Origin of the sequence: Aromatoleum evansii (assembly GCF_012910805.1) — a bacterium.
GTDB classification, from domain to species: Bacteria; Pseudomonadota; Gammaproteobacteria; order Burkholderiales; family Rhodocyclaceae; genus Aromatoleum; species Aromatoleum evansii.
This window is the reverse complement of record NZ_WTVK01000038.1, coordinates 1-55,960: the sequence shown is the minus strand read 5'-3', so window position 1 is coordinate 55,960 and position 55,960 is coordinate 1. Positions and strand designations below refer to the sequence as shown.

Here is a 55,960-nt window from a genome sequence, read left to right as displayed (position 1 = left end):
GGGTTGGGGTTGGGGGCGCTCATGTCCGGCACCTTTTGGTAGTGTCTCAGCAGCAGCGGCCGGTGCCGCCGCCATAGCGCGCTTCCTGACGCTCGCGGAAGAATTCCTCGTAGCTCATCACCGGCCGATCCGGGTGCGTCGCCTTCATGTGCGCGGCGTAGGTGTCGTAGTCGGGCAGGCCTACCATCAGGCGGGCGGCCTGCCCGAGATACTTGCCGAGCTTGGTCAGGTCGTTGAACACGGGCTTACGCCGCGGCGCCCTGCGAGCCCGTGCCCGGCGCGCCGATTTCCTGCGTGGTCGGATGCGCCACGCGGTAGGCCTGGTAGCAGGTGCGTGCGCCGAACACCAGGATGCTCAGGACGACGAGCATGAAGAACGCGGTCAGTCCGGCATCGATCTGGTTGTTGAGGATGATCTGGTGCATCTGGTCCAGCGACTTCGCCGGTGCGAGCAGTTCGCCGCGGGCGAGGGCGTCCTGATAGCGCGACGACTGGGCGAGGAAGCCGATCTTCGGGTTGGCGTCAAACACCTTCTGCCAGCCGGCCGTCAGCGTGCAGGCGAGCAGCCACACCATAGGCAGGACCGTCACCCACGCGAAGCGCTCGCGCTTCATTTTGAACAGCACGACCGTGCAGAGGATCAGCGCAACGGCGGCCAGCATCTGGTTGGCGATACCGAACAGCGGCCACAAGGTATTGATGCCGCCCAACGGATCGACCACGCCCTGGTAGAGGAAGTAGCCCCATGCCGTGACGCACAGCGCGGTTGCGATCGCGTTGCCGGCCCAGGAGTCGGTGCGCTTCATCGCCGGTACGAAGGTGCCGAGCAGGTCCTGCAGCATGAAGCGTCCCGCACGCGTGCCGGCATCGACCGCGGTGAGGATGAAGAGCGCCTCGAACAGGATTGCGAAGTGGTACCAGAAGCCCATCATCGCGGTGCCGCCGAACATCTTCGAGAAGATCTGCGCCATGCCCACCGCGAGGGTCGGTGCGCCGCCGGCACGGGCGATGATCGTGTTCTCGCCGACCGCGGCCGCGGTGCCGGTGAGCGTTTCCGGCGTCACCACGAAGCCCCAGTTCGAGATCACCTGCGCGGCGCTTTCGGCCGTCGGTCCGAGCACCGCGAGCGGGCTGTTCATCGCGAAATATACGCCCGGATCGATGATGGACGCGGCAACAAGCGCCATGATCGCCACGAACGATTCCATCAGCATGCCGCCATAGCCGATCAGGGGCATGTGCGACTCGTTCTCGATCATTTTCGGGGTGGTGCCGGAAGAGATCAGTGCATGGAAGCCGGATACCGCGCCGCAGGCGATGGTGATGAAGAGGAAGGGGAACAGGCTGCCCGACCAGGCGGGGCCGGTGCCGTCGATGAAGCGCGTGACTGCCGGCATCTCGAGGTCGGGCGCGACGAACAGGATGCCGACCGCGAGCGCGAGGATCGCGCCGATCTTGAGGAAGGTCGACAGGTAGTCGCGCGGCGCGAGCAGCAGCCACACGGGGAGCACGGAGGCGACGAAGCCGTAGCCGATCAGCATCCAGGTGAGCTGCGTGCCCGAGAAGGTGAATAGCGCCGCCAGCGCGGGATCGGCAGCGACCTTGCCGCCACCCACGATCGCCCAGATCAGCAGCACGAAGCCGATCACCGAGATTTCGCCGATACGGCCCGGGCGGATGTAGCGCGTGTAGATGCCCATGAAGATCGCGATCGGGATGGTCGCGGCGACCGTGAAGGTGCCCCACGGGCTTTCGGCCAGGGCCTTCACGACGATCAGCGCGAGCACGGCGAGGATGATCACCATGATCATGAAGGTGCCGAACAGCGCGATCACTCCAGGAATCGGGCCGAGCTCGGACTTCACCAGATCGCCGAGCGAGCGACCGTCGCGGCGCGTGGATACGAACAGCACCATGAAGTCCTGCACCGCCCCGGCGAGCACGACGCCCGCCAGGATCCACAACATGCCAGGCAGGTAGCCCATCTGCGCCGCAAGCACGGGGCCGACGAGCGGGCCGGCACCGGCAATGGCGGCAAAGTGATGGCCGAACAGCACGTACTTGTTGGTCGGCACGTAGTCCAGACCGTCATTGTGGCGCGTCGCCGGGGTCATGCGCTCGGGATCCAGCGACATCACCCGCTTCGCGATGAACAGGCTGTAATAGCGAAACGCGATGAGGTATACGGACACTGCGGCGACCACGATCCACAAGGCATTGATCGTTTCACCACGATTGAGTGCGATATATGCGAGCGCGAAAGCGCCGAAGATGCCGACAAGCGCCCACAGCGCGTGTCTCGACAGCGTGGCCATCTATACTCCTCCTCTCTCCGGATAGGCCGTTGAATCAGGCTCTGGTCTTACCGGATTTGGTTCCGGGGCCCGGCAAAGCTGTGCCGGGAATCACCAGGTAATGTCGCGGAACGGCGCCTGCCGAACCATTCGCACTACTACTTTCCGCGTCTGCGTAGTACTACGCAGACATGTCGGGGGACTGCCGCGCGGCACTACAATCGCGGGCGGGAAACGGGTGAAAAGCTGGGGAGAATGGGCTTGCGGCTCAAGCACAAAGTGATCGTCCTGGCCGTGCTGCCGCTCATCGCGGCCGTGGCGGCGATTGCGATCCTCGTTGCGATGCAGGCGCGCGACCTCGAGCGGCAACAGGAAAGTGTGCTGAACGAGGCGATGCTCGCGGCAAAGCGCGCGGAGTTGCAGCATTACGTCCAGCTCGCGCAGACCTCGATCGACCACCTGTATTCGGCGGGGCGGGATGACGAGGCGACCAAGGCGGAGGCGAAGCGCATCCTCAGCGAGATGAACTACGGCGACGACGGCTACTTCTTCGCCTACGACATCACCGGCCTCAACGTCGTGCATCCGCGACAGTCAGAACTCGTCGGCCGCAACCTTTGGGACAAGCAGGATTCCGAGGGGCTCCCCGTCATCCAGCGCCTGATCGCCGCGACCGTTTCCGGCGACGGGTTCCTCCAGTACAAATGGAACAAGCCTTCGACGGGCAGGGAAACCGCCAAACTGGGCTATGTCGTCAAGCTCGACCGCTGGGGCTGGGTGCTCGGGACCGGCATCTACCTCGACGATGTCGAGAGCATCCGCAGCAAGTTGCGCGAGCGGATGTCGTCGCGCATCACGACGACAGTCGTCGGCTTCACCGTCGTGGGCATCGTTGCGGCGCTCATCGTGTTTGCCGGCGGCATGGCACTGAACATCAGCGAACACCAGCTCGCCGACCGCCGGCTGAAGGCGCTCGCGCAGCGCATCGTGACCTCGCACGAGGAGGAGCGCACGCGCGTCGCACGCGACCTGCACGACGGCCTCAGCCAGTTGCTCGTTTCGGTCAAGTTCCACCTCGAACTGGCCAGGGAGCGGGCGCTTGCCGGGCGTGACGACGTCGCGGAGCACATCACCAAGGGGCTGGACGGGCTGGGGGTGGCGATCGGCGAGATCCGCAGCATCTCGCACAACCTCCGCCCCTCGCTGCTCGACAACCTCGGCCTTTCCGCTGCCCTGCGACAGCTGCTCGACGAGTTTCACCTGCGCACCGGCATCGTCGTCGATGCCGACATCGGCAAGGTCGACCTGCTCGCCGACGAGGCGGGCGCGACCACCCTGTATCGCATTGCGCAGGAGGCATTGACGAACATCGAGCGTCACGCCGACGCCCATCACGTCCGTCTCACGCTCGCGTCGGGGGGCGGGGCCGTCCGGCTCGTGATCGCCGATGACGGGTGTGGCTTCGACTCGTCCCGGATCGACCACCCGCGTAGCGGCGGCATCGGCCTGCGCAACATGCGCGAGCGCATCGAGCATCATGGCGGCAAACTCGCGGTCAGTTCCGTGCCCGGCCATACCGAGCTCAGTGCGCTGCTGCCGTGCCCGAATGCGAAGAAAGGAAGCTTCTCATGAGCGATACCACCGATCCCGTCGCGCGGATTCGTCTGCTGTTGGTCGATGATCATCAGTTGGTCCGCGACGGCCTGCGCGCGCGGCTGGGGGATATCCCGGAGATCGACATCGTCGGGGAGGCGGCCAACGGCGAACAGGCACTGGCCGCCGCGGAAACCCTGCGTCCGGATCTCGCGCTGGTCGATGTCGGCCTGCCCGACATCAACGGCATCGAACTGACGACGGCACTCGCGCAAAGGCGTCCGGAGCTGCGCGTGCTGATCCTGAGCATGTACGACAGCCAGGGCTACGTGATGTCGGCGATGCGTGCCGGCGCGCGCGGATACGTGCTCAAGGACGCACCATCGGTCGAGATCATTGCGGCAATCCGGGCGGTCGCCGCCGGCGGCGCCTACTTCAGCGGCGCACTGACCACCGCCCTGTCGACGCAGGCGGACGACGCGGCGGCCCTGACGGAACGCGAGCGTGAAGTGCTGATCCTCGTCGCCCAGGGCGACAGCAACAAGCGCATCGCGCAGAAGCTCGACGTGAGCGTGCGCACCGTCGAGACGCACCGCCTCAATCTGCGCCGCAAGCTCGGCATCGAGACGGCGGCGGGGCTCGCGAGCTATGCGCTGAAGCGCGGCTGGATCAGGGGCTAGCGGCGGGGAGGAAACTCAGGACTTCTCGCCGCGCGCCGCGAGATAGATACCTGCAAGCAGCAACGCAAAACCGCCGAACTGAAGCGGCGCGAAACCCTCGCCAAAAATGACGAAGGCCATCGCCGCGCTGACTACGGGTTCACCGAGCGTGACGACTGCGACGAAGGTCGCCGAGACATGGCGCAGCGACCAGTTGTAGGCCGTGTGCCCGAGTAGCTGCGGGCCCAGTGCCATGCCGGCGAGCACGATCCACGCGCTCAGGCTGAAGCCGCTGAGCGGTGAGCCGCTACCGCCGCTCACGACGGCGAGGAACAGCGCGGCCACACCGTAGGCGAGCCACACATAGGCAGGCAGGGGCAGCCCCGCGCGCAGCCGCCGCCCGATCAGCAGGTAGGCGGAAAAGCACCACGAACCGATCAGCGCGAGCAGGTTGCCGAGCATCGGGTTCGAGCCGGCGCCGGCGTTCTGGCTGTCGCTCCAGAAAATCAGCAGGCTGCCGCCGAAGGACAGCGCGATTCCGCCCAGCATCATCCGGCTCGGGCGCTCGCCGAACAGCACGAAGGACGCCAGCCCGATCCACAGGGGGTTAGTGGTGACGAGGGCGGTGCTGGAGGCGACCGAGGTGTATTCCAGCGAGGTGATCCACGTGCCGAAATGCAGCGCGAGGAAGAAACCCGCCGCCAGTGCGAGCAAGCCCTGGCGACGGTCGAGCCGCGCCAGCGCGTGACCGGATTGCCACAGCGCGATCGGCGTCACGACCAGCGCCGCCAGCCCCAGCCGCCAGCACGCCACGGCGAGCGAAGGCACCCCCTCGGCCTGCGCGAGGCGCGCGAAGATCGAACCGAAGGAGACCGCCATCAGCCCGACGCCCAGCACGACGAAGGGCATCCAGCGCGGCGGGGCGGCGACGCCATTCATCAGTGCCCGCCCTCGAGGTAGGCCGCGCGCACTTCCGGGCTCTCCAGCAGTTCCTGTCCCGTCCCCGCCAGCACGATCTCGCCGTGCTGCAGCACGTAGCCGCGATGGGCGACACGCAGTGCGTGGTGGGCGTTCTGCTCGACGAGCAGTACCGTCATGCCGTGCTCGGTGTTGAGCTCGCGGATGATCTGGAAGATGCGCTTGATGTAGATCGGCGCGAGGCCCAGCGAGGGCTCGTCGAGCAGCAGCAGCTTGGGCCGGCTCATCAGTGCGCGCCCGATCGCCAGCATCTGCTGTTCGCCGCCGGACAAGGTGCCCGCGCGCTGCGACGCACGCTCCTCGAGGATGGGGAACATCGCATACACGCGCTTGATGTCGGCGTTGAAGTTCGCCGGGTCGGCGAAGGCCGTGCCCATGAGCAGGTTCTCCAGCACCGTCATGCGCGGGAAGATGCGCCGGCCCTCGGGCACGATCGCGATGCCGCGGCGCGAGATCAGGTGGCTCGGCACGCGCGTGATGTCCTCGCCGTCGAACACGATGCGACCCGAGGAGGCCCCAGGCTTGCCGAACAGGCTCATCATCAGCGTCGACTTGCCGGCACCGTTGGCACCGATCAGGGTGACGATCTCGCCGACCTGCACCGTGACATCGACGCCGCGCAGCGCGTGAATATGGCCGTAATGGGCGTGCACGCCCTCCATGTGCAGCATCATGCGGCTTTCTCCCCGGATGCGGTGTCCTCGTCATCCTCGCCGAGATAGGCCTTGATGACTTGCGGGTCGTTGCGGATTTCCTCCGGTGTGCCTTCGGCGATCTTGCGGCCGTAGTTCAGCACGCAGATGTGATCGGAGACGTTCATCACGACGCTCATGTCGTGCTCGATCAGCAGGATGGCGATGCCTTCCTCGCGGCACAGCGACAGCAGCAGCGTGTTGAGCTCGGCCGATTCGCGCGGGTTGAGGCCCGCGGCCGGCTCGTCCAGGCACAGCAGCACCGGATCGACGCACAGCGCGCGCGCGATCTCGATGCGCCGCTGCGTGCCGTAGGGCAGGTCGCCTGCTGCGACGTCGGCAATGTCCGTCAGGCCCAGGCGTTCGAGCCAGTGCGCGGCCTTCTTCAAGGCCTCGGCCTCGGCCTTGCGGTAGCCTGGCAGGCGGAAGATGCCCGCGAGCGAAAATCCGGACGCCTTCTGCAGGAAGTTGTGCTGCGCGACGATCAGGTTCTCCAGCACCGTCATCTTCGGGAACAGGCGGATATTCTGGAAGGTGCGCACGACCTGTGCATCGCGAGCGACGCGGTGGCCGGTCATCGTCTCCAGGCACATCTCGCCCTTGTTCGGATGTGCGAGCCGCACGCTGCCGACAGTCGGCTTGTAGAAGCCGGTCAGGCAGTTGAAGAAGGTCGTCTTGCCGGCGCCGTTGGGGCCGATGATCGCGGTGATCTTGCCCGCCGGCACCGACACCGACAGGTCGTCGATCGCCGTCAGGCCGCCGAAGCGCATCGTCAGGCTCTCGACGGAAAGCAGGGTCGCGGCGCTCATGCCTCACCTCCCTCGGTGGCAGCCTGTCTGAGTCGGATCGTCGGTTCGCGCGAGGCGAGCAGGCCGCCCGGTTTCCACACCATGATCAGCACCATCGCGGTACCGAACAGCAGCATGCGGTACTCGGAGAAGTTGCGTCCAAGCTCGGGCAGCAGCACCAGCACCAGCGCCGCGAGCACGACGCCGAGCTGGCTGCCCATGCCGCCCAGCACGACGATCGCGAGGATCGTCGCCGACTCGGTGAAGGTGAAGCTCTCCGGCGAGATGAATCCCTGGCGCGCGGCGAAGAACACCCCTGCGAAGCCGCCCAGCATCGCGCCGATTGCGAAGGCCGAGAGCTTGACGTTGGTGACGTTCATTCCCATCGCCTTGCAGGCGATCTCGTCCTCGCGCAGCGCTTCCCAGGCGCGACCGACCGGCAGCTTGCGCAAGCGCGCCACGAAGACGTTGGTCAGCAGCGCCAGCACCAGGATCAGGTAGTACAGGAAGATGATGCGGTGCATGCCCGAGAACTCGAGCCCGAAGAAGGTCGCGAAACTCTGTGTGCCTTCGGCCGGGTTGCGCTCGAAGGGCAGGCCGAACAGCGTCGGGCGCGGGATCGAGCCGATGCCGTTGGGACCGTTGGAGAGCTCGGTCCAGTTCACCAGGATCACGCGGATGATCTCGCCGAAGCCCAGGGTCACGATCGCGAGATAGTCGCCGCGCAGGCGCAGGATCGGATAGCCGAGCAGGATGCCGAAGGCTGCGGCCATCGCGCCGGCCACCAGCAAGGCCTCCCAGAAGGTCCAGCCGAAGTGCGAGAAGAGCAGCGCGTAGGTGTAGGCGCCGACCGCGTAGAACGCGACGTAGCCGAGGTCGAGCAGGCCCGCCAGGCCGACAACGACGTTCAGGCCCCAGCCGAGCATCACGTAGATCAGCACCGTCGTCGCCGTGTCGATGACGTAGCGGTTCTCGGAAAAGACGATCGGCAATGTGATCGACGCGCCGAGCACGGCCCAGCCGATCACCTTGATCGCTTGCGGGGTGCGGTCGATCTTCGCCACCGGAGGCTTCGCCGCGCGACGATTGCGGATCTGGTCCATGATCCAGCGGAAGATGAACCGGCCCGCAAAGGATGCGCCGACGAAGGCGCCGAGCATGCCGAAGCGGGTCTGCACGGTAAGTGCGCCGCCCTCGTCGACGGTCGTCAGGCCGACCATGGGAATGCCCAGAAGAAGGGCGACGAAGGCGACCCAGGCCGCGTCCTTGAAGCGTTCTGCGGGCGTGCGCGCATGGCGCGCAATGATCACGGCGCTCATCAGACCTTCTCCACTTCAGGACGGCCGAGAAGTCCGCTGGGGCGGAACATCAGCACCAGGATCAGGATCGCGAAGGTCGCGACGTCCTTGTACTCGGGCGAGAGGTAGGCCGCCCAGAAGGCCTCGATCAGGCCGATGATCAGCCCGCCCAGCATCGCGCCCGGCAGCGAGCCGATCCCGCCCAGCACCGCCGCGGTGAAGGCCTTGATGCCGGCGACGAAGCCGATGAAGAAGTCGACCACGCCGTAATACACCGTCACCATCACCCCGGCGACCGCGGCCAGCGCCGCACCGAGCATGAAGGTCGCCGAGATCGTGCGGTCGACGTTGATCCCGAGCAGTGCGGTCATCGTGCTGTCCTGCTCGCACGCGCGCTGCTGGCGGCCGAACGCGGTCTGCGTGATGAGGTAAGTGAAGGCCACCATCAGCACGACGGTCACGACGACGATCATGATCTGCGTCCACGAGATCTGCACTGTGAAGCCGCCGGATTGCCAGATCTCGATGCCGCCTTCGAGCACCGGCGGGATCGGTTTGACGCGCGCGCCCTGCGTGAGCTGCACCATGTTCTGCAGGAAGATCGACATGCCGATCGCGGAGATCAGCGGCGCCAGTCGGGTCGAGCCGCGCAGCGGCCGATAGGCCATGCGCTCGACCGCCCAGCCGTAGGCCGAGGTGAAGAAGATCGCGGTGATCAGCACCGCGGTGAGCGCCAGCGGCAGCGACGTGATGTCGAATGCGGCGAGCAGCGTGAAGGCGGTGACCGCGATGAACGCACTCACCATGAAAATGTCGCCGTGGGCGAAGTTGATCATCCCGATGATGCCGTACACCATCGTGTAGCCGATCGCGATCAGGCCATACACGGCCCCCAGCGTCAGGCCGTTGATGAGCTGTTGCAATGCATATGCCACAGCAGTCTCCTTTGTCGTTTTGCGTGTATCGCGCGAGCGGCGCAGACGGGCAGGGCGGCAGCCCGTGCCGGGAACCGTTCGGCGCGAGTGCGCCGCCGGTCTTTTGGACCGGCGGCGCGCAGGCCGGGCTGGTTACCCGGTCATTTGAAACGGAGGATTACTTGGCGGCGTAGTCGTACTGGCCGCCCTTCCACTGATACACGACGAAGCCGGGCTGCTTCTGGTCGCCCTTGGCGTCGAAGGCGAGCTCACCGATGACGGTCTTGAACGAGTTGCCGCGCATCGTCTTCTCGAGGTCGGCGAACTTGGTGCTCTTGGCCTGGGTCGCGGCGTCGGCGAAGAGCTGCATCGCGGCGTAGGCGTACATCACGTAGCCTTCGGGCTCGACCTTGGCGTCGCGGAAGCGCTTCACGATCGGCGCCGCATCCGGGTTCTTGCGCGGATCGGGCGAGAACGTGAACATCACGTTGTCGGCGGCGGCGCCGGCGGCGGTGACGAGTTCCGAGTTGGTCATCGTGTCGCCGCCCATCACGGTCAGCTTCAGGCCGGCCTGCTGCGCCTGGCGCAGGATCAGCGCGACTTCGGTGTGGTAGCCGCCATAGGCCAGCACTTCGACGCCGGCCTGCTTGAGTTTGGTGACGATGCCGGAGTAGTCCTTCTCGCCCGCGGTGATCGACTCGCGCAGCGTCGGCTTGAGGCCCTTGGCGGTCATCGCCTTGGCCATCTCGTCCGCGAGGCCCTTGCCGTAGGCGCTCTTGTCGTCGAGCACGGCGACCTTCTTGCCCTTGAACTTGTCGGCGATGTAGCCGCCGGCGACCATGCCCTGCTGGTCGTCACGACCCATGATGCGGAAGATGTTCTTCAGGCCGCGCTCGGTGACCTGCGGGTTGGTCGACACCGTCGCCATCGGGATGTCGGCCTCGACATACACTTCCGACGCGGGGATCGTCGAGCTCGAGCACCAGTGGCCGTGCATGAACACGATCTTCTTGTTCACCATCGTGTTCGCGACCGAGACGGCCTGCTTCGGATCGCAGGCGTCGTCGCCGACTTCCAGCTTCAGCTTCTGCCCGAGCACACCGCCCTTGGCGTTGATGTCGGCGATCGCCATCTCCGCACCGCGGCGGATCTGGTCGCCGGCCGAGGCGTACTGGCCGGTCATCGGGCCCGCAATCGCCACCGCGAGGTCGGCGTGGGCGAGCTGGGCCTGCGCGCCGAGCGCGAGGAAGGCGGTCGCAATCAGGGTCTTCTTCATGTGTTTCCTCCGTGGTGTCTGTGGTCCTTCAGGTACTGCACGAGCGAGGCCCCCGCCTCGAGCACATGGGCCCGCGTCAGGGACGCCGCAGCGTCGGGGTCGCGCCTTGCGAACGCGTCGAGGATCGCGCCGTGTTCGCTCTGCGTCTTGGGCATTTCGGTCTGCGAGGTCATCGCAAGAAGGGCGCGTACGTAGCGTTCGAGCTTGTCGTACAGCGACCGGATCTCGACGAGCAGGATCGGCCGGTCGGCGTCCGCGTACAGCGTCGAGTGGAACAGCCAGTTCAGTTCGCCCCAGCGTCCGGGGTCCTGCGACGCACCGAATTCGGCCAGCTTCTGGCGGGCTTCGTTCAGGCGTTCGTCGCTGATGCGGGCTGCAGCCAGCCCGGCCGCGCGTGCTTCGAGCATCGCGCGGATGTCCATGTATTCGAGGATCTCGGCCGGCGACAGGCCGGCCACCACTGCACCACGGTTCTTCGTGAAGCGTACCAGGCCCTCCGCCTCCAGCCGCTTGAGCGCCTCGCGCACCGGAATCTTGCTGACATGGAAGCGGGATGCGATCTCATCCTGGCGGAGCACCACGCCGGTCGCGAGGTGCCCCCCGACAATCGCGTCGCGCAGCGAACCGGCAATCTGGTCGGATGCCGAGAGACGCAAGACACGCGGGACTGCGAGTTGCTCGAGTGGCAATGCCATGGATGGTCTTGTGTAAGATCGTATACGTTATACGGAGAGGCGCGAAAATACCGCCACCCGCAAGGGAATGCAAGCTGCACTGCAATAAGGAAATTTGCCTCCGTCAGCGCGCGGCGCGGCGGGGCGGATCAGTCTTCGGGAAGCTTCAGTTCGGCCCACATGACCCATTGGCCGCAGGCATTGCGCGGGCTGCGCAGGGTGCCGTGCCACGGTCCCTCGTTGCACGGGCCGCGGGCGTCGTCTTCGTATTCCACTTCGCCCGGGTTGGCGCCTGGCTTGCGCGCACCACCCCAACGCTTGCAGGAAACGCAGCGCTTGCGATCGGCGGGCTGGACGGGCATTGAAGCGAGGCGGAAGGGGGGGAAGGAGAGGAGGGCGCCGCCGACTCAGGCCGCCTTGCGCCCGAGATGCTCCGCCAGCGCAGGGCGGAGATTGCACTCCCGCTGCCAGGAGCGCCGCTCCTCATTGGCGAAGGCATACGCACGCGCCTCGTCATCGCCGAGGGCCGTGAGTGTTTCCAGCGTGCGCTGGAGGAAGACATGTTGCGGCAGCATGGTGCCGAAGAAGAGCACCAGGTCACCGCGCTGGATCAGCAGCGTGGGGAAGTTCTCGATGTCGAGGTCGCCCACGACCTCCGCATCGTCCTCGACATCCACCCAATGGAAGCCGGCCTGCGGCCACTGCGCCGCGAGCGCCTCGAATCCGGCGCGGTATTCGCGGCACGTGCCGCACCATTCGGCGCATAGGCAGACGACAAGCAGTTCGGGTAGCGACAGGGCGTTCATCGGAAGAGATTCGTAAGCGGGCGGCCCGAGGCTAGCACATCCGGCACGACGGCACACCCATGCCCACCCCGCATCTTGCTGCCCCGGCGTCCGCAGCGCCGGGGGCCGGCTCAGCCCGCCCGCGGCTTGCGCAAGACGAGTTCCAGGGCGTGAGCGCCCAGTGCGGCAGCGATCCGCCGCGTGTCCTCGCTGCTGCTGCCCGAGAAGTAGTCGAAGCGGCGCAGGATCCGGATCTCGTCGAAACCCGCTTGATGGAAGGCGTCGAGATAGGCTTCCTCGATGACTGCACCTACTACGCACTCGGCCCACAGCCTGGGGTTGCTGCGCGACTTCTCGCCGATCGGTTGCGACACCACGATGTCGGCAAGCTGCACCCACCCGCCTGGGCGGAGCACGCGGTGAAGTTCCGCGAAGGCCCTGGGCTTGTCGGGCACGAGGTTGAGCACGCCGTTGCTCGTGACGACATCGACGCACGCATCGGGAATGGGGATGGCTTCCGCATTGCCTTCGATCGGCTCGACGTTGCAGGCGCCCGCAAGGGTGGCGTTCGCGCGCAGCTTGTCGATCATCGCCTGCGTCATGTCGAGCGCCAGCACGCGACCGTCCGTGCCGACGAGTCCAGCCGCGATCAGCGTATCCGTCCCCGACCCGGATCCCACGTCGAGCACCGTGTCGCCGCGGCGAATCACCTCCGCCGCGAAAGGAAAGCCGACGCCCGCGAATGATTCCTGCGCGGTGTCCGGAACCCGCTCCAGCCAGCTCTCCGGATAGCCGACGAAAATGCAGGCTGCGCGTCCGGTCGGGAAGTGGAAGCGCCTTTGCGGCTGGTTGGCGACGTCCGTGTACATCTGCTGCACGGCCTCGAAGATCTGCTCCTTCCGGAGTCCGGCGATCGCGACCATGGTCTCCTCCCGCGTGTATCCGCTCAGAACTCGTCGATAATCGCTTTCAGCCTGCGCCTGAGGGAGTCGGGCGGAGGCGCGCTCGCCAATGAGCGCATGCGATCGCGCAGCGCGCGCTCGAACTCGGCGCGTGAGAAGCACCCGCGGCATTCGGCCAGATGGTCGTCGATCAGCGCTCTTCTTGCGTCGTCGATCTCGCCGTCGAGGTACTCCAGCAGGCTGGCGACCACCTCATCGCAATGCATCCGTTCCTGCTCAGTCATGAGTGTTGTCCTCCGCGGACTTGCCCTGCACCAGCCCCGCCGCCAGCGCCTGCTGCCACAGCGCGCGCTGCAGCCGCGAGCGTGCGCGATTGAGTCGCGAGCGAACCGTCCCGACCGGTACGCCGAGCATCGCCGCGACCTCGGTATACGAGTGGCCGAGCAGGTCGACGGAGACAACGACGGCGCGATAGCAGTCGGGCAACTCCCCCAGCGCACGGTCGAGGTCCTCGCACAGCAGCTTGTGGATCAATTCCTGTTCGGGATTGCCCCACCACAGCAGGAAGGGCTGGTGCAGGCGATCGAACAGCGAAAAGCCATCCTCGTCCTCGTCAGCGTCGAGGAGCTCTTCGCGTTCGTGTCGGCACTGGCTGAAGAAGGTGTTCGCCAGGATGCGGAAGATCCACTTCTCGAAGCAGGCGCGGTCTTCGAGCTGCGGCAGATGCGCCCACGCCTTGACGACGGCCTCCGATACGAGATCCTCGGCGGCTGCGCCGTTGCGGGTGAAGCGCAGCGCAACGCCGTAGAGCCGGTCAGCCAGTTCCCCGATGCGCAGCGCAAAGAAGCTGCGGTCTTCGGTCGTCGGGGCAGGTGGGTCGCATCCGGAGCGGCTCCGCTGCAGCGACGATTGAAACGCCCCATGTTCCATCTGTCATGCCTTCGTCGCGAGCACCGAAACGCTCTTCACCCCGTACTTGCGGCAAGCCGCCTGCGCATTTTCGGAGAGGAAGCGATACGCGGGGTTGTCGCGCATCTCCACGATGCGCAGGCCTGCGCAAGCGATCATCTCGCGATACTCGTCCTGCTGCGCGGCGCCGCCGATGCATGCGGCCCACAGCGTTGCATTGCACACGATGCCCTCGGGCAAGGCCCGCTCCGCGACGATGTCGGAGATCGCAAGGCGTCCGCCGGACTTCAGCACGCGGGCGGCCTCGCGGAACACCGCAGGCTTGTCGGCGGAAAGGTTGATCACGCCGTTGCTGATCACCGCATCGGCCGATGCATCGGGCTGGGGCACTTCCTCAATATAGCCCTTCAGGTAGCGGATCTGGCCGAAACCATGTGCGTCGCGCAGGCGCTCGGCCTTCGCCCGCTGCGCGTCGGTCATGTCGATGCCGATCACGCGTCCCTGCAGGCCGACACGCAGCGCGGCGACGAAGGTGTCCATCCCCGAGCCGCTTCCCAGGTCGAGTACGGTCTCGCCGGCGACCGGCGCGGCGAGATCGAAATGATGACCGACCCCGGCGAACGATTCGATCGCCTCGACGGGGATGCGATCGAGTTCGTCGGCGGGATAGCCGAGACGCTCGGCGAGTCCGCGCCCCATTTCGAAATGGAACGCGCCGTGAGGATTCTCCGCAACCGCGCAATACATGGACTTGACCCGCGATTCGAGCTCCCGCGGATCGAAAACGGTCGTCGCTGTCATGTTCGGTCCTCCATCGGATGTGTTCGAACGCCGCCCCGCCCGCGCGGGGCCGCGCAAGGGGCGCGTCACCCGCGAAGGGCAGGTGACGCGCCCGTGCCCGCCCGGCGGGCAGGCGACTTCTCACTCGTGAAAGACGGTGTCCTCGAGCGGCTTCCATCCGGCCGTCGCGACGACCAGGAGGACCAGATCCTCAGCGCCGCTTCGCTCGAAGGCATGCTTCTTGTTGCGCGGAAGGTTGAAGATGTCGCCGGGCTTGGCCGGACGGCTTTCGATCTGTCCGGCGTCGTTCTCCAGCCGTGCGGTGCCGCTGCCGCGCGCCACATACACCACGTGATCTTCCTGCGCATGATGGTGCAGGCGGATCTTGCTCATGCGAATGATTTGCAGCTCGCTGTTGCCGGCACGGGTCGACGAGATGACCTTGGCCGTGGGACCGCCCGCAGGCAGCGGGTTGGCGGCGACCGCCGCGTCGAGGTTCGCCGTTTCGATCTTCTTGTCCTGGGCGGCGAGGGGGGATGCGAACAGCTGGACGGCAGCCAAGGCCGCCACGGTCAACAGGGTGCGGTTGGTTTTCATGATCGACTGCTCCTTCGGGGTTGGGGGCCTCCCTGTGTTTTGCCCAAAGGACGCAGAACCCGGCCGGACGGTTCCAGCCCGCCGGCGAGGTAGTCGGGTAGCGCCTCAGCTCGCCGCTTCGATGCGAAAGACCGCGGGGTCGTCGCCGTGCTCGATCAGGATCCTGCGTACCCGCTCCTGCCACAGCCGGCCGAAGCGGGCGGACAGTTCGAGATCGTCCGGCGCCTGCAGGCACCGCCCCAGTAGCTCGGGCATTTCGGGATCGGCAGGAACCGACGAGAGATCCGCCTGCGCGTCGACGGACGTCGCGGAGTCGAGGCGCGTGAAACGCATCGCCAGCGGCAGCTCGGTCGCGAAGTCGAGCAGGCCCCGTCGCACGAAGCGGCCGCCCAGCCCCTTGAAACCGCCGTCATGCGCCGCGCCGGTCAGCAAGGTGATCACGCTTGCGATCACGCCCGTCACGCCCTCGTCCTGGCGCCCGCGGAACTCGACCCGCAAGCCGCCTCGCTCGGGCAACTGGTCCGGGTAGAGCGCACGCAGCGCATGCACGCACACCATGTACGCCGACGCGACCGTCGGGCACGAATGACCGGCGAGCTTCACCGCATCCTCGTAGCCATAGTCGATGATGCCCCCCTCGCTGGCACCCAGAAGGGCTGCGAGCGGGTCGTGCAGCTCGATGCGGCGCACATCGGCAAAAAAATCCGGGAACCTCATTTCAGACCTCTTATCCTTGCGTTTTGCGACGACCACCGTCCGGCGCACTCACCGCCGGGGCGCAGTGGAGCAACTTCCTGCATCGCGCAAGGATCTCAACAAGGCTGCAGTCGTCTCATTGATGTCCGTCAACCGGCGGTCCGCGTTCGCGGTCGGGCGGTTGCGGGTTGATCGAATCGATCGGGAGATTTCATGACGCGCTTCTCCACGCCGCCGGCCCTGGCCGACGCCGCTGCTTCCCGCTACGCAACGCACATCGCACGCCGCATGGCCCTGGCCCTGATCGCGTCCGTCGGCTGCCTTTCAGCTGCAGCTTCGGCACAGACGGTGGTCCGCAGCGAAGCGGGGCCGGTCCGCGTGACCGAGGTCGCGCGCGGTCTCGACACCCCGTGGTCGCTTGCCTTCCTCCCCGATGGCAACATGCTCGTCACCGAAAGGCCGGGCCGGCTGCGCGTGGTGACCCCGGACGGCAAGCTCTCGCCGCCGATCCAGAACGTCCCGCGAGTCCATGCGACAGGGCAGGGCGGCTTGCTCGACGTCGTCGTCGGACCGGATTTCGCCCGCGACCGCCTGATCTGGCTCTCGTTCGCCCAACCGACGCAGAAAGGCGCCCGCACCGCGGTCGCCCGCGCGCGCCTCGACCAGGCGGGCGCGAGCCTGCAGAACGTCGAGATTGTCTTCGCGCAGCGCGAAGATCCGGACGGACGCAATCACTGGGGATCTCGCCTCGTGTTCGACCGCGAGGGCAGACTCTTCGTCACGCTGGGCGACCGCCAGTCCTATCGCGACAGTGCGCAGGACGTGGGCAGCCATCTCGGCAAGATCGTGCGGATCGCACCCGACGGCAGCATTCCCAACGACAATCCGTTCGTAGGCAAAGGCGGCGCCTTGCCGGAGATCTGGTCCTACGGCCACCGCAACGTCCAGGGTGCGGCGCTGCACCCGGTGAGCGGAAAGCTGTGGGCCCACGAACACGGGCCGCAGGGCGGCGACGAGGTCAACATCGTGCGGGCCGGCGCCAACTACGGCTGGCCGGTGATCACGTACGGAAAGGAATACGTCACCGGATTCAGCATCGGCGAGGGAACGCAGCGGGCCGACGTCGTCGCCCCGGTGCGCTACTGGATCCCTTCGATCGCGCCCTCGGGGATGAGCTTCTATACGGGCGACGCCTTCCCGAAGTGGAAGGGCAACCTCTTCGTCGGCGCCCTGCGCGGGCAGACTCTCGTGCGGATCGAGCTGGACGGCGAAAAATTCGTCCGCGAAGAACGCCTGCTCACGGAGCTGGGCAGCCGCATCCGCGACGTTCGCCAGGGCCCCGACGGGAAGCTCTACCTCCTCGACGAGAGCGAGGGGCGCATCCTCCGCCTCGATCCGGGCTGATGCCGGGGTGCCGCGTCACGCGGCAGCGAGTCGCTCGAGGAAACGCGGCGGAATGGGCGCCACCTTGCGCGTCGTGTAATCGAAGAACACGAAACCCAGCTTCGCCCGCGCGACCTCACGCCCGGAGTCGTGCTCGCTGACCTGGCAGACGATATCCCCGCCGTACTTGTTGAAATCGTTGACCGCGAACCGGAACACCAGCGTCTCGCCCTCGAAGGACTCCGAGATGTACTGGAATGCGGCGTCGGTAATCACGGTCCCGACCCCTTCCACCTCGATATGCGTGTAACCCAGGCCGACGAAAAACGCCTCGCGCGCATTCGAAATCAGCACCACCATTTGCGCATTGTCGACGTGGCCGGCGCGATTCACGTGTTGGGCCCGGATGGGAAGCCGGGTCTCGAAGATGAAACGCTCGGGTAGTTCGACTTTGATTCGTGGCATGGGGAAATGGCTAAAGAGATCGCTTGCGGAGCCGTAAGTATAAAGAAAGCACCGGTGTGCCGGTACGCGCCCGCCATTCACGCCGCAATGCGGGCCGATCGTCGGAATGCCCCGCCGTACCGTCGTTTGAAGCATCGAAGGGGCGCCAGAAATGTGTCAAACTGATCATGTTTGAGATTCGCCCTTAGCCCGGCGACGGTGATCGCCCTCGTCCCGTACCGCCATCGAAGCGGAGCATCTCGTGACCACCCTACAACCATCGCGCCATACCGGAGCTCCCGATGCGTTTCGTCCGCATCAGGGGGTGTTGCTCGAATGCCGCGACTTCGTCAGCCAGCGCGTACGCGAAGCGCTCGCCCGGGCTGTCGGCGAACTCGGCGATGAACTCAAGGCCCGGCGGTTGGGCGCGAAAACCGCCGACGAAGCACAGAAACTGATCGAGTTGCAGGCGCTTCTGCGCGGTATCGGGGCCGACATCGACCGGGCTTTCAGCGCCGGCTTCGAGGATCAGTTCCAGGAGCGCGCCAAGACCTCGAACGTCGGCGGCTCGTTCTACGAGGGCGAAAACGGCTTCTTTCCGGAACTCTCGCTCGTCGACGAAACCGAGATCGACGAAACCCTGGCAGTCAAGAACCTGGCCACCCGCCTGGAACGGGCCTGCGAGGCCGAAAACCAGGATCTGCAGACACGTGTCGCCTTCATGCTGGGCGAAAGCGACATCGACAATGCCACCAACCCGATCGGCCCGACCGCAATCTGCGAGGCGCTCAAGGATATCTGCTGGGGGCAGGAGGCGTCCGGAGGCCTGCGCGCCACGGCGCTCGAACTGCTCATCGGTCGACTGGCCGGGGAACTCTCCACGGTTTACCACGATGTCAATTCGCTGCTCGTCGCGCGTCGTGTGATGCCCAACGTCCGGCCGCGCGCGCGACGGGGCAAAGCATCGGAGCGCATGGCCGTGCGCAAGAGCGCAACGCTTCCCGGCGAACCCGATCCGTCCGACGTCGTGAAGGAGATCTTCACCGCCCGCGCCGCAGCGGCGGAAAGGGCCGGCTGGCGGCAGCGCGCGGGCACGGTCGAGCTGATGCAGCTGCTCGATGGCCTGCAGCAGGGGCGCGGAGACATGGAGTTCGGCGGGCAAAATTTCGCCCTCCCGTCCGATGGTCAGATCTCCGGTAACGTCATCAACGCCCTCATCGAAGCCGGTCTCAGCAAGCAGGCGAGTTCGGTGGACGGCATCGTCATCGACGTCGTCGCCACCCTGTTCGACTACATCTTCGACGACTCGCGCGTTCCCGACGCCATGAAGGGGCTGATCGGCCGCCTGCAGATCCCCGTCCTGAAGCTGGCGATGATGGATCACGGCTTCTTCTCCAATCGCACTCATCCGGCCCGCAGGCTGATCAATCTGCTGGCGCAGGCAAGCGTCACCTGGGACGGTCCGCTGAGCGAGGACAGTTCCCTATACCGCATCGCCGAGGGCATTGTCGTCCGCATCCAGAACCAGTTCGCGGACGAGCCGAGCATCTTCGCGGGCTGCCTGCAGGAATTCGAGAACTATCTCGTCGAGCAGGAGCGCTATGCGGATGCGCGGGCGGCCACGCTGACGGAGCGCCTGCGGGAGCGCGAGCGCATCGATCTCGCGCGCAAGCTCGGCGAAGACGCGCTGTCCGCGCATCTCGGAAACGAGGACATACCCGATGTGGTGCGCGACTTCATCCGCGACACCTGGACGCGCGTGCTGGGGCACGCCGCCCTCGAGGTCGGCGCTACGACAGCTCCCGTCAGGAGCGAACGCTGGGCCGGCGCGATGGCCGCAGTCGACGAGCTCGTTTGGAGCGTCCTTCCGAAGCAGAGCATGGAAGAGCGCCAGCGCATGGTGAAGCAGCTCCCGGTGATCCTGCGCAACCTGAAGGCGAGCATGACCGGCGCGGGGATCGAGGAAGCAAGCCAGAAGGCGTTCTTCTCGGAACTCGTCAAATGCCATGCGGCAGCGCTGAAAGCCCCGGTCGCGCCCGTTCCGGCGCCGGTTCGTTCCGCGCCCAATGCGCCGGCACGACCATCCGGCCCCTTGCCCGGTCTGCAGCCGATCGGCGAGGAGCCCACGCCGGAAATGCTGGAGCTCGATCTGCTCACCCGTGGCAGCTGGCTGGAACTCAGGGACGAGTCGGGCGAGGTGCGGCGAGTGCGCCTGACGTGGATCAGTCCCGCACGCACCATGTACCTGTTTGCCAACCGGCAGGGGCAGCGCGCGCTTGCCCTGACGCGGACGGAGCTGGCGCGGCGTTTCGCGAGCGGCGAAGCATCGACCGCCGATCAGGAACCCCTCCTGGATCGCGTCGTGGACGACGTCCTCGACGAATTGCGGGGCTGATCCGGGGAGCGTCCGAACCGGGACGAAATCAAACAGAATCCAGCAGGCGGGCAATCAAGCCGGCGACATCACGGAAACACTCGCCCGACTGCGCTGCACGAGAGGTAAAGGGAATGAATTCAGCCAGCAACCAGCGAGACCGCCGCCAGGTGACCGGAAACATCCGCGACTTCCTGCTCGCTGCCGACGAACTGCCCAGTCCGCGCGGCGCCGCGCTGCAGCTCATCGAGCTCGCGCGCGATCCCGACGTGCGCATCGACGCCGTCGTGCGCGTGATCCGATCCGATCCTGCATTGTCGGGCTTCGTCCTGCGCGCCGCGTCCGCCGCACGTTTCGGCCGCACGGAGCGTTCGCTCGACCTGCAGCAGGCAGTGATCAGGCTGGGCATGAACATCGTACGTGCGCATGCAGTCGCGTTGTCGCTGGTCACGAACCGGCCGAAGGTCACATCGAAGCGCTTCAACTACAACGCCTTCTGGACCTCGTCGCTGCTCAATGCGGCCGTGATGGAAGCGCTGGCCCGCCACCGCGGCGACCTCCCGGCGGCGGAAGCATTCACGCTGGGCCTGCTGAGCGAGATCGGAACGCTTGCGTTCGCCACGGGGGCCCCGGCAACCTACGACCTGACGCTGGAGCAGGCTGCGCGCGGCGCCGAGCCGGTCGAAACGGTGGAAATCGCCACCTTCGGCTTCGATCGTCACGAACTGTCCGCGGTCCTGCTGGCCGACTGGGGGCTGCCGACCTCGCTCGCCGACGTCGTGTACTGGCAATGCGATCCAGAAGGGGGCGGCTTCGAGCCCGATTCCCGTTCCTATCGTCTCGCTTGCGGCCTGCAGCTGGCGACCAAGCTCGCCGATACCTGCCTTGCCGCGCAACCCGATCCGGATTCGGTGGCGACGATCTACCTGCGCGCCGCGATCCTCGACCTCACGCCGGAAGAGACGCGCAAGCTCGCAATGGATGCCCTCGCCGAACTGCCGATGTGGACCGATCTCGTGCGCCTGCCCAAGCCCACGATCACGGCCCTGCCATCTTCCTGGGTGGATTGACCGGCCGGCTCAGAGAACTTTCAGCAGGTCGGTGCGGAGGTCTTCCGCACGCCGCTGGCCGGAGCGGCTCTCCATGATCATGCGAAACCACGCGGGGTAGTGCGCGCGCAACTCCTCATGCGTTCGTGCCCCGTTGATGCTGGTCATCAGCGAGACCGGCGCGTGGATGCTGCTGAACGTCTTCAGCGTGTTCAGCATGAAATTGCGCGCCATCTCCAGCTCCTTGGGATTGGGGGGCGTCGGCAGTGACCGGAATGCCGTGATGGACGGCATCGGGCCGGACGGCTCTGCCTCGGCACCGTCGGCCGCACGGAGCTTCTTCACCTCGATGAGGCCCAGCTCTTCCAGCGTACCGAGCGTGTGCGTCAAATCGTTGGCCGAGACCAGGTCGCGCAGCTCGGACACCGTCCTGCGACCATCCACGAGAATCAGGACTCGGCGCACGCGGGGCGAGAGTTCCCCGCTTCGGCTGGCGATCTCCTCTTGCCCTTTCTCGGTCTTGGCGAATACCACTCCCATCAATGTCTCCTGTTTATTCTGTGTGCAACGTCCGTCGAGGGGCGCAACGCGATTCTGGCATGACTTCTGTCCATGCAGCGAGAGTTGCCGGTGGCGGGATGCCTCAGGCCGGGCTCCGGTCGCCGGCAATGCGGAAAGTCTCGCGCCATGCTTGACGAAGGAATTCGCGTCCCTCTACAATCTCGCCTCTTCGCCACACTGGGCGGTTAGCTCAGCGGTAGAGCACTGCCTTCACACGGCAGGGGTCACTGGTTCGATCCCAGTACCGCCCACCAGTCGATGACGAAGACGCACGGAATTCCGGGCGGTTAGCTCAGCGGTAGAGCACTGCCTTCACACGGCAGGGGTCACTGGTTCGATCCCAGTACCGCCCACCACAGTTCAAGGCCCTGAAGCTTCGGTTTCAGGGCCTTTGTTCTTTTCGCGTGCGGATTATCGCGGTCACCGTCTTCGCGCAGCGAAGGAGGGGCGATGGCGTAGAATCCGCGTCTTTAGATCCGGCCCAGAGTCCTCATCGATGGCTTCCAACGTTCGCACCCGTTTCGCCCCCAGCCCCACCGGCTACCTCCATATCGGCGGCGCGCGTACCGCGCTCTTCTCGTGGGCCTTTGCGCGTCGCCACGGCGGCACGTTCATCCTCCGCATCGAGGACACCGACGTGGCGCGCTCGACCCCCGAAGCGGTGCAGGCAATCCTCGACGGCATGGCGTGGCTGGGGCTAGACGCCGACGAAGGCCCGTTCTACCAGATGCAGCGGATGGACCGCTACAAGGAAGTCATCCGGCAGATGCTGGCTGCCGGCACCGCATACTACTGCTACACCTCGCCCGAGGAACTCGACCGTATTCGCGAGGAACAGCGCGCACGGGGCGAGAAGCCGCGCTATGACGGCCGCTGGCGGCCCGAGCCAGGCGAGGCGCTGCCGACACCGCCGGAAGGCGTGAATCCGGTCGTGCGTTTCCGCAACCCGGCGGACGGCGTCGTCGCATGGGACGATCTCGTCAAGGGGCGCATCGAGATCGCCAACTCCGAGCTCGACGATCTCGTGATTGCACGTGCCGACGGCACCCCCACCTACAACTTCTGCGTCGTGGTCGATGACCTCGATATGGGCATCACCCACGTCATCCGCGGCGACGACCACGTCAACAACACGCCTCGACAAATCAACATCCTGCGCGCGCTCGGCGCCCAGGTGCCGCTGTACGCCCATCTGTCGATGATCCTCGGCGACGACGGCACCAAGCTGTCGAAGCGGCATGGTGCAGTGAGCGTGATGCAGTACGACGACGACGGCTATCTGCCCGAGGCGGTCGTGAATTACCTTGGCCGTCTGGGCTGGAGTCACGGCGACGACGAGATCTTCTCGCGCGAACAGTTCGTCGAGTGGTTCGATCTCGACCACATCACGCCTTCGGCCGCGCAGTTCAACACCGAGAAGCTCAACTGGCTCAACGCCCACTACCTCAAGCAGGCCGACGACGCGCGTCTCGCGGCCGAGGTCGCGCGCCGGCTCGCGCATCGCGGGGTCGATCCGGAGGCGGGGCCCGCCATCGAGGCGGTCATCGCCCTCTACAAGGACCGCGTCGCCAACCTGAATGAGTTGGCGGACTCCGTGGAGCTGTATTGCGTCGAGCTACATCCGGCGCCCGAACTTGTGGCCCAGCACCTGACGGACGTGGCGCGTCCCGCGCTTGCCGCGCTCAAGGCGCGCCTGGAGGCGGTGGCGTGGGAAAAGGCCGCACTCAGCCAGGCAATCAAGGACACGATGGCCGAGCACGGCCTGAAGATGCCGCAAGTGGCGATTCCGCTCCGCGTGGCGACCCTGGGCGTTGCGCAGACCCCGGCGATCGACGCAGTGCTCGAGGTCCTCGGGCGCGAGCGCGTGCTAGCGCGCATGGCACGCTACATCTGACGCCTGCCCGCGGAAGCAGCCGATGAACCGGCTGCCCCCGCGAACCGTCATCTCTCCAACGGGGGCGCCAGGTGCGCCCCCGTTGCGCTGTACCGGGCGGCTGCGCGCGACACGGTTGACGACGATCAAAATGTCGGCAGTTTCCCGGGGCCATGCAGCGCATCGGGTCGTTCGCGCATGCTGGAGGTGCTCCGGCATTTGTTAGAATCCGCCCCTCCCGCTATCGGTAACAAAATGCAACCCAAAGCCTTGCATCGTCGCGCAAACCTGCGTCCACTCGGGGTGTTCGCCGGTATCGCCCTGTTCGGATTCAACGGTCTGGCGCTTGCGACCACCGGCAACGCCACGTTCGTCAAACCGTTCCGGCTCGAGTTTCATCCCGTCGCCCGTGTGACCTGCCCGCAATCGGGATCGTTGCCGCGAAACCTGATCGACGCGGCGGCCTGTGGCGACACGGTCCGCCTGCGCGCCCGCATTGCCGAGGGGGCGGACCTTGCAGCTACCGATTCGCGCAATCCGCTTCGGGGGCGCACCGCGCTCCATCACGCCGTCCAGCGTGGCGACCGGGAGGCACTCGATGCACTGTTGGCCGCCGGCGCGCGTCCCGATGCGGCAGACGCTGCGGGCAATGCCCCCATGCATCTCGTGGCCATGCGCCCGCGCAAGGATGCTGACGTCGCAATCGTCGAGGCGCTGATCAGGGCCGGCGCGGACGCTCGTCTGCGCAACGCGAAGGGGCGTACGGCGCTTGCCGAGTTGATGAATTTCACGGCATACGGCATCGACCCCGTGCGCGTCGGCGTGGAACCGATCGGCAGCATGCTCGACGAGGCGGAGGCCAAGGGGCCTGTGAAGGTCGTGCCGCACGCGGGCGACCAGCCGGTCGAGGGCCAGGTTTCCGCGACCGTTGCGAGCACAGGCGGCGAGCCTCCCTCCGGAGCGAACGCAGCGGCCGATCCGCAGGACGCCGAAACTTCCGTTCGCGAGGCGCTGGAGGCCTGGGCCCGGGCGTGGTCCGCACGCGATATCGATGCATATTTCGGCCACTACGCGCCCGATTTCCGTCCCGCCGACGGCCGGCCGCTCGAGCAGTGGCGCACCGTGCGGCGGGAGCGCATCGGCGGAGCGTCGTCAATCGACGTCAAGCTCGCGGAAGTGAAGATCCAGGTGGATGGAACGCGTGCGGTCGCGCAATTCCGCCAGGATTACCGCAGCGACGCGCTGCAATCGGTGGACCGGAAAACTGTCGTGTTCGGCAGCGTGGCAGGCAGCTGGCGCATCGTCGAGGAGCGGACCTCCAAATAGATCCGGCGGCGACGAGTCCTCGCCGCAAATATCGACCGAAGGATTCGTTCGCAGCAATGCGGTGACGCTGCCGGTCCGCGAATGCAGCCTCTCGGGCACCGCTTGTTATAGGGAGTGCGCTTGCGCAGCGCGGGGCAGGGCATCCCCGCCAGGTGACGGCCGGTGCTCAGTCGGCGGCGAAACACTCGCTGAAGTAGCGGTCCCGCAGGGCGCGCGCACGCGCTTCATGGTCGCGCTTGTAACGGTTTCGTCGCAGATGCATCCTGGCGTCGGCATCAGCCCGGTCGGCGCGTTCCTGATAGCTCGCACAGCGAGCGGCGTGTGCCTCGCGCTCGTCGTCGCGCCGCTTGAGTTCCGCGCGCGCGCTGCGCTTCGCCGTTTCCCGCGCGGACTCGATTTCCGAGACGAAACCCTGCTCCTTGCGTGCGCGCGCCTGCGCGGCTACCCGTTCCCGTGGGGTGGGGGCGTGCACCGGGAGATCGATGCGCGCCCCCTCGTCATTGCACGGGAGCGCTTGATAGCTAGTTTGTCCGTTGGCTGGTGCACACTTGAATACTTGCGCCTGGCCGGCGGCGGGAACAAGGGTGAACGCCGTCGCGACGACGGCTATTGCGTGCAGGTTTCTCCGGCTCATGACGGTAGTGGATTGATGAAATTCCACATGATGCCATATGCATTATCAGGCGTCGCGTGCGCCCGATCACGAAGGCTCTTGCGCTTTTTTTGCGGTTACTACGAATGCCGGGCGACGCAACTGCATGTTGCAATCCCGCTCAAGCTTGAGCACTATAATTCACCGGCACTTTATTGCCGCTCAAATAGGGGTAGCCCCAATGTCCAACGATGAGAACTCGTCACGGCTGAAACGCCCTGACCTGTCGCTGGAAGAGAACAATTACCTGCTGATGCTCGGCGACCGCATTCGCGACCTGCGGGCGCAACGGGGAATGACGCGCAAGATGCTGGCGCATCAGTCCGGGGTGTCGGAGCGCTACCTTGCCCAGCTCGAAACGGGGCACGGGAACATCTCCATCATCCTGTTGCGGCAGATCGCGCAGGGACTCGGCTTTCCCATCGTCGACCTCGTGCGCGAAGAGGCGGAGCAGTCGCCCGAGCTGACGCTGCTGATGCAGTACCTGAGCCGATTTCCGCCCAAGACGCATGAGTGGGCGCGCCGGCTGCTGCAGAACGAACTCGAATCGTCCGGGCGGAGCGCGCGCAGGCAGCGCATCGCCTTCATCGGCCTGCGCGGGGCCGGGAAGACTACGCTGGGCACGATGCTCGCCGAGCACCTGGGCGTCCCTTTCCTCGAGCTCGCGAAGGTCATCGAGCAGGAGGCGGGCGCCGACCTGTCCGAAATTTTTTCGCTTTACGGGCAGTCGGCTTACCGGCGCTACGAGCGCCGCGGGCTGGAGTCGGTGGTCGCACACAACGAAGCCTTCGTGCTGATCGCTGGCGGCAGCATCGTCTCCGAACCGGCGAACTTCGACCTCCTGCTGTCATCGTGTTTCACGATCTGGCTGTGCGCTTCGCCCGAGGAACACATGGCCCGCGTCATGGCACAGGGGGATTACCGCCCCATGCACGGCAACCAGGAGGCGATGGAAGACCTGAAGCGCATCCTGGCCGGCCGGACGGCCATGTACAGCAAGGCCGACGCCATCATCGACACTTCCGGCCGAACGGTCGAGCAATCCTTCCTGGACATCCTCGAAGTCCTGTCGCGCTGAAAGGCTCCCTGCATCGCGCCCGTACCGTTCCGCGCCCCTCTGGCGCGGAACAATTCCGGAAGCATCCTCCCCCCGGATATTTCTTGCCGACCAAATTGCAGGAATAGCGGCTATTGCGCTGCAGCATCCTGCATGCAGCCTTCATTCTCTCTCTCTTCTCATTCCGCTGATCATCCCTGAAGCCCGGCCGTTGCAGGCAATCGAGGCGGGGGCGGTTTGCCACTGATCCCTCCCAGGCGACGGCTGTACGCTTGCTGCGATGCAACGCAATGCATTTATTTGTGCACCGCAACGAATAAAAGTGCAGTTTGGCGCACTCAAAATGCAATCAAATGCATGTAAAGGTGCCGCTCATTTGACTTAGGTCAACAACGACTGCACTGCAGTGCGTAACATGCGAAATCATGCAGTAACGGCACAATAATGCAGCAAAGGCGGACTCAGGGACGGGATCCGCAACACATCAGAGGAGATAGTTCGATGAGCGATGGTTTGTTCGACCAGTTCAAGACCTGGTACGAGAAGCGCCACGATTATGCACGCGACTGGAAGGCGCGGACAGGTGGCCAGGTGGTGGCAACGATGTGCACCTACACGCCGGAAGAGCTGCTGATTGCGGCCGGCATGCTGCCGGTGCGCGTCCTCGGCGCGCACGAGCCGCAGAACGTGACCGAGCCGCACATCTTCGGCATGTTCTGCCCGTTCTGCCGCGACTCGCTCGCACAGGGCCTGCTCGGCCGCTTCGACTACGCGGAAGGCGTCACGCTGACCCAATCGTGTATCCAGTATCGCCAGACCTTCGGTTCCTGGCGCCTGCACGTCCCCACCGTGAAGTGGGACTACTACGTGCCGATGCCCAACGAAGTCCAGTCGCAGCATTCCCGCAAGGCCCACTACGAGGAAGTGCAGTCCTTCCGCGTGTTCCTGCAGACGCTGACGGGCAAGGAAATCACCGACGCGATGCTGAAGGATGCGCTCGCCGTGTGCGACGAGAACCGCCGCCTGCTGCGCGAACTGTACGAGTACCGCAAGGAAGCCGACCCGAAGGTCACCGGCGTCGAAGCCCTGTATGCATCGCTGACCGCGCAGTTCATCGACAAGCGCGAGCACAACGAGATGCTGAAGAAGACCCTCGCTGCGCTGCCGACCCGCAAGGTCGAGCGCAAGACCGGCGCGCGCTTCATGACCATCGGTTCCGAGAACGACGACATCGCGTTCATGGGCATGGTGGAGTCGGTCGGCGCGACCATCGTCATTGATGACCAGTGCTCGGGCAGCCGCTACTTCTGGAACGCCTCGAAGTCCGAAGGCGATGTGATCAAGGCGATTGCCGAGCGTTACTGCGACCGCCCGGCCTGTCCGACCAAGGATTACCCGGCGCACACCCGTTTCGACCATGTTCTCGGTCTGGCCAAGGACTACGGCGTTCAAGGCGCGATCTTCCTGCAGCAGAAGTTCTGCGACCCGCACGAGGGCGATTACCCGGATCTGAAGCGTCATCTCGAAGATAACGGGATTCCGACGCTGTTCCTGGAATTCGACATCACCAATCCGATCGGGCCCTTCCGCATTCGTATCGAGGCATTCCTCGAGACGCTGAGCGAAGAAGAGCTGTTCTGAACTGACGGGAAAGAGGGATAAACGCCATGGCAAATCTGTATCCGACCGAGCCGCTGAAGCTCTGGAAGAAGGCGAAGGAGCTTCGCGAGCAGTACTACATGAACTACGCCCGTGCGAAGGAGAAGGGCGGCATCCGCTGGTCCGGCTCGGCCTGGGCGCTGGACGCGATCCCCGCCGGCCTCGGTGAGGACGTCTATTCGCTGACCGGTGAGCCGTACGCCGCCGCCGTCGCCCACGACCGCAAGTTCGCCAAGGAGTGCATGGACGCAGCCGAAGCCTACGGTTTCGCCCGTGACCTGTGCTCGTACATGCGGATCTACTGGGGTGGCATGCACCTGAACAAGTACGCCTTCGGCGGCGAGTTCCCGAAGCCTGACTTTGTTTTCCAGACGCAGATCTGCTGCTCGCACTCCAAGTGGTACCAGCACGTCGCGAAGGAAGAGAAGATCCCCGAGTTCTACCTCGACGTTGGCGTCGGTCCGTACAAGGACATGACGGACGCCCGTCTCGACTACGTCGCCAACCAGCTGCATGACGGCATCGAGTTCGTGCAGAAGGCCAGCGGCCGCGAGTTCAACGACGAGCTGTTCATCGAGGCGGTCAAGAACGAGATGCGTTCGACCTCCCGCTGGGCCGACATCTGCGCGCTGAACAAGGTGAAGCCCGCGCCGCTCGACGAGAAGACGATGTACTCGCTGTATGTGCTCTGCACGCTGTCGAAGTCGTCGAAGTGGTGCGCCGACTTCATGGACGAGCTGTACGAGGAAGTGAAGGATCGCGTCGCCCGCGGAATCGCTGCCGTGCCGAACGAAACGATCCGCCTGATGACGGACACGCAGCCGCCCTGGTCCTTCCTGAAGATCTTCCGCTACCTCGAGACCTACGGTGCGGTGTCGATCGGCTCGCTCTACACCTTCGCGCTGGAAGGCATCTGGGAAGAGAAGGCCGACGGTACCTGGGGTGGTCGTACGCTGCCGTGGAACAAGGGCATCGAGATCAAGGATCGCGCGACCGCCGTGCGCCTGTATGCCGACTGGAACCTGTCGAAGCCGCAGTGGCAGCACTTCTACGACCCGACCATCAAGAGCGACATGATGCTGCGCATCATCAAGGAATGGCAGGTCGACGGCGTGATGCTGCACCTGAACCGCGGCTGCGAAGGCCTGTCGGTCGGCATCATGGAAAACCGCCTGGCGATCGCCAAGTCGGGCACGCCGGTGATGACCTTCGAAGGAAACATGGGCGACGAGCGCGAGTTCGACGAAGTGCGCACCCAGGCACGTGTCGACGCCTTCATGGAGCAGCTTGGCGTGCGTCGCCAGGCCGCCTGATCGGTAACAGAGCCAAGAGGAGACGAGAATGATTACCGCTGGAATCGATATGGGCTCCCGCAGCGTCAAGGTGGTGCTGCTGGAACAAATCAAGGTTGAAGGCGCCAAGGCGCCGAGCTTCGCGGTCAAGAAGGCTCACCTGATGCTGCCGGGCGACCTCGACGCCGATCAGGCTGCCGAGAAGGCCTTCGACGCCGCGCTGGCCGAGGCTGGCGTGACCCGCGACCAGGTGAAGTCGGTTTTCGCAACCGGCGCCGGCCGCGGCCAGGTGGCCTTCGCGACCGAAGGCATCACCGAGATGACCGCCGGGGCGCGTGGTGCGGTGTTCATGTATCCGCAGGCCCGCACCGTGGTGGACGTCGGCGCCGAGGAAGGGCGCGGCATCAAGACCGATCCGGACGGCAAGGCGATCGACTTCGCCGGTAACGAGAAGTGCGCCGCCGGCGCCGGCTCCTTCGCCGAGGCGATGAGCCGCGCGCTGCAGCTCTCGCTCAAGGAGTTCGGCGAGGCGAGCCTGCGCTCGGACAAGAGTATCCCGATGAACGCGCAATGCACCGTGTTCGCGGAGTCGGAAGTGGTGTCGCTGATCCACTCCTCGACGCCGAAGGAAGACATCGCCAAGGCGGTGCTGGACGCGGTGGCGAGCCGTGTGTGCGCGATGGTCCGTCGCGTCGGTATCGAAGGCAACGTCGTGCTAATCGGTGGCATGGGCCACAACCCCGGTTTCGTCCAGTCGCTGAAGACCGCCATGGACGTCGATCAGGTTCTCCTGCCCGAACTGCCCGAGTTCGTCAGCGCCCTGGGTTGCGCGCTGATTGCAGCCGAGCGAGTGCACTGAACCGACACGCGAACAGATACGGATTAAGGAGCGATCAAATGAATGCAGAAGTTGCTGCCGCCACCGCCGCCCCCGAGAAGAAGGAATTCTGGCGCTGGCAGGAAAACACCTGGTACGACGAGACGAAGAACTGGAAGGACGCCAAGATCATCACCTGCGGCATCGACGTCGGCTCGGTGTCCTCGCAGGCGGTGCTGGTCTGTGACGGTGAGCTGTATGGCTACAACAGCATGCGCACCGGCAACAATTCGCCGGACTCGGCCAAGAACGCCCTGCAGGGCATCATGGACAAGATCGGCATGAAGCTCGAGGACATCAACTATGTCGTCGGCACCGGCTACGGCCGGGTGAACGTGCCCTTCGCCCACAAGGCGATCACCGAGATCGCCTGCCATGCCCGCGGCGCGAACTACATGGGTGGCAACAAGGTGCGCACCATCCTGGACATGGGCGGCCAGGACTGCAAGGCCATCCACTGCGATGACAAGGGCAAGGTCACGAACTTCCTGATGAACGACAAGTGCGCAGCCGGTACCGGCCGCGGCATGGAAGTCATCTCCGACCTGATGCAGATCCCCATCGCCGAACTGGGCCCGCGCTCCTTTGACGTCGAGACCGAACCGGAAGCCGTGTCGTCGATCTGCGTGGTGTTCGCGAAGTCCGAGGCGCTGGGCCTGCTGAAGGCCGGCTACACCAAGAACATGGTGATCGCGGCTTACTGCCAGGCGATGGCCGAGCGCGTGGTGAGCCTGCTGGAGCGGATCGGCGTGGAAGAGGGCTTCTTCATCACCGGCGGTATCGCGAAGAACCCGGGCGTCGTGAAGCGCATCGAGCGTCTGCTGGGCATCAAGCAGCTCGAGACCAAGATCGACAGCCAGATCGCCGGCGCGCTGGGTGCTGCGCTGTTCGGCTACACGCTGATGCAGAAGCAGGCCGCCAAGTAATTGGCGCAAGGGCCGCGGCGATCCGCAAGGGCGCCGCGGCACATAGATTCCAGGAGAGGGAAATGATCGCGAACTACGGTTACAAGGACGGTTCCGGCGAGTACTACATCAGCATCGACACGGACAAGTGCATCGACTGTGCCGCGGAACGCGCGTGCCTGAAGGCCTGTCCGCAGCAGATGTTCGAAATCATCACCGACGACTACGACGATGAAGTGGCGTGGGTGAGGAAGGAGAAGACCCGGGCACTGGCCTATGACTGTGCCGAGTGCAAGCCGGCCGGCGGCTACACCAGCCTGCCCTGTACCACTGCCTGCACGCCGGGCGCGATCAAGCATTCCTGGTAAGGAGCAAGCCATGTTCCCGGCGATGACGGAGGGTTCCAAGATGAGCACGAAGAAGACGATCCCGATCAAGCTGGCCGGCTCGGCCACCCGTGAAGAGGACGTCGAGGATCGCCTGTTGCGGGAAGGCTGGAAGCGCCTGACGACGATCGGCGAGCCGCGGCTGTCGGAAATCGCCGAAGCGTACCGGGGCATGGGGTTCGAGGTGCACGTCGAGAGCTACCAGACCGAGGGCGATGGCTGCACGACCTGCCTCGACACCGACCAGGAAATGGGGAAGGTCATCGGCACGGTGTACACCCGCCGCTCGACGAAGCCTCAGCAGGAAGACGAACTGTTCTGAGAGGCGGTGACGCGAACGGACGCGGAACTGCCAACCAAAGGAGATAGGTAAATGTCTGACCAGAAGCGTGTGATGCGGGTGCTGAAGAAGGAAGACCTGAACGCGATCGTCGAGATCGACGCGGCAGGCTCCAAGCAAAACCGTCGCGAGTACTACGAGCGGAAGCTGGAAGGGGTGCTCAATCCGCAGCACAACATCAACTCCTCCCTGGTGTGCGAGATCGACGGCAAGATCGCCGGCTTCGTGATGGGCGACGTGTATTTCGGCGAGTTCGGCATCCCCGAGTCGACCGCGACGATCGACACCATCGGCGTCGATCCGCGCTTCCAGAACCGCGGCGTGGCGAGCGAGCTGCTCGACCAGTTCATGATGAACATGAAGGCGGCGGGCGTGAAGAAGGTCTACACGCTGGTGAACTGGGACGACTTCGCGCTGGAGAAGTTCTTCTCGCGCCAGCGCTTCGCGCCGTCCAAGCGCATCAACCTCGAGTACACCGTTTCCTGAGCGGCCAGGCCGGCGCGCGGAGTCCGTCCGATGTGGATCGATTGCCATTGCCATACCAAGTACTCCTACGACAACTGGCTGGAGCCGGTGGATCTGATCCGCCGCGCCAAGGAGCTGGGACTCGACGGGGTGTGCATCACCGAGCATTACTCGTACGAAGCTTCGCTGCCGGTTGAGCAGGTGGGGCGCGACGAGGGTTTCCTGGTGCTGCGCGGGGTGGAGATCGCAACCGATCGCGGACACATGCTGGCGTACGGTATGCAGGATGACGGCTGGAACATCTGGGGGCGCGACAACTACCTCCCGATCAACGAAGTCATCGAGCATATCAACAGCATCGGCGGAATCTGCGTGCCGGCCCATCCGTTCCGCGAGGTCGGGGTCGCGAGCCTGCTGCACGGGCTGCTGGACATCACCGGGATCGCTGCCGTGGAAACCCATAACGGCGGCAATCTCGACAGCGACAACGATCTGGCAATCAGTGCCGCTCGCCACATGGCCCTGCCAGCGCTGGGCGGCAGCGATTGCCACAAGACGATTGCAGTCGGGCGGTGCGCGACGAAGTTCTCGCAGCCCGTCACCGACATGGCGAGTTTCATCGCCGCTGTGCGCGCGGGAGCCTGCCAGGGGAGTTACTACCCGGGCTATCTGCAGCTTGCGCAGGCGGCGTAAGAAACGGCTTGGACCGGGCAAACGCTAAGCCCGGAGCAAAACAGAGGACGAGAGAGACATGGAAGCCGTACAGACATCGGAAATCAGGTGGTGGAAGGCGAGCAAGCCGGCCGGCATGGCCGAGTTCGGCGCGCCCGTGAAGCTGAGCATCGACGGCGTTGAGGTCGAGGCGCCCGCCGGCGCGTCGGTCCTGAATGCCGCCACCGCCGCAGGCCTCTACATTCCGGCCCTGTGTGCGCACCCCGATCTGCCGCCCGCCGGCCAGCGTGGGGCGGGAGAGGGCGGCTGCAATCTCTGTATGGTCGAGATCGACGGTGTTGATGGCGTTGTGAAGGCCTGTTCGACGACCGTCACGGCCGGCATGGTCGTGACGACCAAGTCGCCGGCGATCCAGGAAGTGCGCCAGGCCAGCCTCGCCAAGATCCTCGGCCCGCATCCCCATGTCTGCCTGACCTGTCCGCAGCGCGACGGCTGTTCGCGCTCGCAGTGCTCCTACGGCAACCCGCAGGAAACGCGCTGCTGCACGATCTTCTCGTCCTGTGAGCTGCGCAAGGTCTCCGACTACATCGGCATCCCGAACACGACGCCGCCGTACAAGCCCGCGCAGCTGCCGGTCGTGCTCGACGAGCCCTTCTTCGACCGCGACTACAACCTGTGCATCGACTGCCGCCGCTGCCTGGTCGCCTGTAATGACGTGCGCGGGGTGGGCTGTCTCGAGGTCAAGGAAGTCGAGACGCCGCAGGGCAAGCGCACCTATGTCGGCACGATCGCGCCGACGCTGATCGAATCCGGCTGTACCTTCTGCCAGGCCTGTGTGACCGTTTGCCCGACCGGCGCGCTGATGGACCGCACGCTCGACCCTGCCAAACGCGAGGAGTCGATGGTGCCGTGCAAGAACGCCTGTCCGGCGGGTATCGACGTGCCGCGCTACGTGCAGCTCGCCGCCGAAGGCAAGTACGGCGAGGCGATCGCGGTAGTGCGCGAACGGCTTCCCTTCCCGGGCATCCTCGGTCGCGCCTGTTTCGCGATGTGTGAATCGGCCTGCCGCCGCAAGGACCTGGACGATCCGCTGTCGATCCGCAACCTGAAGCGCATCGCCGCGGACAACGACACGGGGGTCTGGCGCGAGCATGCGAAGAAGCTGCCGGCGACCGGCAAGAAGGCCGCGGTGATCGGCGCCGGCCCGGCCGGCCTGACGGTCGCGTACTACCTCGCCAAGCAGGGCCATGGTGTCACGGTGTTCGACGCACAGCCGGCCGCAGGCGGCATGGCGCGCTACGGCATCCCGTCCTACCGCGTGCCGGCCGAAGTGATCGACAACGAGGTTGCCGAAGTGTCGGCGTTGGGCGTCGAGTTCCGCTTCGGTGCGAAGGTCGAGAACGTCGATACGCTCTTCAATGACGGCTATGGCGCCGTGTTCGTCGGCATCGGCGCGCAGGGCGGCGACAAGCTGGGCATCCCCGGCGACGACCTGCCGGGCGTGGTCGACAGCCCGACCTACCTCAAGGCCGTGACGATGGGCCTCGTGAATACCCCTGAGGGCATCCAGACCGGCAAGAAGGTCGCGGTGATCGGCGGCGGCAACGTCGCGACCGACAACGCGCGTTCATCGCGCCGCTTCGGCGCCGAGGTCGACATGGTGTACCGCCGCACCCGCGAGGAGATGCCGGCACGCCTGGAGGAGTTCGAGGGCTGCGTGGAGGAGGGCGTGAATATCCGCTACCTGCTCGCGCCGAAGAAGATCGAGCCGGGCACCAACGGTTTCCGCCTGCAGATCACCTACGCGAAGATGGCGCTGGGCGAGCCCGACGCATCCGGTCGCCGCAAGCCGGTCGAGACCGGCGAGGAAGTCGTCGAGGGCGTGGATCTGGTGATCGCCGCGATCGGCCAGTTCCCGAACCGCTTCGAAGGTTTCGGCGTCGAGACCGATCGCAAGGGCCGCATCACGGTGCGCGAGGATTCGATGCTGACGAGCCGGCCCAAGGTGTATGCCGGCGGCGATTGCGTGCTCGGACCTTCGACGCTGATCGAGTCGGTCGCGCAGGGACGTGTGGCGGCGTCCGCGATGGACATCGTGCTCGGCGGCGACGGCGACATCTCCGAAGTGCTGCTGCGCACCGGCTGGGAGACCAACCCGTGCATCGGCCGCAAGGAAGGCTTCAACAAGATCCGCAAGTTCCATCCGATCATGCTGGCGCCCGAGCAGCGCACGGGCTGGGACGAGGTGGAACTGGGCTTCGACGATGCGACGGCGCGTGCGGAGGCGGCTCGCTGCTTCAAGTGCAACCTGGCGCCGAAGATCGCCGACGCGATCCTGCCCCCGGAGTCCTCACTGAAGTTCGACGAAGCGACGATCGCGTCCGTGCCGACCGAGTCGGGCGTGTTCCAGCTGCTCGATGGCGACAAGAACGTGCTGATGATCAAAGGCGTGGAGAACCTGCGCGAGGGCTTGATGGAGCAGCTCGAGCGCGGCGGCGACGCAACGAATTTCGTGTTCGAGGAGGCGGCGCTCTTCACGTCCCGCGAGAGCCAGATGATCCAGGCCTACCTGCAGCAGTACGGGAAGATGCCGGGCGGAGGGTCCGACGAACTCGACGACCTGTTCTGATCGGGGGCGGACATGGGACAGGTCATCGATTTCTGGTCGGCGGAGGAAGTCCGCCCGGCCATCAAGCCCGAGGCCAAGTGCCGGTGCACCAATTGCGGTGCAGACCTGTGGCACATCCGCTGCGACGGCGAAGTGTGCTGTGCGGATTGCGATGCGGTCTGCCCGTACCGGCTGCAGATGAAGAACGAGAACTGAAGTACGAAAGCGCGCAGAGCGAACGAGAACGAGGAGAGACACGAGATGAGTAGTGCGCAATTCCAGTTCATCACCTATGGCGTGGCCGACGGCCTGGCAACGCTGACGATCAACCGCCCGCCGTTCAACGTCCTCGACATCCCGACGATGGAGGAGATGAATGTCGCGCTGGACCGGTGCCTCGCCGACAACAGCGTGAAGCTGCTGATGATCACCGGCGCGGGCGAGAAGGCCTTCTCGGCCGGCGTCGAGGTCGCGGACCATACGCCGGACAAGGTCGATCGGATGATCGAAGTCTTCCACGGCATCTTCCGCCGCATGCAGCAGCTGCAGATCCCGACGCTCGCCGCGGTGAATGGCGTCGCGCTGGGCGGCGGCATGGAAGTGGCGATCGCGTGCGACATGCTGGTCGCGGCGTCGAACGCGAAGTTTGGCCAGCCGGAGATCAAATTGGCGGTATTCCCGCCGATCGCCGCAGTGCTGCTGCCGCGCCTGGTGCCGCCGGCCCGTGCGCTGGAGCTGCTGCTCGGTGGCGAGAACATCGGCGCGGACGAGGCGAAGGCGATCGGGCTGGTGAACCGCGTGTTCGCGAAGGAGACCTTCGCCGCCGACGTGCAGACCTTCGTGGCCCCCTTCATGGGGCTGAGCCGTGCCGCGCTCGCCAGCACCCGCAAGACCATTCGTGCCGTGGCCGATAAGCCCTTCGGCGCGGCGCTCGACACCGCAGAGAACATCTATCTGAAGGAACTGATGAACACCGACGACGCGAAGGAGGGGCTGGCTGCCTTCCTGGAGAAGCGGAAGCCGGTGTGGCGGAACAGCTGACGGGCGCTTGTGCCTGCGACCCGCCCCCCGCCGAGGGGTGTTCCGCGCCTCGTTGGCGCAAGCGGACGCCTCGGCACGAAACACCCCCCGTCGGGGGGCTGCTGCCGGCGGATGCCGTGAGCCGAGCCTGTAGTGAAGGTTGTGAAGATCCGAAATCAAGAGTGGGAGACGAAGCGTGATTCCTGAATTCATCGATACCTGGCAGATGACCGAACCGGGCAAGCTGCAGAAGACCCGCGTGCCGATGCCCGAGCTGGGGCCTGGCGACGTGGTGGTGAAGATCGCCGGCTGCGGCGTGTGCCACACCGACCTGTCGTACTTCTACATGGGCGTGCCGACGGTACAGAAGCCCCCGCTGTCGCTCGGCCACGAGATCTCGGGCACGGTGATCGGCGGCGAAGCGTCGATGATCGGCAAGGAAGTGATCGTTCCGGCCGTCATCCCCTGTGGCGAGTGCGAGCTGTGCAACACGGGTCGCGGCAACCGCTGTCTGTCGCAGAAGATGCCGGGCAACTCGATGGGCATCTACGGCGGGTATTCGAGCCACATCGTCGCGCAGTCCAAGTACCTGTGCGTGGTCGAGAACCGCGGCGGCACCCCGCTCGAGCATCTCGCGGTGGTCGCGGATGCGGTGACGACCCCCTACCAGGCTGCCGTGCGCGCCGACCTGAAGAAGGACGACCTCGTGATCGTCATCGGCGCTGCGGGCGGCGTGGGCAGCTTCATGGTGCAGACCGCCAAGGGTATGGGCGCGAAGGCCGTCATCGGCATCGACATCAACGAGGAAAAACTCGTGATGATGAAGGACTTCGGTGCCGACTTCGTCATCAACCCGAAGGACAAGAGCGCGAAGGACATCAAGGAGCTCTTCAAGGGCTTTTGCAAGGAGCGCGGCCTGCCGTCGAACTACGGTTGGAAGATCTTCGAGGTCACCGGCAGCAAGCCCGGCCAGGAGCTGGCGCTGTCGCTGCTGTCCTTCACCGGCAAGCTCGTCATCGTCGGCTACGGCACGGCGGAGACGACCTACATGCTCTCCAAGCTGATGGCTTTCGATGCCGAGATCATCGGCACCTGGGGCTGCCCGCCGGACCGCTACGCCGCCGTGCGCGACATGTGCCTCGACGGGCGCATCAAGCTCGGCCCCTTCGTCGAAACCCGCCCGATGAGCCAGATCGAACAGGTGTTCGACGAGGCGCACCACGGCAAGCTCAAGCGTCGCGTCATCCTGACGCCCGATTTCTGATTAAACGCAACACTGCATATAACAGGAGACATCTCATGTCACTCGACTGGCTGCGCCGCGACAACCACATCAAGGATCACGCCCTGCTCGGAGAAGAGCATTTCGGCACCGAAGCGCCTTCGGTGATTTTCGAGAAGCGCCCGGTGACCGATCCCCAGGGCAACCAGGTTCCCGGCCTGTACTCGGCCTGGATCACCCTGAACAACCCGACGCAGTACAACTCCTACACCACCGAGATGGTCAAGGCAGTGATCGCGGGCTTCCAGCGCGCGTCGTCGGACCGCTCGGTCGTCGCCGCCGTGTTCACCGCAGTCGGTGACAAGGCATTCTGCACCGGCGGCAACACCGCCGAGTACGCCGCCTACTACTCGAAGCGCCCGAACGAATACGGCGAGTACATGGACCTGTTCAACGCCATGGTCGATGGCATCCTGAACTGCAAGAAGCCGGTGATCTGCCGCGTGAATGGCATGCGCGTCGGCGGCGGCCAGGAAATCGGCATGGCGACGGACCTGACGATCACGTCCGACATGGCGGTGTTCGGCCAGGCCGGCCCGAAGCACGGCAGCGCGCCGGACGGCGGTTCGACCGACTTCCTGCCGTGGATGCTGAACATGGAAGACGCTATGTACAACTGCATCTCGTGCGAGCCGTGGAGCGCGTACAAGATGAAGGCCAAGAACCTCGTCACGAAGGTCGTGCCGGTGCTGAAGAAGGACGGCCAGTGGGTGCGCAACCCGCTCGTGCGCACCGATGCGTACGTCGATGACGGCGAGCTGGTGTACGGCGAGCCGGTCTCCCCGGAGCAGGCCAAGGCGGCGAAGGAGCTGATCGCCCAATGCACGACCGATTTCTCGAAGCTCGATGAAGCGGTCAATGCGCTGGTGTGGAAGTTCACGAACCTCTTCCCGCACTGCCTGGTGAAGACGATCGAGGGCATCCGCGGCAAGAAGAAGTTCTTCTGGGACCAGCTCAAGGTCGCCAACCGCCACTGGCTGGCTGCGAACATGAACCACGAGGCCTACCTCGGCTTCACGGCGTTCGACAGCAAGAAGCAGACGGGCAAGGACGTCATCGACTTCATCAAGTACCGTCAACTGATCGCCGAAGGCGCGATGTTCGACGAGAACTTCGCCGAGCAGGTGCTGGGCAAACCGAAGGCCTGACGCACCGCGCTTCAAACAGTTTCATAAGGTCTCTCCCTTCCCGGGGTGGTGGACGCGGCATCGGCCGCTTCTTCCCACCCCGGCCTTTTCGCAACCGGGGGGAGCATTTGCAGTTCACCGGCGGCTGGTTGGTCGCCGCGCAGTTGAAGGGGACTCGCATGCAGTTGAAGGACAAGGTTGCAGTGGTGACGGGCGCAGGGCAGGGCATCGGCGCGGCCGTTGCAAGGGCTTACGCGCGAGAGGGCGCGAAGGTCGCGGTGATCGATATCGATCAGGCGACCGCGGACCGTATGGCCGGACAGATCGTCGAGGCCGGCGGACAGGCGATCGGTGTGGCGTGCAACGTCGCGGATCGCGATCACGTCGAGGCGATGGCAGCCAAGGTGAATGCCGAATGGGGCCGCATCGACATCCTCGTCAATAACGCCGGCATCACGCGCACGGCGATGCTCAACAAGATGACGCCCGAGCAGTGGAACCAGGTGCTGGCCGTCCATCTCACCGGTGCGTTCAACTGTCTGCAGGCAGTGGTCGGCGGCATGATCGAGCGTCAGTACGGCCGCATCATCTACGTGACCTCCACCGCCGGCGTGCTCGGCACGATCGGCCAGATCAACTACAGCGCCGCGAAGGCCGGCGTGCTCGGCATGACCAAGAGCACGGCGAAGGAGCTCGCGCGCTACGGCATCACCGCGAACGCGATCGCACCGGGAGCGGCAACGCCGATGACCGAGACGATCCGCACCGATGAGCGCTTCAAGGAAAAGTACCTCGACCGGATTCCCCTCGGACGCTGGGCCGAGCCGGAGGAGATCACGCCGGTGTTCGTGTTCTTCGCCTCCGATGCGTCGAGCTATGTGACCGGACAGATCCTGGCGGCCGATGGCGGAATGACGATCCACTGAAAGATCCGCAGCGGCACGCCGGCAAGAACCATAAGGAGAGGAGGAGCAAATGGCAGAACTCAGCGTCGCGGATCACAGTGTCAGCCCTCCGCGCATCACCATCCCGCGCGAGTACAACGCCGCCCACGACCTGATCGAGCGCAACCTGCGCGCGGGGCGCGGTGGCAAGACGGCAGTGATCGACCATGCGGGAAGCTATACCTACGCACAGCTTGCCGAACGCGTCGATCGCTTCGCGCACGCACTCGGGGAACTTGGCATCAGGATGGAAGAGCGGGTGTTGCTATGCCTGCTCGACACGATCGACTTTCCGACCGCCTTCCTCGGCTGTATCAAGGCCGGCGTCGTGCCGATCCCCGTTAATACGCTTCTGACGGCCTCCGATTACACCTACATGCTGCGTGACAGCCGTGCGCGTGGCCTGGTGGTTTCCTCGGCCCTGTTGCCGGCCTTCTCGAACGCGATCGAAGCCAGCCCCTTCATCAAGAACGTCATGGTCTCGGGCGGCGATGCAGGCACGCGCGGCGGGCATCTGGATTTCGCGGAACTGATCGCCTCGCCGCGTCCGCCCTACGAGGCAGCCCAGACCTGCTGCGACGATCCGTGTTTCTGGCTGTATTCGTCGGGCTCCACCGGCGCGCCCAAGGGGACGGTGCACCTGCACTCGAGCCTGATCCACACCGCGGAGCTGTATGCGAAGCCGATCCTGGGCGTGCGCGAGGACGACGTCGTCTTCTCGGCCGCGAAGCTGTTCTTCGCCTACGGCCTGGGCAACGGCCTGACCTTCCCCCTCTCGGCTGGTGCCACGGCCGTGCTGATGGCCGAACGGCCGACGCCGGATGCGGTGTTCCGCGTGCTGCGGGAGCACCAGCCGACGATCTACTGCGGGGTGCCGACGCTCTATGCTTCCATGCTCGCGAGTCCCGCGCTTCCCGGGCGCGAGGAGCTGTCGATCCGCCGTTGCGCCTCCGCCGGCGAGGCCCTGCCGGCCGAAGTCGGAAATCGCTGGACCGAGCATTTCGGCGTCGAGATCCTCGACGGACTCGGTTCCACCGAGATGCTGCACATCTTCCTCTCGAACAGGGCCGGCGATGTCCATTACGGCACCAGCGGCAAGCCGGTGCCGGGGTATGAGCTGCGCCTGATCGGGGATGACGGCGAGGAAGTCGCACCCGGCGAGGCCGGCGAACTCCAGGTGCGCGGCCCCACCAGCGCGGCGCTGTACTGGAACAACCGCACGAAAAGCCGCGAAACCTTCGTCGGTCAATGGACGCGCAGCGGTGACAAGTACAGCCAGGACGCTGACGGCAACTACGTGTACGCCGGGCGCAACGACGACATGCTCAAGGTCGGCGGCATTTACGTGTCGCCGATCGAGGTCGAATCGGCACTCATCACCCACGCTGCAGTGCTCGAAGCGGCCGTGGTCGGAAAGGCGGACGATGATGGCCTGATCAAGCCGCTGGCCTTTGTCGTGCTGAAACCCGGTCGGATGCCCGCGGCCGAGCTGGCGGACGAGCTCAAGCTCCATGTCAAGAGCAAGCTCGCTCCATACAAGTATCCCCGCTGGCTGGAATTCGTCGACGAGTTGCCGAAGACGGCCACCGGAAAGATCCAGCGATTCAAGCTGCGTTCGCTGTCAGGGGCGTAGATCCCGCGCGAAAACGACACAACCAGAGCCGCTTGAGCGGCCTCACCAAAGGAGGAGTGTGTAATGGAGCAAGGATTCAATCGCCGTCGTTTCCTGCTGTCCACTGCCGGTATCGCGGGGGGCCTCGCCCTTCCCGGAGCACCACTGTTCGCCCAGAGCGCCAACAAGATTCGTGTCGGCTTGATGCTGCCGTACACGGGAACCTACGCGGCACTGGGAAATGCGATCACCAATGGGTTCAAACTCGCCGTGGAGCAGGGCGGGGGCAAGCTCGGTGGGCGCGAGATCGAGTACTTCACCGTCGATGACGAGTCGGATGCCGCGAAGGCGCCCGAGAACGCCAACAAGCTGATCAAGCGCGACAACGTCGACGTCCTCATCGGCACCGTGCACTCGGGCGTGGCGCTGGCCATGACGCGCGTCGCGCGCGAGACCAAGACGCTGCTGATCATTCCGAACGCCGGCGCCGACGAGATCACGGGACCGCTGTGCGCGCCCAACATCTTCCGCACCTCCTTCTCCGCGTGGCAGCCCGCCTACGCGATGGGGCAGGTGATGGCCGAGAGGAAGCACAAGAACGTCGTCACCCTGAGCTGGAAATACTCCTTCGGCGAGCAGTCGGTCGCGGGCTTCAAGGAGGCTTTCGAGAAGGCGGGCGGCAAGGTCGTGAAGGAAATGTACCTGCCCTTCCCGAACGTCGAATTCCAGCCCTACCTGACCGAAATCGCTGCGCTCAAGCCCGACGCCGTGTTCGTGTTCTTCGCGGGTGGTGGAGCGGTCAAGTTCGTGAAGGACTACGACGCGGCCGGACTCAAGAAGACCATCCCGTTGTACGGCTCAGGCTTCCTCACCGACGGCACGCTGGAGGCGCAGGGCGATTCCGCCGAAGGCATCCTGACCACCTTGCATTACGCGGACGGGCTCGACATCGCGAAGGACAAGGCCTTCCGTACGGCCTACGCGATGGCGTTCAAGATGCAGCCGGACGTGTATGCCGTGCAGGGCTATGACGCGGCCCAGCTCTTCGCGGCGGGCCTGGCCGGGGTCGGTGGCGACGTCACGAAGCGCGAGGCGCTGATCGCGGCGATGGAGAAGGCGACGGTCGACAGCCCCCGCGGACGCTTCACGCTGTCGAAGGCGCACAACCCGGTGCAGGACATCTATCTCCGCAAGGTGGAGGCGAAGCAGAACAAGCTTGTTTCGGTCGCCGCGAAGGCACTGGCCGATCCGGCGCGCGGCTGCCGGATGTAACCCAGGTCGCCTGCCCCGGCGGGGAATGTGCGGGTGTGCGTCAGGCGCGCCCCCGCGCAGCGCAAGCCCCGCCGGCGCGGCACCACTGCTTCGGCAGGCGATCGCCATCATCGGCGAACGCCCGCTCCGCTTCACCTTCACTCGGGCGCGAACGGTGCCCGGAGGGATACGGCGATGGATTTCTCGACCTTCCTGATCCAGCTGCTGAACTCGCTTCAATACGGGCTGCTGCTGTTCCTGGTTGCCAGCGGACTCACGCTGATCTTCGGAATCATGGGCATCATCAACCTCGCCCATGGCAGCTTCTACATGATGGGCGCCTACATGGCGTTCTCGCTCACCGCCCTCTCGGGCAACCTCCTCGTCGCGATCGTGGTGGGGATCGCGCTCAGCGTGCTGATCGGATTCCTGCTGGAATGGGCGCTGTTCAGCAGGCTCTATAAGCGCGACCACCTCGACCAGGTCCTCCTCACCTATGGCCTGATCCTGATCTTCGAGGAGCTGCGCAGCCTGATCGTCGGCGACGATGTGCACGGCGTACCGATCCCCGAACTCCTCTCGGCCTCGATCCAGCTCAGCGAGACGCTGAGCTATCCGGTGTATCGGCTGTTCATGTCCGCCGTCTGCATCCTGCTTGCGATCGTGATGTACTGGCTGATTCGCTACACGCGCCTCGGGATGATGATCCGCGCGGGCAGTTCGAACCGCGAAATGGTGCAGGCGCTGGGCATCAACATCGACCTGATCTACCGCATCGTGTTCGGACTCGGCGTCACCCTCGCAGCGTTCGCCGGGATGCTCGCGGCACCGGTGTCCTCGGTCTATCCCGGCATGGGCAATCAGGTGCTCATCATCTGCTTCGTGGTCGTCGTGATCGGCGGCGTGGGGTCCGTATGGGGGGCGCTGGTGGCGGCGCTGCTGATCGGCCTGGCCGACACTTTCGGCAAGGTGATCGCGCCCGATTATGCCGGCCTTGCCGTGTATGTACTGATGGCCGCGGTGCTGCTGTGGCGGCCCGAAGGCATCTTCCGGAGGATCTGACCATGCCGCTGCCTGCAAGGAAGAAGCGCAACTACCTGCCGCTCGTGCTGCTGGTGCTGGCACTGTTCCCAATGTTCGGCTCGGGCTACTACAACGAGCTGATCGCAAAGATCATGATCATGACGATCTTCGCGATGAGCCTGGACCTGCTGGTCGGTTTCACCGGGCTTGTCAGCTTCGGCCACGCGGCGTTCTTCGGTGTGGCCGCCTACAGCGTGGTGCTGCTGTCGCCGAAGTACGATCCGGCAAATCTGTGGCTGGTGCTGCCCGCGGCCGTATTCACCGGCGCTGCGGTCGCCTTTGTCGTGGGGCTCTTCGTGCTGCGCACGAAGGGGATCTACTTCATCATGGTCACGCTCGCCTTCGCGCAGATGATCTATTTCGTGTTTCACGACACGCCGCTGGGCGGGGGCTCGGACGGGGCCTTCCTCAACGTGAAGCCGGAGCTGCGCATCGGGGAAACGGTGCTGCTGGACCTCAACGAGCCGATGCAGTTCTACTACATCGTGCTTGCCTTCCTGGTCGTCGCCTACGTGTTCCTGCGCGTCCTCCTGCGTTCGCCGCTCGGGCACGCGCTGGCGGGCATCCGCAGCAACGAGCACCGCATGCTGTCGCTGGGGTTTCCGGTATTCCTGTACAAGCTCGCCGGCTTCGTGACGGCGGGCGGAATCGCCGGGCTTGCCGGTTTCTTCTCCGCCTGCCAGTACGGCTTCGTTACTCCGGAAATCCTCTCCTGGCACCAGTCGGGCAATGTGCTGCTGATGGTGATCCTGGGTGGCATGGGCACGCTCAACGGCGCCGCGATCGGAGCCTTCGCCTTCGTCGTGCTGCAGGAGCTGTTCTCCGCGCTGACGAAGCACTGGCAGCTGCTGATGGGGGCCGTCATCGTGACCGTGGTGATGGTGCTGCCGGGCGGGCTCTCGAGCCTGCCGCAACGCCTCAAGGGCTTGCTGATCGGCGGAGGCAACCGAAATGGCTGAGCTCGTTCTCTCGGCGCGCGGGATGTCGCGCCGCTTCGGCGGTCTGTACGCCAACCGCGATGTCTCGCTGGACATGCACAAGGGCATGCTGCACGCCGTGCTGGGGCCGAACGGCGCGGGCAAGTCGACGCTGATCAACCTGCTGTCCGGCGACCTGCCCCCGTCGGCGGGGCAGATCCTCTACCGCGGCCAGGACATCTCGGGCTGGAGTCCGGACAAGCGTTCGCGTGCCGGCATCGGCCGCAGCTACCAGCGCACCAATATCTTTCCAGCCTTCACGGTATTCGAGAACTGTCGCCTTGCCGCACAGTCGCGGGCACCGCGGGCGCTGCGCGTCTTCTCGAAAGCCGTATCGTTCGCCGACCTGTGCGACGCTGCCGACCGCGCCATCGAGCAGGCCGGCCTTGCCGCGCGGCGCGACGCGGTCGCGGCGACCCTCAGTCATGGCGAACAGCGCCAGCTGGAAATCGCGATGGTGCTCGCGACCTCGCCTTCGGTGCTGCTGCTCGACGAGCCCCTTGCAGGCATGGGCCCCGAGGAATCGCAGTCGATGGTCGCACTGCTCAAGAAGCTCACGCCGGATCACGCCATCCTGCTCGTCGAGCACGACATGGATGCGGTCTTTGCGGTCGCCGACGTGATCACGGTGATGGTGACGGGGCAGGTGCTCGAAAGCGGCCCCCCGGAGCAGATCCGCGACAGCGTAGCCGTTCAGGAAGCCTACCTGGGTGAAGGGGAGCCGGGCGATGAGTGATGTACTCCTGGAAGCGGAAGGGCTGCATACCTTCTACGGCAGCAGCCACATTCTGCACGGCATCGATTTCCGCATCAGCCGCGGCGAGACGGTCGGCCTGATGGGGCGCAACGGCATGGGCAAGAGCACGCTGATCCGCAGCATGCTCGGTCACGTGCGCCCGCGCCACGGCCGCGTCGCGGTGCGCGGCAAGACGATGACCGGCGCGCGGCCCTATCTCATCGCACGCAAGGGCATCGCCTACGTGCCCGAGGGCAGGGGCATCTTTCCGAACCTCACCGTGCGCGAGAACCTAGTCATGGGCGCAAAACCGGGAGTGGACGGCCGTCGCGACTGGACCTACCAGCGCGTACTCGACACCTTCCCGCGGCTGGGCGAACGGCTCAACAACGGCGGCAACCAGCTCTCGGGGGGCGAGCAGCAGATGCTGACGATCGGTCGCGCGCTGATGACGAACCCGGATCTGCTGATCCTCGACGAGGCCACCGAGGGCCTGGCCCCGCTGATCGCCAAGGAGATCTGGTACATCATCCGCCAGATTCGCGCCACCGGCATCGCCACCATCGTCATCGACAAGAACCAAGCGGCAGTCACGTCAATCTCCGATCGCAACGTCATCCTCGTGAAGGGCAAGGTCGCCCACGAGGCCAGCAGCGCCGAACTGCGCGCGAATCCGGAACTGCTGCACAAACATCTGGGCGTGAGCTGATCGCCCATCACCGAACTGCGCGACTCCGCGAGGAGTCTTGCGGTATTAAAACGATATCTGGAGACACGGCGGCATGAGAAACATCGATGTACATAAGCTGATTGACGGAGCGAAGTTCAATCGCTTCCACTGGCAGGTGCTGTTCTGGTGTGCCCTGATCATCATCTTCGACGGCTACGACCTCGTGATCTACGGCGTCGTGCTGCCGGTGCTGATGAAGGAGTGGGGACTGACGCCGATCCAGGCCGGGACGCTCGGCAGCTATGCCTTGTTCGGCATGATGTTCGGCGCACTGATCTTCGGCCCGATGTCCGACCGTTTCGGACGCAAGAAGGTAATCGCGTTATGCGTGATCCTCTTCAGCCTGTTCACCTTCCTCAACGGCTTCGCACGCGACGTCACCGAGTTCGCGGTCTGTCGTTTCCTGGCGGGCTTGGGGATAGGGGGGGTGATGCCCAACGTTGTCGCCCTGATGACCGAGTATTCGCCGAAGAAGCTGCGCACCACGCTGGTCGCGATCATGTTCAGCGGTTACTCGGTGGGCGGCATGCTGTCGGCGGGACTGGGCATGTACCTGATCCCGGCGTACGGCTGGTCCTCGGTGTTCTTCGTCGCGGGGCTGCCGCTGCTGTTGCTGCCCGCGATCCTGTATCTGCTGCCGGAATCGATCGGTTTCCTGCTGCATGCCAAGCGCGATCAAGAAGCGGCCATCCTGTTGTCACGCGTCGAAGGAAGCTTCGTTCCGCAGCCTGGCGACCGCTATGACTTCCCGACCGGCAAGACCGGTCACGTCCCGCTGGTGGCGCTGTTCAAGCACGGCCGCGCACTCAGCACGGTGATGTTCTGGCTGGCCTTCTTCATGTGCCTGCTGATGGTCTATGCGCTGGCATCGTGGCTGCCCAAGCTGATGACGCAGGCAGGCTACGGTCTCGGCTCCAGCCTGTCCTTCCTGCTGGTGCTGAACCTCGGAGCGATATTCGGTGCGGTGGGAGGCGGCGTCGTGGCGGATCGCCTGCACCTGAAGACGGTGCTGATGATCTTCTTCGTGATCGGCTCGGTGTCGATCAGCCTGCTCGGCTACAAGAGCCCCACCTCGGTGCTGTACGTGCTCGTCGCGCTTGCCGGAGCGACCACCATCGGTTCCCAGATCCTGCTGTACGCGTATGCGGCGCAGTTCTATCCGATGGCGATCCGCTCGACCGGCATCGGCTGGGCCTCGGGCGTAGGCCGCAGCGGCGCGATCCTCGGCCCGATTGTCGGCGGCACGTTGCTCGCCATGGCGATGCCGCTGCACTTCAACTTTCTGTTCTTCGCGATTCCCGGAGCGATCGCAGCGTTCGCGGTGTCGCTGATCGCGCGCAATGCGCTGCATGCGCCCGACGAGGAGGAGCCGCTCGCCTTCGCCGGGGAAATCGGTGTCGTGACAGAGTAAGACCGTGACGAGCGCCCGCCCGGGATCGGTGCGGGCGCCTTCGGTCGCGGACCAGGGCTCCGGACGAGCCTTTACTTGACCGTAAACCGGGCCGTTGCGGGCGCCTTTCCGGCAAGAGTGACCACAGCCACGGCCTTTGTGCCGGAAGCGACCTTGTGCAATCCCTTGGCCTCGAACTTGTTGTCGCCGGCGGGGGCAAGGGTGGCTTCGGATTTTTCGCTGCCGTTCAGCAGGGTGAGCTTCGCGCTGCCGCCGGTGGTGTCGACCTTCCTGCCGTGATCGTCGAGATACAGCGTCAGGGTTTCGGGCGTCGCGACCAGCTCATACACGACCTCCTTGACCTCGACCACGGCACCGCCGTGCTTGGGCGTCAGGTCGTGACCCGCGCCGGCAAAGGCGGCGGGGGCGGACAGGATGGCGAGGGCTGCGGCGAGGGCCTTGAGGGATTTCATCGGTTTCTCCTTTGATTGCTATGCTGGGGTGGATCAAGGCGGCAGTATTGCTCAGTATGCCTCTCCGCCCGATTCGGCAACGAGGCGCTCAAGGGGCTTGCGCCCGAAGATCCAGACCATTGCGGGCGTCACGAAAGTGTCGAGCAGCGTCGAGCTGATCAGGCCCGAGAAGATCACCACCGCAACAGGATGAAGAATCTCGGTTCCGGGCTGTTCGGCCTCGAACAGCAGCGGCGCGAGGGCGAAGGCGGCGACGAGCGCCGTCATCAGCACGGGCGTCAAGCGCTCGAGCGATCCGCGCACGAGCATGCGGCGTCCGAACCTCTCATCCTCGAATGCGCACAGGTTGATGTAGTGGCTGATCTTGAGGATGCCGTTGCGCGTGGAGATGCCTGCGAGCGTGATGAAGCCGATCAGGGCGGCAACCGACAAGGGTTGGCCCGACAACCACAGGCCGATCACCGAACCGACCAGCGCGAGCGGGATATTGGCCATGATCATCAGCGCGAGCGCGGTGCTCTTGTACCGGCTGTACAGCACGAGGAAGACCATCGCGGCGGAGATCAGGGACAACAAGCCGATCAGTCGGCTGGATTCCTCCTGCGCTTCGAACTGGCCACCCAGGTCGATGAAATAGCCTTCAGGCAGTGGCGTGTCGGCGATGACCTTGCGGATATCGACGATGACGTCCGACAGGGGGCGCTGCGACGCGTTGGCGGAGAGCACGATGCGGCGCTTGCCGTCGTCGCGGGCGATCTGGTTGGGGCCGTCGGATTCGTCGATGTGCGCGAGCTTGGACAGGGGAACTCGCCCGCCCGGCGTATCGATCAGGACGTTGGCGAGGCCGTCGACCGAGCGCGCAGCGTCCGGCAGGCGCAGCACGAGGTTGAAGCGACGGTTGCCTTCGATGACCTGCGTGATGCGCTCGCCGTCGACGAGCATCTTCAATTCTTCCAGCAACTTCGATGGCGGCAGGCCATAGGCTTCGGCGGCGTCGAAGTCGACGCGCACCTTGATCTGGGGCGTGAGCACCTGCTTCTCGATCTCGAGATCCGCTAGGCCCTTGATGCCGGCGAGGCGGCCGCGCAGGGCATCGGCCTGCGCGCGCAGCGTGTCGAGGTCGTCGCCGAACACCTTGATCGCGATCTGCGCGCGCACGCCCGAGAGCAGGTGGTCGATGCGATGACTGATCGGCTGGCCGATGCCGATCGCCGCCGGCAGGCTCGCGAGGCGTTGGCGGATGTCCGCATACACGGCCTCGAGCGGGCGTTCCCCGGCGCGCAGCGCGATGTCCAGTTCTGACGAATGCACGCCTTCGGCATGTTCGTCCATTTCGGCCCGGCCGGAGCGGCGGCCCACATGGACCACCTCCGGCACTTCACGGATGAGGTGCTCGGCCTGCGTCGCGATGCGCACCGACTCGGTGAGCGTGGTGCCGGGGTTCAGGCGCAGGCCGACTAGCACCGTGCCTTCGTTGAAGGGTGGCAGGAAGGTCGTCGGGAAGTAGGGCACCAGTGCCAGCGCGGCGGCCACCGCAACGGCCGCGGCCGCCAGCAGCACGCGGGCGTGATCGAAGCTCCACTCCAGCGCCGCCGCATAGCGGCGCTTGAGCCACTGGACTAGCCGCGTGTCGCCGTGGTCCAGGCTCTTCATGCGCGGTAACAGGTAATAGGCCATGACCGGCGTGAGGGTCACGGACACCAGCATCGAGGCAAGGATGGAGGTGATGTAGGCGACGCCCAGCGGCATGAACAGGCGGCCTTCTATACCGGGTAGCGCGAACAAGGGCACGAACACCAGCACGATGATGAAGGTCGCGTAGACAATCGCGGAGCGCACCTCCAGCGTCGCCTTGCCGATCAGTTCGAGGGGGTTCAAGCGGGCGTGGCCCTCGGCGCCGCGCTGGCGTTCCTGCTTGAGCCGGCGCAGCACGTTCTCGACGCCGACGACCGCGTCATCCACGAGTTCGCCGATCGCGATCGCCAGCCCACCCAGCGTCATGGTGTTGATCGACATGCCGAAGTAGCGGAACACCAGCACCGTCGTGAGGATTGAGGCCGGGATCGCGACGAGCGAGATCAGCGTCGTGCGCAGGTTGGCGAGGAAGAGATAGAGCACGACCGCGACGATCGCCGACGCGGCGACGAGCTTGCCTTGCAGGTTGCCGATCGAGGACTCGATGAAATTGGCCTGGCGGAAGGTCACGCGCGGCGCGTCCATCCCCGCGGGCAGCGATTTCTTCAGCTCGTCGAGCGCGGTTTCAATCTCGCGCGTGAGCTTCACGGTGTCGGCGTCAGGCTGCTTCTGCACCGACAGGATCACCGCCGGCTGGCCGTTGAAGCCGGCGTCGCCGCGCTTGATCGCGGGCGCGAAGCTCACAGCGGCGACCTGCTTGAGCAGGATGCTGCGGCCGTCGCGGGCGGCGACCGGCAGGCGCTCGAGGTCCGCCAGTCGCGTGGTGTGGCCGATGTGGCGGATCAGGTATTCGCGCGCATTGAGTTCAAGGAAGCCGCCGCTGGTGTTGGCGGAAAAGCCCTTCAGCGCGCCGGCGATGTCGTCGATGGTGACACCGAGTGCGGCCATGCGAGCGGTGTCGGGCTGCACCTGGTACTGGCGCACCTCGCCGCCGATGGGAATCACCTGGGCGACGCCGGGAACCGACAGCAGGCGCGGGCGCAGCACGAAGTCGGCATATTCGCGCGTCGCCATCGGGTCGATCTTCGCGGGGTCGATGGGTATCGCGATCAGCAGGATCTCGCCCATGATCGAGCTGATCGGCCCCATCGCGGCGTGCTCGATGCCCGGCGGAAGCTGGTCGCGCACCGTGGTGAAGCGTTCGTTCACCATCTGCCGCGCGCGGTAGATATCCACGCCCCAGTCGAAGCTCACATATACGAAAGCCAGACCGACCGAGGACACGGAGCGCACCGCGCTCACGCCGGGCAGGCCGCTCATCGAGACTTCGAGCGGGATGGTGATGAGCTGCTCGACCTCTTCGGGCGCCATGCCTCCGGCTTCGATCTGCAGTGTGACCTGAGGGCGGTTGAGGTCGGGGAAGACGTCGACCGGCGTCCGCACGAGGGTGAGACCACCGTAGAGCATCATCACGGCGGCGAGGGCGAGCGCCAGCAGGCGGTTGCGCAGGGACTGATTGACGAGCCAGTCGAACATGGATCGCCCTCAGCGTACCTGGTTGACGAGGGCGGCGCCCTGCACGACGACCCGGTCGCCAGCGGCTAGACCGTCGGTGATGGTGACGGTCGCGCCATCGAGCGGGCGGTGCCGCACGGTGCGCGGCACGAAACGCTCGGCAGAGGTGTGCACCCAGACGATCTCCTGATTCGCGGGATTCTTGACCAGAGCCGCTCCGGGTACGGGGATGCCGGTAATCTGTTCGCGCGTCTGCACCACGACCTGGAGCGGCTGCCCGACCGAGAGAGGCGGCGCCGTGCCCTCGACGGTTCGGAACAGTACCGGCAGGCTCTGTTCGCGCAGCGCCCGGCCGGCGCCGACCCAGGCGAGCGGAAAGGCCGTCTGGCCGCCATCGACCGAGGCCGAGGCCTGCGCGACGCCGTTCGCCTGGGTGGCGTCGTGCGCTATCGCTTCGACCTGGAGGCGGGCCGGATCGACGATCTCGAACAGCACTTCGCGTGCCTCCACGACCTGGCCGGCGACGACATTGCTTGCGGCGATGACGCCCGACACGGGGGTGACGAGCGCCTCGGGGGTGCTCAGGCTGCTTCCGACCGCGGCGAGCTGTTCGTCCAGGCTGCGAACTTCGGCCTGCGCGGCCTCGATCTCCTTGCGCGGTACGCTGCCTTCCAGCTCCTGCAGGCGGGCGAGCTGCTTCTTCGCAATTTCCAGGCTGGCGCGCAACTCGGCGGCCTGTGCGCGCTGGCCGGCGCGCTCGATGGGATTGGCCGACGGGCGTACGCGCGCGAGCACTTCTCCCTTGCGCACGGCCTGGCCGAGTACCGGCAGCCCGCGCGGGCCGGCTTCGATGCGGCCATCGATGGTCGGCTGCACCCTGCCGCCGGCGTTTGGATCCATGACGACCTTGCCGACCCATTGCCAGGTCCGCGGAAGGGATTGTGTCTCGGCGACGACCGTGCGGATACCCAACTGGCGCTGCGACAGCTTGGGCAGGAACACCGAACCGTCGGGCAGGCGCTTGGGCGCATCGGGATTGGTCACCACAGGTGCTTCATCGTGATCGTGGCCGCCATCGTGGCCTGGCCCAGCGAAGGACGGTGCGGCGAAGACGAGGGTGAGGATAGCGAGAATCTGGCGGGACGTCGTCGCACGGCCGTGCGCGGGGCGGGGAACGTTCTTCATGGTCTTTCCGGGAGGGCGGTTCTCATGACGCCGGGCGGCGGCGACGCAGGCCGAGGGCGAGTGCGATGACGGCGGCGGCGCTGCCGGCCCCCCACCACAGTGCGGTCGAGGGACGAGGCGCGCCGGCGGAGGGCGTCGCCTCGACTTGCGGCACGACGAGATCCGCCGCGAGCAGGTCGATCTCCTCGCCGGCAGTGATGGTGAGCGTGACCGGATAGCTCCCCGGGGCGGCAAACGGCTCGGAAGTGAAGCGATACACCTGGCGCTCGGGGACGTATTCCCCGAGCGCCTTGAAACTGCCCGATTCGAGTTCGATCTGTGCGTCGGACACGGGTTCGTTGCTTGCGTAGCGGTCGAGCGCGAGCGTCAAGGCACCACGCGAAACGACACCGACCACTTCGAACAACTCCGAGTGCGTCTCGAAGCGCGGAACCGCCGGGCCGGCCCCAACGGGCGCGGCCTCGTCATGCTCGTGTCCGCCCTCGTGCCCGGGGCCGGCGAAGACGGCCGTCGCGAAAACGACGGTGCCGGCCAGCGCGAACGATCGCAGGTGCCGTGTGAAGGGATGGGATACAGGGATCATGGAAGCAGTCCGTAGGCTTGTTTCAGTCGGGACGCCGCTCGGCCGGAGTCGAGGCGCGCGCGGCTGAGAGCGAGATCGGCGTCGTATGCCTCGCTTTCGGCACGCAGGCGCGCGGGGAGGTCGATCTGCCCGAGTTCGAAGGCCTTCGCGAGGAGTTGCCGGCTGTCGGCGGCAAGACGCGCCCGCTCGGCGGCAAAGGCCTCTGCCTGTTGCGCCTGCTCCACTTCGGCGCGGGCCGCCTCGGCTTCCGCACGCAGGCGCTCGCGCTGCTGCGTGGCCGTCGTCTCGGCCTCAATCACTTCCGCGTTCGCAGCGCCGATCAGCGGGCGGTTGCGTGCTTCCGAACCGAAGGGCACACGCACACCGACACTGGTCGTGTTCGCGTAGTGCTCGCCGAATTCGCCGCGTTCGCGTTTGACGCCCAGGATCAGCTCCGGGTGGTCGCGCGTCGCGGTGCTCGCCTCGTGCAGTCGGGCGCGTGCGAGGTCCGCCGCCGCGCGAGCCGCAATCAACAGCGGGTGCGCGTCGAGTTCGGCGCTTGCGGGGGGCGACTCCGTATCCCCGGGAATCGGCGCGTTTCCCGTAAGCGCCGCATAGAGCCGCTGTTCGCGCTGCACGCGCGCCACCGCGTCGGCCAGCGCGACCCTGGCGATCAGCACCGACGCCCGTGCGTTGTTGGCGTCGACGCGAGCCAGGTCGCCGGCGCGAACACGGCGTTCGACATCCGCGGCGAGCGCTTCCGCGTCTGCCACCCGTCGCTCGTTCGCCTCGACCTCGGTGTGGGTAAGTCGCAGCTTCCAGATGGCCTCGCGCACCTCGCCGGCAACGCCGAGGCGGGCGGCGGTGAGCTCGCCTTCGAGCACCGTTGCTTCCGCTTCGGCTGTCGCCGCTCCGGCGGCACGTACGCCTGGCGTGCGCAGCGGCACTTCGAGCTCGGCTTCGACTTCGCGCGCTCCGTCGTTACGGTTCAGGCGATCGGTCGTGTGCAGCAGAGTGAGACTCGGCGGGGTCGCCATCCAGCCATCCGCCGCACTGCGTCTTGCCTGCGCAAGTTCCCGCCGTGCTCCGGTCGCACGCGATGCGGCGCTGCGCTCCCATGCGGCTGCGACGACCGAACGGATCGTCACTGAGCCATCGCTTTCGGGGCTGGGATCCGGCTGTGCGGCGGCCAACGACGACCAAAGCAGGATTGCACCGAGCGTGCCCCAGCGCATGAGATTCAGTGGGCGTCGGGAGTGCGAACCGGGGGAGAAAGGGGAATGCAATGGCATCACGGCAGGGCGAACGCGGCCGTTCCGCGCAGGCGTGGATCTGAGGGGCGATCATGATTGCCGGGCACAAACGGGACCCTGACGGCCAAATTACATTTTTGTAAGCTGTATCCGAATCCCGTATCGGTGCGTCAGGGCGTTTGTCGATGCCGGCAATCCGCAATACGACGCCACTCTTCGTGATTCGAGAGCAGCCCGCCACGCACAGGGCATTGCGCCGACGATGAGGCCGGCAGACACTATCGGCCTCCGGAGCGTTCGATGTCCGCGCATCGGTCCCTCTTCAGCCGCGCGGTGCGTGCCGTGCGGAAAACCGACTCATCACGGAACCATGAATCGATTCATTCTGATCGCGGGAAGCCTGCTCGCAGGGCTCGGGGTAGCGCTCGGGGCCTTCGGCGCCCATGGTCTGCGCAATGTGCTCGGCGCTGCCGAGCTCGGGTGGTGGAATACCGCAGTGCAATACCAGATGTGGCACGCGACCGGCCTGCTTGCGCTCGGCGCCTGGCGGCTGCCGAACACGGGCCTTGCCGCGGTCCTGCTGGTGCTCGGCACGGTCGTCTTTTCGGGCAGCCTCTACGTGATGGCGCTGAGCGGCTGGCGAATGCTGGGGATGATCACCCCGATTGGCGGCACGTTGATGATTGCCGGCTGGCTGCTTCTCGCGTGGCGGGCTCTGCGCGGATAGGTACGCCGTTCAGCGCACCACGGGTTGGTTCGGCAACTGGTTTGCACGCTCGCCGCCTTCGCCACCGGCTTCCACAGCGGGAAAAGCCGCGCGCAGCACCGCATTCACTGCGTCGATCGTGCGCTCCAAGCCTTCCGCGTAGCGGCCGGTGCGAAATTCCGGGGTGGCCTCGTCGACCATGCGCTGCCACTCGGCTGCGCCCACGGTCCGTGCCACGGCGCGGTCGGCCACGATCTCGATGCGGTGCTCGGCGAGTTGCAGGTAGATCAGGACGCCGTTGTTGAGTTCGGTATCCCACACGCGCAGTTTTCCGAACAGGGTCACCGCCCGTTCGCGCACGACCGCGGCGATCGGAGCCCCCCTCACATGGCGCCACAGATAGCTCAACGGTAGACTTGCCTCCACGCACAGGCAGATCTCTCCCGTGTGCTGCCGTTCGCTGTCGCGCACGCGCACCTCCAGGCGCTGCATCGCGTCCGGCCCGATGGCCCGTCGGGCGTCGCCGGCGTCCAGCCAAAGGTGACGGAACAGGCGGGGGAGGGCGCTCATCGCTGCCCCTCCGTGATGGCGTTCATTCTCGCTACCATCGCCCCGACGCGCCTCCGCCGCCAAAACTGCCGCCTCCGCCCGAACCGAAACCGCCTCCGCCAAAGCCGCCGCCAAACCCCGTCCCTTATACACATCTGACGCTGCCGACGAA

General features: G+C 65.5%; 56 protein-coding genes and 2 tRNA genes. 32 read left to right on the top strand and 26 right to left on the bottom strand.

All coding sequences use genetic code 11. From position 1 onward, the window contains the following. Positions 1 to 46: 46 nt before the first annotated feature. Both GO615_RS18635 and GO615_RS18630 read right to left on the bottom strand, forming a co-directional pair. A complete protein-coding gene (locus tag GO615_RS18635) occupies positions 47 to 241 on the bottom strand; it encodes a CstA-like transporter-associated (seleno)protein (RefSeq protein ID WP_169130881.1) in 195 nt (64 codons plus the stop codon). A 4-nt stretch (positions 242 to 245) separates the two neighbouring features. After that, on the bottom strand, positions 246 to 2,315 hold the full coding sequence (locus tag GO615_RS18630; protein ID WP_169130879.1) for a carbon starvation CstA family protein: 2,070 nt from the start codon (positions 2,313 to 2,315) through the stop codon (positions 246 to 248). Between the two features lie 240 nt (positions 2,316 to 2,555). On the opposite strand from GO615_RS18630, the gene GO615_RS18625 reads away from it, so the two are divergent. Together GO615_RS18625 and GO615_RS18620 are read left to right on the top strand one after the other, a co-directional pair. Beyond that, positions 2,556 to 3,926: a cache domain-containing protein gene (locus tag GO615_RS18625; RefSeq protein ID WP_169130877.1), complete on the top strand. Its 1,371-nt coding sequence runs from the start codon at positions 2,556 to 2,558 to the stop codon at positions 3,924 to 3,926. After that, positions 3,923 to 4,567: a response regulator gene (locus GO615_RS18620; protein ID WP_169130875.1), complete on the top strand. Its 645-nt coding sequence runs from the start codon at positions 3,923 to 3,925 to the stop codon at positions 4,565 to 4,567. The genes GO615_RS18625 and GO615_RS18620 overlap by 4 nt, the downstream gene beginning before the upstream one ends. A 15-nt stretch (positions 4,568 to 4,582) precedes the next feature. On the opposite strand, the gene GO615_RS18615 is transcribed toward GO615_RS18620, so the two are convergent. From GO615_RS18615 to GO615_RS18545, 15 genes are all read right to left on the bottom strand, one after another. Then, entirely contained in the window at positions 4,583 to 5,485 is a 903-nt protein-coding gene (locus GO615_RS18615; protein ID WP_169130873.1) for a DMT family transporter, read from the bottom strand. Next, positions 5,485 to 6,195: an ABC transporter ATP-binding protein gene (locus tag GO615_RS18610; RefSeq protein ID WP_169130891.1), complete on the bottom strand. Its 711-nt coding sequence runs from the start codon at positions 6,193 to 6,195 to the stop codon at positions 5,485 to 5,487. Before GO615_RS18610 ends, GO615_RS18615 begins: the two co-directional genes overlap by 1 nt. After that, positions 6,195 to 7,025 (bottom strand): ABC transporter ATP-binding protein, encoded by an 831-nt coding sequence (locus tag GO615_RS18605; RefSeq protein ID WP_169130871.1) that lies wholly within the window; start codon positions 7,023 to 7,025, stop codon positions 6,195 to 6,197. Before GO615_RS18605 ends, GO615_RS18610 begins: the two co-directional genes overlap by 1 nt. Continuing rightward, on the bottom strand, positions 7,022 to 8,323 hold the full coding sequence (gene livM / locus GO615_RS18600) for a high-affinity branched-chain amino acid ABC transporter permease LivM (protein WP_169130869.1): 1,302 nt from the start codon (positions 8,321 to 8,323) through the stop codon (positions 7,022 to 7,024). The genes GO615_RS18605 and livM overlap by 4 nt, the downstream gene beginning before the upstream one ends. Next, a complete protein-coding gene (locus tag GO615_RS18595; RefSeq protein WP_169130867.1) occupies positions 8,323 to 9,237 on the bottom strand; it encodes an ABC transporter permease subunit in 915 nt (304 codons plus the stop codon). Before GO615_RS18595 ends, livM begins: the two co-directional genes overlap by 1 nt. 157 nt (positions 9,238 to 9,394) lie before the next feature. Continuing rightward, positions 9,395 to 10,492 (bottom strand): branched-chain amino acid ABC transporter substrate-binding protein, encoded by a 1,098-nt coding sequence (locus tag GO615_RS18590; RefSeq protein WP_169130865.1) that lies wholly within the window; start codon positions 10,490 to 10,492, stop codon positions 9,395 to 9,397. After that, on the bottom strand, positions 10,489 to 11,187 hold the full coding sequence (locus GO615_RS18585) for a GntR family transcriptional regulator (RefSeq protein WP_169130863.1): 699 nt from the start codon (positions 11,185 to 11,187) through the stop codon (positions 10,489 to 10,491). The genes GO615_RS18590 and GO615_RS18585 overlap by 4 nt, the downstream gene beginning before the upstream one ends. Before the next feature lie 128 nt (positions 11,188 to 11,315). Next, positions 11,316 to 11,528 carry a hypothetical protein gene (locus GO615_RS18580; RefSeq protein WP_169130861.1) on the bottom strand — a complete coding sequence of 71 codons (213 nt, stop codon included), beginning with the start codon at positions 11,526 to 11,528 and terminating at the stop codon, positions 11,316 to 11,318. Positions 11,529 to 11,573: 45 nt separating this feature from the next. Further along, complete coding sequence (locus GO615_RS18575) at positions 11,574 to 11,972, bottom strand: thioredoxin family protein (protein WP_169130859.1); 399 nt, start codon at positions 11,970 to 11,972, stop codon at positions 11,574 to 11,576. Positions 11,973 to 12,082: 110 nt separating this feature from the next. Next, positions 12,083 to 12,874: a methyltransferase domain-containing protein gene (locus GO615_RS18570; protein WP_169130857.1), complete on the bottom strand. Its 792-nt coding sequence runs from the start codon at positions 12,872 to 12,874 to the stop codon at positions 12,083 to 12,085. 23 nt (positions 12,875 to 12,897) lie between these two features. Next, positions 12,898 to 13,137, bottom strand: a complete 240-nt coding sequence (locus tag GO615_RS18565) for an anti-sigma factor family protein (RefSeq protein WP_169130855.1) — start codon at positions 13,135 to 13,137, stop codon at positions 12,898 to 12,900. After that, a complete protein-coding gene (locus tag GO615_RS18560) occupies positions 13,130 to 13,783 on the bottom strand; it encodes a sigma-70 family RNA polymerase sigma factor (protein WP_169130853.1) in 654 nt (217 codons plus the stop codon). Before GO615_RS18560 ends, GO615_RS18565 begins: the two co-directional genes overlap by 8 nt. Positions 13,784 to 13,786: 3 nt before the next feature. Then, positions 13,787 to 14,563, bottom strand: a complete 777-nt coding sequence (locus GO615_RS18555) for a methyltransferase domain-containing protein (RefSeq protein WP_169130851.1) — start codon at positions 14,561 to 14,563, stop codon at positions 13,787 to 13,789. Between the two features lie 120 nt (positions 14,564 to 14,683). Further along, the gene (locus GO615_RS18550) at positions 14,684 to 15,139 is read right to left on the bottom strand and encodes a cupin domain-containing protein (RefSeq protein ID WP_169130849.1); all 456 of its coding nucleotides are present in this window, start codon (positions 15,137 to 15,139) and stop codon (positions 14,684 to 14,686) included. Positions 15,140 to 15,244: 105 nt separating this feature from the next. Further along, positions 15,245 to 15,856, bottom strand: coding sequence for a hypothetical protein (locus GO615_RS18545; RefSeq protein ID WP_169130847.1), 612 nt, complete (start codon positions 15,854 to 15,856; stop codon positions 15,245 to 15,247). Between the two features lie 267 nt (positions 15,857 to 16,123). Here GO615_RS18545 and GO615_RS18540 point away from each other — a divergent pair, with 267 nt between their 5' ends. After that, positions 16,124 to 17,239: a PQQ-dependent sugar dehydrogenase gene (locus GO615_RS18540; RefSeq protein ID WP_169130889.1), complete on the top strand. Its 1,116-nt coding sequence runs from the start codon at positions 16,124 to 16,126 to the stop codon at positions 17,237 to 17,239. A gap of 15 nt (positions 17,240 to 17,254) precedes the next feature. On the opposite strand, the gene GO615_RS18535 is transcribed toward GO615_RS18540, so the two are convergent. Beyond that, positions 17,255 to 17,818 (bottom strand): acyl-CoA thioesterase, encoded by a 564-nt coding sequence (locus GO615_RS18535; RefSeq protein ID WP_246262368.1) that lies wholly within the window; start codon positions 17,816 to 17,818, stop codon positions 17,255 to 17,257. A 106-nt stretch (positions 17,819 to 17,924) separates the two neighbouring features. Between GO615_RS18535 and GO615_RS18530 the strand changes: the two genes are divergently transcribed. Continuing rightward, a complete protein-coding gene (locus GO615_RS18530; RefSeq protein ID WP_169130845.1) occupies positions 17,925 to 20,057 on the top strand; it encodes a DUF1631 family protein in 2,133 nt (710 codons plus the stop codon). 113 nt (positions 20,058 to 20,170) lie between these two features. Beyond that, positions 20,171 to 21,106 (top strand): HDOD domain-containing protein, encoded by a 936-nt coding sequence (locus tag GO615_RS18525; RefSeq protein ID WP_169130843.1) that lies wholly within the window; start codon positions 20,171 to 20,173, stop codon positions 21,104 to 21,106. Positions 21,107 to 21,115: 9 nt separating this feature from the next. Here the strand turns inward: GO615_RS18525 and GO615_RS18520 are convergent, their stop codons facing one another. Continuing rightward, positions 21,116 to 21,625, bottom strand: a complete 510-nt coding sequence (locus GO615_RS18520; protein WP_169130841.1) for a helix-turn-helix domain-containing protein — start codon at positions 21,623 to 21,625, stop codon at positions 21,116 to 21,118. A gap of 200 nt (positions 21,626 to 21,825) precedes the next feature. On the opposite strand from GO615_RS18520, the gene GO615_RS18515 reads away from it, so the two are divergent. The 4 genes from GO615_RS18515 (at position 21,826) to GO615_RS18500 (ending at position 24,845) form a co-directional block, all read left to right on the top strand. Next, positions 21,826 to 21,900, top strand: a tRNA-Val gene (locus tag GO615_RS18515). Between the two features lie 27 nt (positions 21,901 to 21,927). Further along, positions 21,928 to 22,002 (top strand) — tRNA-Val (locus GO615_RS18510). A 140-nt stretch (positions 22,003 to 22,142) separates the two neighbouring features. Beyond that, the gene (gene gltX, locus GO615_RS18505) at positions 22,143 to 23,540 is read left to right on the top strand and encodes a glutamate--tRNA ligase (RefSeq protein ID WP_169130839.1); all 1,398 of its coding nucleotides are present in this window, start codon (positions 22,143 to 22,145) and stop codon (positions 23,538 to 23,540) included. A gap of 177 nt (positions 23,541 to 23,717) precedes the next feature. Then, a complete protein-coding gene (locus GO615_RS18500; protein WP_169130837.1) occupies positions 23,718 to 24,845 on the top strand; it encodes a L,D-transpeptidase Cds6 family protein in 1,128 nt (375 codons plus the stop codon). Between the two features lie 166 nt (positions 24,846 to 25,011). Here GO615_RS18500 and GO615_RS18495 read toward each other — a convergent pair whose 3' ends face one another. Beyond that, positions 25,012 to 25,479, bottom strand: a complete 468-nt coding sequence (locus GO615_RS18495; RefSeq protein WP_169130835.1) for a DUF4124 domain-containing protein — start codon at positions 25,477 to 25,479, stop codon at positions 25,012 to 25,014. Between the two features lie 199 nt (positions 25,480 to 25,678). Between GO615_RS18495 and GO615_RS18490 the strand changes: the two genes are divergently transcribed. From GO615_RS18490 to GO615_RS18385, 22 genes are all read left to right on the top strand, one after another. Then, positions 25,679 to 26,575, top strand: coding sequence for a helix-turn-helix transcriptional regulator (locus GO615_RS18490; protein WP_169130833.1), 897 nt, complete (start codon positions 25,679 to 25,681; stop codon positions 26,573 to 26,575). A 480-nt stretch (positions 26,576 to 27,055) separates the two neighbouring features. Next, entirely contained in the window at positions 27,056 to 28,195 is a 1,140-nt protein-coding gene (gene bzdN, locus GO615_RS18485; protein WP_169130831.1) for a benzoyl-CoA reductase, bzd-type, subunit N, read from the top strand. Between the two features lie 26 nt (positions 28,196 to 28,221). Beyond that, positions 28,222 to 29,526, top strand: coding sequence for a benzoyl-CoA reductase, bzd-type, subunit O (gene bzdO / locus GO615_RS18480; protein WP_169130829.1), 1,305 nt, complete (start codon positions 28,222 to 28,224; stop codon positions 29,524 to 29,526). A gap of 28 nt (positions 29,527 to 29,554) precedes the next feature. After that, complete coding sequence (locus GO615_RS18475) at positions 29,555 to 30,364, top strand: acyl-CoA dehydratase activase (protein WP_169130827.1); 810 nt, start codon at positions 29,555 to 29,557, stop codon at positions 30,362 to 30,364. A gap of 38 nt (positions 30,365 to 30,402) precedes the next feature. Continuing rightward, on the top strand, positions 30,403 to 31,308 hold the full coding sequence (bzdQ, locus tag GO615_RS18470; RefSeq protein WP_169130825.1) for a benzoyl-CoA reductase, bzd-type, subunit Q: 906 nt from the start codon (positions 30,403 to 30,405) through the stop codon (positions 31,306 to 31,308). Between the two features lie 62 nt (positions 31,309 to 31,370). Continuing rightward, positions 31,371 to 31,655, top strand: coding sequence for a ferredoxin (locus tag GO615_RS18465; RefSeq protein ID WP_169130823.1), 285 nt, complete (start codon positions 31,371 to 31,373; stop codon positions 31,653 to 31,655). A 40-nt stretch (positions 31,656 to 31,695) separates the two neighbouring features. Further along, positions 31,696 to 31,995, top strand: a complete 300-nt coding sequence (locus tag GO615_RS18460; protein WP_246262366.1) for a hypothetical protein — start codon at positions 31,696 to 31,698, stop codon at positions 31,993 to 31,995. Positions 31,996 to 32,046: 51 nt separating this feature from the next. Beyond that, positions 32,047 to 32,499 (top strand): GNAT family N-acetyltransferase, encoded by a 453-nt coding sequence (locus GO615_RS18455; protein WP_169130819.1) that lies wholly within the window; start codon positions 32,047 to 32,049, stop codon positions 32,497 to 32,499. 30 nt (positions 32,500 to 32,529) lie between these two features. Then, positions 32,530 to 33,171 (top strand): CehA/McbA family metallohydrolase, encoded by a 642-nt coding sequence (locus tag GO615_RS18450; protein WP_169130817.1) that lies wholly within the window; start codon positions 32,530 to 32,532, stop codon positions 33,169 to 33,171. Positions 33,172 to 33,229: 58 nt separating this feature from the next. Next, positions 33,230 to 35,779, top strand: coding sequence for an FAD-dependent oxidoreductase (locus GO615_RS18445; RefSeq protein WP_246262365.1), 2,550 nt, complete (start codon positions 33,230 to 33,232; stop codon positions 35,777 to 35,779). A 12-nt stretch (positions 35,780 to 35,791) separates the two neighbouring features. Beyond that, the gene (locus GO615_RS18440) at positions 35,792 to 35,974 is read left to right on the top strand and encodes a hypothetical protein (protein WP_018991499.1); all 183 of its coding nucleotides are present in this window, start codon (positions 35,792 to 35,794) and stop codon (positions 35,972 to 35,974) included. A 45-nt stretch (positions 35,975 to 36,019) separates the two neighbouring features. Continuing rightward, on the top strand, positions 36,020 to 36,799 hold the full coding sequence (locus GO615_RS18435; protein ID WP_169130815.1) for an enoyl-CoA hydratase/isomerase family protein: 780 nt from the start codon (positions 36,020 to 36,022) through the stop codon (positions 36,797 to 36,799). A 175-nt stretch (positions 36,800 to 36,974) separates the two neighbouring features. After that, positions 36,975 to 38,042 carry a 6-hydroxycyclohex-1-ene-1-carbonyl-CoA dehydrogenase gene (had, locus tag GO615_RS18430; protein ID WP_169130812.1) on the top strand — a complete coding sequence of 356 codons (1,068 nt, stop codon included), beginning with the start codon at positions 36,975 to 36,977 and terminating at the stop codon, positions 38,040 to 38,042. A gap of 35 nt (positions 38,043 to 38,077) precedes the next feature. Next, positions 38,078 to 39,208 carry a 6-oxocyclohex-1-ene-1-carbonyl-CoA hydratase gene (oah, locus tag GO615_RS18425; RefSeq protein ID WP_169130810.1) on the top strand — a complete coding sequence of 377 codons (1,131 nt, stop codon included), beginning with the start codon at positions 38,078 to 38,080 and terminating at the stop codon, positions 39,206 to 39,208. Between the two features lie 158 nt (positions 39,209 to 39,366). Next, positions 39,367 to 40,113 (top strand): SDR family NAD(P)-dependent oxidoreductase, encoded by a 747-nt coding sequence (locus GO615_RS18420; RefSeq protein ID WP_169130808.1) that lies wholly within the window; start codon positions 39,367 to 39,369, stop codon positions 40,111 to 40,113. A gap of 49 nt (positions 40,114 to 40,162) precedes the next feature. Then, the gene (locus GO615_RS18415; protein WP_169130800.1) at positions 40,163 to 41,764 is read left to right on the top strand and encodes a benzoate-CoA ligase family protein; all 1,602 of its coding nucleotides are present in this window, start codon (positions 40,163 to 40,165) and stop codon (positions 41,762 to 41,764) included. Between the two features lie 63 nt (positions 41,765 to 41,827). Then, a complete protein-coding gene (locus GO615_RS18410; RefSeq protein ID WP_169130798.1) occupies positions 41,828 to 43,015 on the top strand; it encodes an ABC transporter substrate-binding protein in 1,188 nt (395 codons plus the stop codon). A 174-nt stretch (positions 43,016 to 43,189) separates the two neighbouring features. After that, positions 43,190 to 44,056: a branched-chain amino acid ABC transporter permease gene (locus tag GO615_RS18405; RefSeq protein WP_169130796.1), complete on the top strand. Its 867-nt coding sequence runs from the start codon at positions 43,190 to 43,192 to the stop codon at positions 44,054 to 44,056. A gap of 2 nt (positions 44,057 to 44,058) precedes the next feature. Further along, positions 44,059 to 45,036 (top strand): branched-chain amino acid ABC transporter permease, encoded by a 978-nt coding sequence (locus GO615_RS18400; protein WP_211167221.1) that lies wholly within the window; start codon positions 44,059 to 44,061, stop codon positions 45,034 to 45,036. Further along, a complete protein-coding gene (locus tag GO615_RS18395; RefSeq protein WP_169130794.1) occupies positions 45,029 to 45,790 on the top strand; it encodes an ABC transporter ATP-binding protein in 762 nt (253 codons plus the stop codon). The genes GO615_RS18400 and GO615_RS18395 overlap by 8 nt, the downstream gene beginning before the upstream one ends. Then, positions 45,783 to 46,499: an ABC transporter ATP-binding protein gene (locus GO615_RS18390; RefSeq protein WP_169130792.1), complete on the top strand. Its 717-nt coding sequence runs from the start codon at positions 45,783 to 45,785 to the stop codon at positions 46,497 to 46,499. Before GO615_RS18395 ends, GO615_RS18390 begins: the two co-directional genes overlap by 8 nt. 73 nt (positions 46,500 to 46,572) lie before the next feature. Beyond that, the gene (locus GO615_RS18385) at positions 46,573 to 47,931 is read left to right on the top strand and encodes an MFS transporter (RefSeq protein ID WP_169130790.1); all 1,359 of its coding nucleotides are present in this window, start codon (positions 46,573 to 46,575) and stop codon (positions 47,929 to 47,931) included. 71 nt (positions 47,932 to 48,002) lie between these two features. On the opposite strand, the gene GO615_RS18380 is transcribed toward GO615_RS18385, so the two are convergent. From GO615_RS18380 to GO615_RS18360, 5 genes are read right to left on the bottom strand one after another with little or no spacing between them, the layout of a single operon-like run. Next, entirely contained in the window at positions 48,003 to 48,383 is a 381-nt protein-coding gene (locus GO615_RS18380; protein WP_169130788.1) for a hypothetical protein, read from the bottom strand. 51 nt (positions 48,384 to 48,434) lie between these two features. After that, a complete protein-coding gene (locus GO615_RS18375; RefSeq protein ID WP_169130786.1) occupies positions 48,435 to 51,554 on the bottom strand; it encodes an efflux RND transporter permease subunit in 3,120 nt (1,039 codons plus the stop codon). 9 nt (positions 51,555 to 51,563) lie between these two features. Beyond that, positions 51,564 to 52,718, bottom strand: coding sequence for an efflux RND transporter periplasmic adaptor subunit (locus GO615_RS18370; protein ID WP_169130784.1), 1,155 nt, complete (start codon positions 52,716 to 52,718; stop codon positions 51,564 to 51,566). A gap of 22 nt (positions 52,719 to 52,740) precedes the next feature. After that, positions 52,741 to 53,301 (bottom strand): hypothetical protein, encoded by a 561-nt coding sequence (locus GO615_RS18365; protein WP_169130782.1) that lies wholly within the window; start codon positions 53,299 to 53,301, stop codon positions 52,741 to 52,743. Further along, entirely contained in the window at positions 53,298 to 54,317 is a 1,020-nt protein-coding gene (locus tag GO615_RS18360; RefSeq protein ID WP_246262364.1) for a TolC family protein, read from the bottom strand. The genes GO615_RS18365 and GO615_RS18360 overlap by 4 nt, the downstream gene beginning before the upstream one ends. A 586-nt stretch (positions 54,318 to 54,903) precedes the next feature. Between GO615_RS18360 and GO615_RS18355 the strand changes: the two genes are divergently transcribed. Continuing rightward, a complete protein-coding gene (locus GO615_RS18355; RefSeq protein ID WP_169130778.1) occupies positions 54,904 to 55,260 on the top strand; it encodes a DUF423 domain-containing protein in 357 nt (118 codons plus the stop codon). Positions 55,261 to 55,269: 9 nt separating this feature from the next. Here the strand turns inward: GO615_RS18355 and GO615_RS18350 are convergent, their stop codons facing one another. Further along, a complete protein-coding gene (locus GO615_RS18350) occupies positions 55,270 to 55,809 on the bottom strand; it encodes a TPM domain-containing protein (protein WP_169130776.1) in 540 nt (179 codons plus the stop codon). Positions 55,810 to 55,960: the final 151 nt, after the last annotated feature.

Coding starts and splice junctions, on each gene's coding strand:
- GO615_RS18405 (WP_169130796.1), top strand. CDS start 43,190: ATGGATTTCTCGACCTTCCTGATCCAGCTGCTGAACTCGCTTCAATAC.
- GO615_RS18440 (WP_018991499.1), top strand. CDS start 35,792: ATGGGACAGGTCATCGATTTCTGGTCGGCGGAGGAAGTCCGCCCGGCC.
- GO615_RS18590 (WP_169130865.1), bottom strand. CDS start 10,492: ATGAAGAAGACCCTGATTGCGACCGCCTTCCTCGCGCTCGGCGCGCAG.
- GO615_RS18615 (WP_169130873.1), bottom strand. CDS start 5,485: ATGAATGGCGTCGCCGCCCCGCCGCGCTGGATGCCCTTCGTCGTGCTG.
- GO615_RS18620 (WP_169130875.1), top strand. CDS start 3,923: ATGAGCGATACCACCGATCCCGTCGCGCGGATTCGTCTGCTGTTGGTC.
- GO615_RS18460 (WP_246262366.1), top strand. CDS start 31,696: ATGAGCACGAAGAAGACGATCCCGATCAAGCTGGCCGGCTCGGCCACC.
- GO615_RS18555 (WP_169130851.1), bottom strand. CDS start 14,563: ATGACAGCGACGACCGTTTTCGATCCGCGGGAGCTCGAATCGCGGGTC.
- GO615_RS18385 (WP_169130790.1), top strand. CDS start 46,573: ATGAGAAACATCGATGTACATAAGCTGATTGACGGAGCGAAGTTCAAT.
- GO615_RS18575 (WP_169130859.1), bottom strand. CDS start 11,972: ATGAACGCCCTGTCGCTACCCGAACTGCTTGTCGTCTGCCTATGCGCC.
- oah (WP_169130810.1), top strand. CDS start 38,078: ATGTCACTCGACTGGCTGCGCCGCGACAACCACATCAAGGATCACGCC.
- GO615_RS18580 (WP_169130861.1), bottom strand. CDS start 11,528: ATGCCCGTCCAGCCCGCCGATCGCAAGCGCTGCGTTTCCTGCAAGCGT.
- GO615_RS18525 (WP_169130843.1), top strand. CDS start 20,171: ATGAATTCAGCCAGCAACCAGCGAGACCGCCGCCAGGTGACCGGAAAC.
- GO615_RS18380 (WP_169130788.1), bottom strand. CDS start 48,383: ATGAAATCCCTCAAGGCCCTCGCCGCAGCCCTCGCCATCCTGTCCGCC.
- livM (WP_169130869.1), bottom strand. CDS start 8,323: ATGAGCGCCGTGATCATTGCGCGCCATGCGCGCACGCCCGCAGAACGC.
- GO615_RS18350 (WP_169130776.1), bottom strand. CDS start 55,809: ATGAGCGCCCTCCCCCGCCTGTTCCGTCACCTTTGGCTGGACGCCGGC.
- gltX (WP_169130839.1), top strand. CDS start 22,143: ATGGCTTCCAACGTTCGCACCCGTTTCGCCCCCAGCCCCACCGGCTAC.
- GO615_RS18395 (WP_169130794.1), top strand. CDS start 45,029: ATGGCTGAGCTCGTTCTCTCGGCGCGCGGGATGTCGCGCCGCTTCGGC.
- GO615_RS18500 (WP_169130837.1), top strand. CDS start 23,718: ATGCTGGAGGTGCTCCGGCATTTGTTAGAATCCGCCCCTCCCGCTATC.
- GO615_RS18495 (WP_169130835.1), bottom strand. CDS start 25,479: ATGAGCCGGAGAAACCTGCACGCAATAGCCGTCGTCGCGACGGCGTTC.
- GO615_RS18570 (WP_169130857.1), bottom strand. CDS start 12,874: ATGGTCGCGATCGCCGGACTCCGGAAGGAGCAGATCTTCGAGGCCGTG.
- GO615_RS18585 (WP_169130863.1), bottom strand. CDS start 11,187: ATGGCATTGCCACTCGAGCAACTCGCAGTCCCGCGTGTCTTGCGTCTC.
- bzdQ (WP_169130825.1), top strand. CDS start 30,403: ATGAATGCAGAAGTTGCTGCCGCCACCGCCGCCCCCGAGAAGAAGGAA.
- GO615_RS18550 (WP_169130849.1), bottom strand. CDS start 15,139: ATGAAAACCAACCGCACCCTGTTGACCGTGGCGGCCTTGGCTGCCGTC.
- GO615_RS18450 (WP_169130817.1), top strand. CDS start 32,530: ATGTGGATCGATTGCCATTGCCATACCAAGTACTCCTACGACAACTGG.
- GO615_RS18605 (WP_169130871.1), bottom strand. CDS start 7,025: ATGAGCGCCGCGACCCTGCTTTCCGTCGAGAGCCTGACGATGCGCTTC.
- GO615_RS18365 (WP_169130782.1), bottom strand. CDS start 53,301: ATGATCCCTGTATCCCATCCCTTCACACGGCACCTGCGATCGTTCGCG.
- GO615_RS18415 (WP_169130800.1), top strand. CDS start 40,163: ATGGCAGAACTCAGCGTCGCGGATCACAGTGTCAGCCCTCCGCGCATC.
- GO615_RS18370 (WP_169130784.1), bottom strand. CDS start 52,718: ATGAAGAACGTTCCCCGCCCCGCGCACGGCCGTGCGACGACGTCCCGC.
- bzdN (WP_169130831.1), top strand. CDS start 27,056: ATGAGCGATGGTTTGTTCGACCAGTTCAAGACCTGGTACGAGAAGCGC.
- GO615_RS18390 (WP_169130792.1), top strand. CDS start 45,783: ATGAGTGATGTACTCCTGGAAGCGGAAGGGCTGCATACCTTCTACGGC.
- GO615_RS18360 (WP_246262364.1), bottom strand. CDS start 54,317: ATGGCGACCCCGCCGAGTCTCACTCTGCTGCACACGACCGATCGCCTG.
- GO615_RS18475 (WP_169130827.1), top strand. CDS start 29,555: ATGATTACCGCTGGAATCGATATGGGCTCCCGCAGCGTCAAGGTGGTG.
- GO615_RS18560 (WP_169130853.1), bottom strand. CDS start 13,783: ATGGAACATGGGGCGTTTCAATCGTCGCTGCAGCGGAGCCGCTCCGGA.
- GO615_RS18455 (WP_169130819.1), top strand. CDS start 32,047: ATGTCTGACCAGAAGCGTGTGATGCGGGTGCTGAAGAAGGAAGACCTG.
- GO615_RS18565 (WP_169130855.1), bottom strand. CDS start 13,137: ATGACTGAGCAGGAACGGATGCATTGCGATGAGGTGGTCGCCAGCCTG.
- GO615_RS18435 (WP_169130815.1), top strand. CDS start 36,020: ATGAGTAGTGCGCAATTCCAGTTCATCACCTATGGCGTGGCCGACGGC.
- GO615_RS18630 (WP_169130879.1), bottom strand. CDS start 2,315: ATGGCCACGCTGTCGAGACACGCGCTGTGGGCGCTTGTCGGCATCTTC.
- GO615_RS18610 (WP_169130891.1), bottom strand. CDS start 6,195: ATGCTGCACATGGAGGGCGTGCACGCCCATTACGGCCATATTCACGCG.
- GO615_RS18520 (WP_169130841.1), bottom strand. CDS start 21,625: ATGGGAGTGGTATTCGCCAAGACCGAGAAAGGGCAAGAGGAGATCGCC.
- GO615_RS18445 (WP_246262365.1), top strand. CDS start 33,230: ATGGAAGCCGTACAGACATCGGAAATCAGGTGGTGGAAGGCGAGCAAG.
- GO615_RS18490 (WP_169130833.1), top strand. CDS start 25,679: ATGTCCAACGATGAGAACTCGTCACGGCTGAAACGCCCTGACCTGTCG.
- GO615_RS18375 (WP_169130786.1), bottom strand. CDS start 51,554: ATGTTCGACTGGCTCGTCAATCAGTCCCTGCGCAACCGCCTGCTGGCG.
- GO615_RS18355 (WP_169130778.1), top strand. CDS start 54,904: ATGAATCGATTCATTCTGATCGCGGGAAGCCTGCTCGCAGGGCTCGGG.
- GO615_RS18535 (WP_246262368.1), bottom strand. CDS start 17,818: ATGCTTCAAACGACGGTACGGCGGGGCATTCCGACGATCGGCCCGCAT.
- GO615_RS18465 (WP_169130823.1), top strand. CDS start 31,371: ATGATCGCGAACTACGGTTACAAGGACGGTTCCGGCGAGTACTACATC.
- GO615_RS18540 (WP_169130889.1), top strand. CDS start 16,124: ATGGCCCTGGCCCTGATCGCGTCCGTCGGCTGCCTTTCAGCTGCAGCT.
- GO615_RS18400 (WP_211167221.1), top strand. CDS start 44,059: ATGCCGCTGCCTGCAAGGAAGAAGCGCAACTACCTGCCGCTCGTGCTG.
- bzdO (WP_169130829.1), top strand. CDS start 28,222: ATGGCAAATCTGTATCCGACCGAGCCGCTGAAGCTCTGGAAGAAGGCG.
- GO615_RS18410 (WP_169130798.1), top strand. CDS start 41,828: ATGGAGCAAGGATTCAATCGCCGTCGTTTCCTGCTGTCCACTGCCGGT.
- GO615_RS18420 (WP_169130808.1), top strand. CDS start 39,367: ATGCAGTTGAAGGACAAGGTTGCAGTGGTGACGGGCGCAGGGCAGGGC.
- GO615_RS18545 (WP_169130847.1), bottom strand. CDS start 15,856: ATGAGGTTCCCGGATTTTTTTGCCGATGTGCGCCGCATCGAGCTGCAC.